Here is a 57042-nt window from a genome sequence, read left to right as displayed (position 1 = left end):
GCGTCCGACGCCGCTCGGGTCGTCGGCCCCTATCTGGCCGAGGTCGCGACCGCGCCCGAAGGCCCCGCCCCCTTGCATTTCCGCGAGGTCTTCCGCGTCCGGGGTCCCGCCCACGCCTCTGACCGCCTCGACCACCTTCCCGGAGAGTGACGATGTACGCCTATTCCGATTTCGACGAGAGTTTCGTGCGCAACCGCGTGCGCCAGTTCCGCGATCAGGTCGAGCGCCGGATCGACGGCCGCCTCAGCGAGGACGAGTTCAAGCCGCTGCGGCTGATGAACGGGCTTTACCTGCAGCTTCACGCCTACATGCTGCGCGTGGCCATTCCCTATGGCACGCTCGACGCGCGCCAGATGCGCCAGCTTGCGACGATCTCGGAGCGCTGGGATCGCGGCTATGGCCATTTCACCACCCGCCAGAACATCCAGTTCAACTGGCCCAAGCTGCGCGATGTGCCCGACATGCTGGATGCGCTGGCCGATGTCGGCATGCATGCGATCCAGACCTCGGGCAATTGCGTGCGCAACGTCACCTCGGACCATTTCGCGGGGGCCGCCGCCGACGAGATCGCCGATCCGCGCCCCTATGCCGAACTGTTGCGGCAATGGTCGAGCGACCATCCCGAGTTCCAGTACCTGCCGCGCAAGTTCAAGATCGCAATCACCGGCGCCACCGCCGACCGCGCCGTGACGCGCGCCCATGATATCGGGCTGCGCGTCGTCGCGCGGGACGGCGCCGTGGGGTTCGAGGTCAGCGTCGGCGGCGGGCTCGGCCGCACCCCGATGATCGGCCGCGTCATCCGCGACTTCCTGCCCGAGGCCGATCTGGTGCCCTATGTCGAGGCGGTGCTGGGCGTCTACAACCAGCTTGGCAGGCGCGACAACAAGTACAAGGCCCGGATCAAGATCGCAGTCCACGAGATGGGGCTTGATACCATCCGCGATCTGGTCGAGGCCCGCTTTGCCGAGACCCGGTCCGAATTTCCCGGCGCCGAAGCCGCCCTGGCCGAGATCCGCGCGGCCTTCCGCGCCCCCGATTTCCGCGCGGGCGGTACCGCGATCCCGTCGGGCAGCCCGGCGTTCCGGGCCTGGACGGATACGAACCTTGCCCCGCACCGGCGCGAGGATCACGCCATCGTCACCGTCTCGCTGAAGACGCCCGGGCAGCAGCCGGGCGATGCCAGCGCCGATCAGATGCGGGCGATCGCCGATCTGGCCGAGACCTATGGTTATGACGAGATCCGGATCAGCCACCGCCAGAACGTGATCCTGCCCCATGTCCGCAAGGACGACCTGCCCGCGGTCTTCGAGGCGCTGGCGGCGGCCGGGCTGGCGGCGGCCAATGCCGGGCTGATCTCGGACATCATCGCCTGCCCGGGGATGGACTATTGCGCGCTGGCGACGGCCCGCTCGATCCCCGTCGCGCAGGAGATCGCGGTGCTGTTCGAGACCCTCGATCTGGCCCATGAGGTCGGCCCGCTCCGGCTGAACGTCTCGGGCTGCATCAATGCCTGCGGCCATCACCATGTGGCCGATATCGGCATTCTCGGGCTCGAACGCGCGGGCGTCGAGACCTATCAGATCACGCTGGGGGGCGATCCGACCGAACGGATCGCCATCGGCGAGCGCACCGGTCCCGGCTTTGCCGCGGACGAGATCGTCGGTGCGGTGGAACGTATCGTGACGGCCTATCTGGAGCTTCGCGACAGCGCGGACGAGACCTTTGCCGAAGCCTATCGGCGGCTGGGGCTCGCGCCGTTCCAGAAGGCGCTTTATTCCGAGGAGAGCAGGGAAAATGCGGCCTGAAAACGGGTTCGAACGGGCAGAGACCCGGCTTGCGGCGCTGAACCGGCGCCTGGACGGCGCGACGCCGCAAGAGGTGCTGGCCGAGGCGGCCGACCGCTTCGCCGGGCAACTGGCGCTGGTGTCGTCCTTCGGGGCGGAATCGGTCGTGCTTCTGCACATGGTGGCCGAACTCGACCCCGGCCTGCCGGTGCTGTTTCTGGAAACCGAGATGCTGTTCCCCGAGACGCTGGCCTATCAGCGCGAGGTCGCGGACCTGCTGGGGCTGACCGGCGTTCGGCTGCTGCACCCCGACACCGAGGCGATCGAGCTGCACGACCCGGCGGGCGATCTGCACCGCAGCGATCCCGATCTCTGCTGCCATCTGCGCAAGACCGAACCGCTGGAGAGCGCGCTTGCGGGCTTCGGCGCCTGGGTCACCGGGCGCAAGCGGCACCAGACCCGCGAGCGCCAGGCGATGCATGTCTGCGAGACCGACGAGGCCGGGCGGGTCAAGATCAACCCGCTGCATGGCTGGGGCCGCGAGGATGTGGCCGCCTATATCGACCGTCACGACCTGCCCCGGCATCCGCTGGTGTCGCGCGGCTATCCGTCGATCGGCTGCGCGCCCTGCACCAGCCGCGTCGCTCCGGGCGAGGACCCGCGCGCGGGCCGCTGGCGCGGTCAGGACAAGCAGGAATGCGGCATCCATCTGGTCAATGGCCGCTTCGTGCGGATGGGGGCGGAGGACGTGGCATGAGCGACCGGGTCCTGATCACCGATGCGGGCTTCGGCCCCGTCGATCCGGCCGAGCGCTACCTGGACTTCGCCGATCTCGAGGCGGCACCCGGGGCGCTGCGGGTCGATCTCGGCCCCGAGACCGACCCGGCCACGCTGACCCCGCATCTGGCGCAGATCCAGACCATCCGCATCGCCTTTCCGGCAGTATCGGACGGGCGCGGGTTCACGCTGGCGCGGACGCTCCGGCGGATGGGCTTTGCCGGGCGGCTCCGTGCTGCCGGGCAGCTGATCCCCGAGCAATATCCGATGGCGCGGGCCTGCGGCTTCGACGAGGTCGAGATCGACGCGGCCCGCGCACAGCGCCAGCCCGAGGCCGACTGGCGCGCGGCCGCAGGGCGGCAGGGTTATCTCGCGCGGTTGCGGCGCCCGGCCGCCTGATCCGGGATCAGGGCAGGCGCAGCACAGCCGACAGCGGGGCCAGTGCCACCTCGCCCGGCCCCGATTGCAGCGCCCAGGAAAAAAGCGCGGTCACGGTCTCGGGGCGGCTGTGACCGACCAGCACCGCCTGCCCGGTCTGGCGCGCCTCGAACACCGCACGGTCCAGCATCCGGCGCATGGTCTCGGTGTTCTGCCCCTCGGCATCGAGGGTCTGGAAGACCGTCGCCTCGGGCACGCCCGCCCGGTCGGCGGCGCGGGCCGCAGCGTTCAGACCCTCGTCGCGCGTGACGATCCCGTGACCGGTTTCGGCCAGTACGCCCAGAACCGCATCGGTCAGGACGCGATCCTCCTGAAACCCGTCCGTGCCGGGGTCGAGCACGGCAACACCGCTGCCGATCAGCCCAAGCGCGCGGTTCAGCCGGGCGGCGGCCTCGGCAGGCGGCAGATCCGACAGTCCGCTGGCCAGCAGCGCGACCTCATAGCCCGCCCGGTGGAAATCGGCGGCGGCCTCGGCGGCGCCGGGCATCGCCGGGTCGATCGCGAAGGTCACCGGAAAGGGGAAGGTCAGCAAAGCCCGGCGGTCGAGCCCTGCCGCGCCGACATCGACCAGCACCAGCGACAGAAGCGGCGCCCCGGGCGGCGGATCGAAGGCCACGGCATTCCGCGCCAGCGCACCCAGCGGCGCCGGGGCGGCGGCCCGATCCTGCGCCCGTTCCCCCGGCCGGTCGTCCGGCGCGGGACCCGTCGCCGCGCCTTGCTCGCTCGGGGCCGTGGCGTCCACGCCCGGAACCGTGCCGAGCGTCGGCAGCGGAGCGACCGGGGTCAAGTCGCCCGGGGGCTCTCCGGGCGCATCGGCGGCCCCGGCGCCGGGCGGCGGCAGGATGCGGGGCGCTGCATTTCCGGAGGCAGGCCCCGTGTCAGGCCCCGTGTCAGGCACGGAGTCAGGCTCGGGCTGGGGCAAAGTATTCGCCGCATCGCCGTCCCGATCAGCGGGCAAGCCGGCACCGGGAATGGCCGGAGCGGCCTCCGGCTTTGTCCCGGTCGCTGTCCCAGTCGCTATTCCAGTCGCTGTCCCGGTCGCAGGTGCGGTCGTCGTCCCAGTCTGCATCCCGGTCGCGGGATGGCCATCGGACCGTGCCTCGGGGGCGGGCGGCGTGGCCGGTTCGGGCGCGGCGGGGCTGCGCAGGGCGGCACCGGCGGGCGCGGGCTCTTCGGCGCCGAGGTCGGTCCCGGCCCCAAGATCGACGGCCGCATCGGGAGCCTCGGGCGGGGTCATCGTCTCGGGTATCGCTGAGACCGGGGCGGGGGCCGCCGCGGGCGCGGTGTCGGGCAGCGGCGCCTCGGCGACGGCGGCGGGGGCCGGGGCGCCCATCGCCGGGGTCTCGCGCAGGGTCTCTTCGCGCTCGGGCAGGGTCGCCTCGGTCTCGGGCCGGGGACGGTTGAATTCGGACCCCGGCGGCAGGTCGATATCGGTGGTCGGATCGGTGGCGGGCAGCCCCCCGGGCCCGGACGGCGCCGCGGGCCGCGCCGCCGGGGCCGGAACCGCGGCAGGCGCGGCTTCGGGTTCGGGGGCGGCGGGCGCGCCGCTTTCGGGGATGGCCGAGAACCGCGGGGCGGGCGCCTCGCCCGGCTGCGTGGGCTCAGGAGCGGGCGCAGGGTCTCGCACAGGGTCTCTGACGGGGTCTCTCACGGGGGCGGGCACCGAAGCGGTCCCGGCGCCGGGACCAGGACCGGACGGCGGCACCGCGACCGCCAGCGCCGCCAGCCCCAGACCGCTGGCCGCAGCACCCCAGAGAAAGCCGCGAATGCCGCTGGAAAAAACCCTGCCCATGCCTCGTACCTCCGACCTCGCGACGGCCTGCCCGGGCCGCCCTGTCCGATGCGGGACCCTTTGCCCCGCCGCCGCCCCTTGACCGGGGCGCGTCGCTCTGAGCATGTATAGCCCGACCCGCGACCCGGTTCATCCCCTTTCGCGAAGGCGCTGACCATGCTGCTCTTGATCGACAATTACGACAGTTTCACCTATAATCTGGTGCACTATCTCGGGGAACTCGGCGCCGAGACGAAGGTCGTCCGCAACGATGCCCTGAACGTGCAGGAGGCGATGGGGCTGCGGCCGTCCGCGATCCTGTTGTCGCCCGGCCCCTGCGATCCGGCCCAGGCCGGGATCTGCCTGCCCCTGACCCGCGCCGCGGCCGAGACCGGCATACCGCTGATGGGCGTCTGCCTCGGCCACCAGACCATCGGCGAGGCGTTCGGCGGCAAGGTGGTGCGCGCGGCCGAGATCGTGCATGGCAAGATGGGCTCGATCGAGCATGACGGGTCGGGCGTCTTCGCGGGCCTGCCCTCGCCCTTCAAGGCGACCCGGTATCATTCGCTGATCGTCGAGCGCGCCAGCCTGCCCGACTGCCTGATCGCCAATGCCTGGCTGGAAGACGGAACCATCATGGGGCTGCGCCACCGCGAGCTGCCGATCCACGGGGTGCAGTTCCACCCCGAAAGCATCGCCTCGGAGCATGGCCATGCCCTGTTGAAGACGTTCCTCGACACCGTGAAGGAACCCGCATGAGCGACGCGCTGAAACCGCTGATCGGCCTTGCCGCCGACCGCCCCCTGACCCGGGACGAGGCCGAGACCGCCTTCGAGGCGCTGTTCGAGGGCGAGGCGACGCCAAGCCAGATCGGCGGTCTGCTGATGGCGCTGCGCACCCGGGGCGAGACGGTCGACGAATATGCCGCCGCCGCGAAGGTCATGCGCTCGAAATGCCGGAAGGTGACCGCGCCCGAGGGCGCCATCGACATCGTCGGCACCGGCGGTGACGGCAAGGGCACGTTGAACATCTCGACCGCGACCGCCTTCGTGGTGGCGGGCGCGGGCGTGCCGGTGGCCAAGCACGGCAACCGCAACCTGTCGTCGAAATCGGGCGCGGCGGATGCGATGACCCATATGGGCATCAACGTGATGGTCGGCGCCGATGTCGTCGAAACCGCGCTGAGGGAGGTCGGCATCGGCTTCATGATGGCGCCGATGCACCATCCGGCCATGGCCCATGTCGGCCCGACCCGGGCCGAGCTGGGCACCCGGACGATCTTCAACATCCTCGGCCCGCTGACCAACCCCGCCGGGGTCACGCGCCAGCTGACCGGCGCCTTTTCCAAGGCACTTCTGCGCCCCATGGCCGAGACGCTCGACCGGCTCGGCACCGAAGTCGCCTGGCTGGTGCATGGCGGCGACGGCACCGACGAGTTGTCGATCGCGGGGATCAGCCATGTCGCGATGCTGGAGGAAGGCACCATCACCGAGCGCGAGCTGCATCCCGAAGAAGCGGGCCTGCCGGTCCATCCCTTCGAGGCCATCATCGGCGGCACGCCCGATCACAACGCCCGCGCCTTCGCGGCGCTTCTCGACGGCGAGGCCTCGGCCTATCGCGACGCCGTGCTGCTGAACGCGGCCGCCGCTCTGGTGGTGGCGGGCCGGGTCACGACGCTGCGCGAGGGCGTCGAGCGGGCACAGGACAGCATCGACAGCGGCGCGGCCAAAAGCAAGGTCGAGGGCCTCGCCCGGATCACATCGGAGGCCGCATGACCGAGACCATTCTGGACCGCATCAAGGCCTACAAGCTGGAAGAGGTCGCCGCCGACAAGGCCACGCGGCCGCTGGCGGATGTCGAGGCGGCGGCACGCGCCGCCCCGGCCGTGCGCGGCTTTGCCGAGGCGCTGCACCGGGCGGCGCTGACGGGCTACGGGCTGATCGCGGAAATCAAGAAGGCCAGCCCGTCGAAGGGGCTGATCCGGCCCGATTTCGACCCGCCCGCGCTGGCGCGTGCCTATGAGGCAGGCGGCGCGGCCTGCCTGTCGGTGCTGACCGACACGCCCTCGTTTCAGGGGGCCAAGCCGTTCCTGACCGAGGCCCGCGCGGCGGTGAAGCTGCCAGTGCTGCGCAAGGATTTCCTCTACGATACCTATCAGGTGGCCGAGGCCCGGGCGCTGGGCGCCGACTGTATCCTGATCATCATGGCCAGCGTGTCTGACGCCCAGGCGGCCGAGCTGGAAGAGGCCGCGACTTCCTGGGGGATGGATGCGTTGATCGAGGTTCATGACGCCGATGAACTGGACCGCGCGGCCAAGCTGAAATCGGCTCTGATCGGCATCAACAACCGCAATCTGAAGTCGTTCGAGACCAGCCTCGACACCACCAGGCAGCTGGCCAAGCGGGTGCCCGAAGGCCGCCAGATCGTCAGCGAATCCGGGCTCAACACCCCGGCCGATCTGGCGCAGATGGCGATGTACGGCGTGCGCAGCTTCCTGATCGGCGAAAGCCTGATGCGTCAGGAGGATGTCGCCGCCGCGACCCGCAAGCTGCTGGCCAACCCGGCGATGGGCGCGCATTGATGCCCGAGCTGACCCATTTCGACGCCGAAGGCCGCGCCCATATGGTCGATGTCTCGGACAAGTCCGAGACCGCGCGGCTGGCGGTGGCGACGGGATGGGTCCGGATGGCCCCCGAAACCCTGGCGCTGATCCGCGCGGGCAGCGCGAAGAAAGGCGACGTGATCGGGGTCGCGCGGCTCGCGGGCATCATGGGGGCCAAGAAGACCTCGGATCTGATCCCGCTGTGCCATCCGCTGCCGATCACCCGGGTCGCGGTCGATCTGACGCCCGACGAGAGCCTGCCGGGCCTTCGTATCGAGGCCACGGTCAAGACCGCCGGGCGCACCGGGGTCGAGATGGAGGCGCTGACCGCGGTCAGTACGGCGGCACTGACGGTCTATGACATGCTCAAGGCCGCCGAGAAGGGCATGGAAATCGGCGGCATCCGGCTGAAGCTGAAAGAGGGCGGCAAGTCGGGCCGCTACGAGGCCTCCGAATGATCTCGGTCGACGCGGCGCTGGGCCATGTCTTCGACCTGATCGCGCCGCTGCCCGTCGAGGAGGTGCCGCTGGCCGAGGCCGCGGGCCGCGTACTGGCCCGCCCGGTCGCCGCGCGCCGCAGCCAGCCGCCCTTTGCGGCATCGGCGATGGACGGCTATGCGATCCGCGAGGAAGACGCCCGCCCGGGCGCGGCGCTGCGCGTCGAGGGCGAGGCCGCCGCCGGTCAGGGCTGGCCGGGCACGGTGGCGCCGGGGCAGGCGGTGCGGATCTTCACCGGCGCGCCCTTGCCCGCGGGCGCCGACCGCGTCGTCATTCAGGAAGACGTGACCCGCGAGGGCGACCGGATCGTGCTGGGCGCGGGCTTCGATCACGGCACCAATATCCGCGCGGCGGGCGGCGATTTCCGGCAAGGCGACATGCTGACCGCCCCGCGCCGTCTGGGTCCCGCCGATCTGGCGCTGGCGGCCGCGATGAACCTGCCCGCCCTGCCCGTCCACCGCCGCCCGGAGGTCGCGCTGATCGCGACCGGCGACGAGCTGGTGATGCCGGGCGAAACCCCGGGCCCCGACCAGATCGTGGCCGCGAACGGCTTCGGGCTGAAGGCGCTGATCGAGGCCGAGGGCGGCATCGCGCGGCTGCTGCCCATCGCGCGCGACAGCGAGGCCTCGCTGCGATCCGTCTTCGCCCTGGCCGAGGGCGCCGATCTGGTGGTGACCATCGGCGGCGCCTCGGTCGGCGATCACGACATCGTCGGCAAGGTCGCGGCCGATCTCGGTATGGCGCCGGCCTTCTACAAGGTCGCGATGCGGCCCGGAAAGCCGGTGATGGCGGGCCGTCTGGGCGGGGCCGCGATGATCGGCCTGCCCGGCAACCCGGTCTCGGCCATGGTCTGCGGCCATGTCTTCCTGCGGCCTGCGCTTCGGGCCTTTCAGGGCCTGCCCAAGGCGGCGCTGCCGGCCGCGCGCGCGCCGCTGGCCACAGATCTCGAGGCCAACGGACCGCGCACCCATTTCCTGCGCGCGCGGCTGACACCCGAGGGCCTCTTGCCCTTCGAGCGGCAGGACAGCGCGCTGCTGTCGGTGCTGGCCGAGGCCGATGCGCTGCTGATCCGTCCGGCGGACGACGGGCCACAGCCCGCAGGGGCTCTGGCGGAATACTTGACGTTGCGGTAACTAAAGCTTGACACAAAACGTGAACATGTCTAGAACAGGAGAGAACGGCTTCCTGTGGGGGGATGGACATGTTGACTCGCAAGCAACTGGATCTTCTTGAATTCATTCATAAAAGGATGCAGCGCGACGGTGTTCCGCCGTCCTTCGACGAGATGAAGGAAGCGCTGGATCTGCGGTCCAAATCGGGCATTCACCGACTGATCACGGCGCTGGAGGAACGCGGATTCATCCGCCGTCTGGCCCATCGCGCCCGCGCCATCGAGATCGTCAAGCTGCCCGAGGCGCTGGAGGCCAGGGGCTTCCGCCCGGTGGTCATCGACGGCGACCGCCCCGAGACGCCGCCCCCATCGGGTGCGATGGATGTCACGCCCGTCCATGCGCTGGAACTGCCGGTGATGGGCCGGATCGCGGCGGGCACGCCGATCGAGGCGATTTCCGAGGTGTCGCATACGGTGGCTGTGCCGGGCTCGATGCTGTCGGGCCGGGGGCGGCATTACGCGCTGGAGGTCAAGGGCGACTCGATGATCGAGGCCGGGATCAACGATGGCGATGTGGTGGTCATTCGCGAACAGAACACGGCCGAGAACGGCGAGATCGTGGTGGCGCTGGTCGAGGGCCATGAGGCGACGCTGAAGCGGTTCCGCCGCAAGGGCGAGATGATCGCGCTCGAAGCCGCGAACCCGGCCTATGAGACCCGCATCCTGCGATCCGATCAGGTCAAGGTGCAGGGACGTCTGGTCGGGCTGATCCGCAGCTACTGAGCCCAGAGCCGGTCGCCCGCCACGCCGCGGGCGGTGACAAGGCGCGGGCCGTCCGCGCCGGGAAACAACGCCAGCGCCCCGGTCCGGGCCAGCGCCGCGCGGTCGAAGATCCGGCACCCCGCAGGCGGATCGTCGACATATTGCGGCACCACCACCCAGCCCCGCATGCAGGCGGGCGCGATCCGCTCGGCCCAGCCGCGCCCGGTGATCAGCGTCACCCGCTGCCCGGCCACCGTAGCCTCCTGTTCGCCACGCGCGCCGTTCAACCCCGGCCGGGCGAAGGCCATGGCCTGATCGGCTCGGTCGCCGTCGTTTTCCAGCCAGCTCAGCGCGACGAAGCCCTCGCCCGAGGGTTTCGACAGCGCCCGGCCCTCCGGGCCCATCGCCCCCATCAACCCGCCGCTGTCGGCAATCAGCAGTGCGGGGCGCTCGACCGCCGACCAGAGCGCGAAAGCCGCGAGGATCGGCACCAGCCCCAGCGCCCGGGCGCGGCCCGTCCAGAGCATGACAAAAAGCGCCCCGACCGCGATCAGCGGCAGCACGGCCGGCCCCGGCGCGGGCACGGGCCAGACCGCGCCGTCAAGCCCCGCCACGCGCTCGGCCACCCAGAGGATCCAGGCAATGCCCCAGCGCATCGGCTCGAGCCCCAGCACCGCCAGCCCGAAGGGCGCGAGACAGGCGGCGGCGACCGCGGCGGGCATCACCAGAAGCCCCATCAGCGGCACCGAGGCCAGATTGGCGATCAGCCCGAATTGCGAGACCTGGTTGAAATGCGCGGCCCCGAAGGGTGCGGTCGCGGCCCCCGCCACCGCCGAGGAGATCACCACCGCCAGCGCGCCTTGCGCCCAGCGGGGCGGGCGCCAGCGGTCGGCGGGGCGGTCGCGCAGCGCGGCAAAGACCGCGATCAGCGCCGTCGTCGCGGCAAAGGACATCTGGAAGCCGGCCTGGGTCAGGCTTTCGGGGGTCAGGACCAGCACGATCAGCGCGGCCAGCGCCACCGCGCGCAACGTCAGCGCCCGGCGGTCGGCCATCACCGCGCCAAGCACGACCGCGACCATGATGAAGGCACGCTCGGTCGCGACATTGCCGCCCGAGAGCGCCAGATAGACCGCGCCGACCGCCAGCGCCCCCGCCGCCGCGATCTTCTTGATCGGCAGGCGCAGCGCCAGCCGCGGCCAGAGCGCCAGCGCAAAGCGCAGCGCGGCGAACACGACCCCGGTCAGCAACCCCATATGCAGCCCCGAGATCGCCAGCAGATGCGCGAGGTTCGAGTCGCGCAGCGCCTGGATCGTGTCGCGCGACATGGCCGAGCGGTCGCCGGTCAGGATCGCCGCCGCGAACGCGCCCTGATCGCCCGGAATGCGCGCCCGAAGCGCGTCCGACAGCGCCATCCGCATGCGGTGCACCAGAAGCGTGGCGCCGCCCTCGGGCGGGCTCAGCGTCACCGCCGGGCTGTTGGCATAGCCCACCGCCCCGATCTGCTGGAACCAGGCATGGCGGCGGAAATCGAAGCCGCCGGGCTCGGCCGGGGCGCCCGGCGGTGACAAATGCGCCATCATCGCGATCCGGGCGCCGGGCGGCGGCGCCGTCACCCCGCCCTCGCCATGCAGCGCCACGCGCAACCGGCGGGGCGTCTGGTCGGGGGGCACGCGCTCGATCCAGACCTGATCGAGCGTGATCCGCGGCGCGTCCGAGATCGAGCGGTCCAGAACCAGCACCCGGCCCTCGAGCGCGCCATAGACGCGGTGGTCGAGCTTGGGCGCCGCGACCAGATGGGCGCGGGCCCCTGCCAGCGCCGTCCCGCCCGCAACCAGCGCCAGCGCGATCAGGAGAGGCCCCCACAGCTCGGGCAGGCGGCGCGCGGCCAGGGCCAGCACGGCAGCGGCCCCGGCGCAGGCCCAGAGCGCCCAGACCGGCGGCTCGGTTTTCTGCAGGAAATACAGCCCGATGCCCAGCGACAGGAAGACCGGCGTCCAGGGAAAGAGATGGCCGCGCCGGGCCTCGACCGACGCCAGCATCGCCGACGCCGCCAAGGCCAGCGCCCGCGCCAGCTGTGCCGGTCCCGCAAGGCCGACCGGCCCGGTCAGCAGAAGCCCCACCGCTTGTCCTCTCCGCAGCGATCTCCTAGACAGACAGGGACGCTATCTCCACCATGGTGAATAAAAGGTTAAGGCTCATGACCGACATGTCGGACGGCCCTGTCGTTACCCGTTTCGCGCCCTCGCCGACCGGGTACCTGCATATCGGCGGCGCGCGCACGGCGCTGTTCAACTGGCTTTTCGCGCGCGGCCGGGGCGGTCGCTTCCTGCTGCGGATCGAGGATACCGACCGCGCCCGCTCGACCCCCGAGGCGACGGCCGCGATCCTGAAGGGGCTGACCTGGCTGGGGCTCGACTGGGACGGCGAGGCCATCAGCCAGTTCGAACGTGCGCCCCGCCATGCCGAGGTGGCCCGCGCGATGCTGGACAACGGCACCGCCTACAAGTGCTTCGCAACGCAGGCCGAGATCGAGGCCTTTCGCGAGGCGGCGCGCGCCGAGGGCCGCTCGACGCTTTTCCAGAGCCCCTGGCGCGACGCCGATCCGGCGACCCATCCTGACGCGCCCTATGTGATCCGGCTGAAGGCCCCACGCGAGGGCGCGACGGTGATCGCGGACAAGGTGCAGGGCGACGTGAAGATCGGCAACGACCAGCTTGACGACATGGTGATGCTGCGCTCGGACGGCACGCCCACCTACATGCTGGCGGTGGTGGTCGACGATCACGACATGGGCGTGACCCATGTGATCCGGGGCGACGATCACCTCAACAACGCGGCCCGGCAGATGCAGATCTATCACGCCATGGGCTGGCCGGTGCCGGTCTGGGCGCATATCCCGCTGATCCACGGGCCCGATGGCAAGAAGCTGTCGAAGCGACACGGCGCGCTGGGGGTCGAGGAATACCAGGCGATGGGCTATCCGGCGGCCGCGATGCGCAACTATCTGGCCCGGCTCGGCTGGTCGCACGGGGATGACGAGTTCTTCGACGACGCCCAGGCCAAGGAATGGTTCAGCCTTGAAGGAATCGGCCGCTCTCCCGCGCGGCTCGACTTCAAGAAGCTTGAAAACCTCTCGGGTCAGCATATCGCGGCGGCGGAGGATGCCGCGCTGCTGCGCGAAGTTCAGGCTTTTCTGGCCGCAACTGACGGACCGTCCCTGACGGAAGAACAGATAGCCGGTCTGGCGCGCGCCCTGCCCTTCCTCAAGCAATCCGCGAAGACCTTCCCCCAACTCGTTGAAAAGGCGTATTTCGTTCTGGGAGAGCGTCCCTTCGAGCCGGATCAGAAAGCAGCAAAATCGCTGGATGATGTATCCCGTGGTATACTGGGAGAATTGACGCCGCATCTGCAAAATGCTAGCTGGACGCGTGACGCCCTTGAGGCGGCCGTGACCGGGGTGGCAGAGGCCCATGGGCTGACCCTCGGGAAACTGGCCCCGCCCCTGCGCGCCGCACTTGCCGGGCGGACGGTTACGCCCAGCGTCTTTGACATGATGCTTGTCATCGGCCGGGACGAGACGCTCGCCCGGCTGGCTGACACCCAGGGCTGAGGCACCGCCGCCGAAAGCCCCCTGCACGCCACCGTCCGGAGCCGCGATCAGGGAGCGCGGCCCGGTATCTCAAGAAGAGGGACTTTCATGGCTGACAGCAAGAAATCCGCAACGCTGACTCTGGGTGACACATCGGTCGAGCTGCCGGTGCTGAGCCCGACGGCCGGGCCGGACGTCGTCGATATCCGCAAGCTCTACGGCCAGATGGGGATCTTTACCCACGATCCGGGCTTCACCTCGACCTCGTCCTGCGAAAGCTCGATCACCTTCATCGACGGAGACAAGGGCGAGCTGCTGCATCGCGGCTATCCCATCGACCAGCTTGCCGAGAAATCCCACTTTCTCGAGGTCTGCTTCCTGCTGCTGTACGGCGAACTGCCCACCGCCGCCCAGCTGGAAGACTTCGAGAACCGCGTGACCCGCCACACCATGGTGCATGAACAGATGCACCGCTTCTTCACCGGGTTCCGCCGCGACGCGCATCCGATGGCGGTCATGGTGGCCGTGGTCGGCGCCATGTCGGCCTTCTACCACGACTCGACCGACATCTCGGACCCCTGGCAGCGCGAGGTCGCCTCGATCCGGCTGATCGCCAAGGTCCCGACGATCGCCGCGATGGCCTACAAGTATTCGATCGGCCAGCCCTTCATCTATCCGCGCAACGATCTGGACTATGCCTCGAACTTCCTGCGCATGTGCTTTGCGGTGCCCTGCGAGGAATATGAGGTCGACCCGATCCTGACCCGCGCGATGGACCGGATCCTGACGCTGCACGCCGACCACGAACAGAACGCCTCGACCTCGACGGTGCGTCTGGCCTCGTCGTCGGGCGCGAACCCGTTCGCCTGCATTGCGGCCGGCATCGCCTGCCTCTGGGGCCCGGCCCATGGCGGCGCCAACCAGGCCTGTCTGGAGATGCTGCGCGAGATCGGCACCGTCGACCGGATCCCGGAATTCATCGCCCGCGCCAAGGACAAGAACGATCCGTTCCGCCTGATGGGCTTCGGCCACAGGGTCTACAAGAATTTCGACCCGCGCGCAAAAGTGATGAAGCAATCCGCCGACGAGGTGCTGGAGCTTCTGGGCATCGAGAACAACGAGACCCTGAAAGTCGCGATGGAGCTTGAGAAGATCGCGCTGGAGGACGAGTATTTCGTCTCGAAGAAACTCTACCCGAACGTCGATTTCTATTCGGGCATCATTCTCGACGCGATGGGCTTCCCGACCTCGATGTTCACGCCGATCTTCGCGGTCAGCCGCACCGTCGGCTGGATTTCCCAGTGGAAGGAAATGATCGGCGATCCGGCGATGAAGATCGGCCGTCCGCGCCAGCTTTATACCGGCGCCACCCGCCGCGACTACGTGGATGTCGAAGACCGGCGCTGATCGCCCCGGCCGTCACCGAAACACCGGACCCGCAGGCCGATGCCTGCGGGTCCGTTTCATTTCGGGTTCATCTCGGGGCGCCGGACGCCCGGCAGGGTCCGGTTACTTGGTCAGGATACCCGCACCGGCCCCAATCGCGGCACTGGTCCCCACATCGTTGCCGGTCGCTGCACCAACGCCCGCGCCCAGCACGCCGCCGGTCAGTGCGCGTTCGCCGTAGCTTTCGCCGCACCCCGCCAGCAAGGCGGCGCCAAGAAGCGAAGCGGCGGTGATCGTATGAAGACGGGTCATGGCGGATCCTTTCCCTTGGGTCATTTGCCTTGCCCAACGCACGGCTTGCCCGTCCCGTTCCATCGCCGCACGGAGCCGGGCCTCGCCTCGGCAAGGACCGGCCGATCACCCCCGTCTCAGCAGCCCTCGAACCGGGCCTTGCGCTTTTCGAGAAAGGCCAGCACGCCCTCCTTGAAGTCGCGCGAGGCACCGCAGCGGCCCTGCAGTTCGGCCTCCAGCGACAGCTGGGTCTCGAAATCGTTCGAGACCGAGCGCCGCAGCGCGGTCTTGAGATTGGCGTAAGCCACGGTCGGCCCCGAGGCCAGCTGCGCCGCCCGGGCGCGCCAGTGGGCCTCGAACCCGTCCTCGGGCACGGCCTCCCAGATCATGCCCCACTCGGCCGCCTGACGCGCCGGGACGGGTTCGGCGAAAAGGGCCGCCCCCATCGCGCGGGCAAAGCCCACCTGCCGGGGCAACCAGTAGGTGCCGCCCGCATCGGGGATCAGCCCGATGCGGGTAAAGGCCTGCACGAAAACCGCAGCCTCGGAGGCGATGACCACATCGGCGGCCAGCGCCAGATTGGCCCCGGCCCCGGCGGCGGCGCCATTGACCGCCGCGATCACCGGCACCGGACAGTCGATGATGGCGTTCAGCATCGGTTCGTATTCGTCCCGCAGCGTGCGCTCGATGTCGATATTGGCGATGTTGGCACCGTCGCCCAGGTCCTGGCCGGAACAGAAGGCCCGGCCCGCGCCGGTCAGCACCACGACGCGGGCCGCCTGCCCCGCCGAGCGCATCGCATGGGTGATCTCGGCCCGCATCTGCGCGCTGAGCGCATTCATCACCTCGGGCCGGTTCAGCGTCACCACCGCCAGCCCGTTCGTGCAGTCAAATCCGATGGTCTTGTAATCCGTCACGGCAGCATCCTCCCCTTGCCCGGTCTCCGGTCAGACTAGCGGCAGCGCGCCCGGGGAAAAGGGAGACGCGAGGTCAGCGCCTCACTTGCCGAGGACCTCTTTCAGCCGCGCCTCTTCCTCGGGGCTCAGCGCCTCCGAGCCCGCATCGCGCCCGGCCCGGCGTCCGCGAATGTAGAAAACGGCCGCGCCCAGCCCCAGTACCAGCATCAGCGGCCCGGCGATGTACAGCACGAGGTTCGAGCCGGTGGCGGTGGGTTTCAGCAGGACGTATTCGCCATAGCGGTCGACCAGATAGTCGACGACCTCGGCATCGCTGTCGCCCGCCGCGATCCGCTCGCGCACCAGGATCCGAAGGTCGCGCGCCAGATCGGCGTTGGAATCGTCGATGCTTTCGTTGCGGCAGACGAGACAGCGGATGCCCTTCGAGATATCGCGGGCGCGGGCCTCTTCGGCCGGGTCGGCCAGCATCTCGTTCGGTTCGACCGCCTTCAGCGGCCCGCTTAGCAACGGGGTCAGGCTCAGGGCCAGCAGAAGGGCAGAGATCAGCGCGGGACGGGGCATCGGCATCCTCATTCGGCGGGCTGGGGCAGCACGGGGCCGCGATCCTTGCGCGCCCCGGCGGCGACGCGGACCCGGCGATCGGAAAGGCTGAGAAGCCCGCCCAGCGCCATCACGATGGCCCCCATCCAGATCCAGTTGGCGAAGGGCTTGATATAGGTGCGCACCGCCCAGCCGCCGTCCTGCTGCGGATCGCCGATGGCGACATAAAGATCGCGCAGAAACCCGCCGTCGATGGCCGCCTCGGTCGTGGGCATGCCCGCGACCGGGTAGACCCGCTTTTCGGGATGCATTTCTGCGATCTGCTTGTCGCCGCGCCAGACGCTCATGGTGGCGGTGGTCGAGATGTAGTTCGGGCCTTCCAGCTTCTGCACCCGGTCCAGCTGGAAGCCGTAGCCGCCCAGGTCATAGCGCTCGCCGATCTGGGCCACGCGAATGTCTTCCTGGTTCCAGGCCAGCATCGCGGAAATGCCGATCATGGTGATACCGAGCCCGGCATGCGCGACCGCCTTGCCCCAGTCGGCGCGCGGCAGCCGCGTCAGCCGGCCAAGCCGCGCCGCCGTCCCCGCACGTCCGGCCCGCAGCCAGAGGTCGACCGCCGACCCGGCGATCAACCAGGCACCCAGCGCCACGCCGATGGGCCCAAGCGCGCTGTGTCCGGTCTGCATCGCCCAGACAAGTGCCCCCAGCGCCACTGCCAGCACCAGCGCGGGCAGCACCGGCCCTGCCGCGCGGGCAAGTCGCGCCCGCTTCCAGGGCAGGATCGAGCCCAGCGGCAGCAGGATCGCCAGCACCACCATGAAGGGCGTGAAGGCCATGTTGAAGAAGGGTGCGCCGACCGACAGCTTGCGGTCGAAGGCCATCTCGGCCACCAGCGGCCAGATCGTGCCGACGAAGACCACCAGCGCCGCGACCGCCAGCAGGATGTTGTTGAAGACCAGCGCCGATTCCCGGCTGACCGTCCCGAACACACCCTTGGCCTGCATCGCGCTGGCCCGCACCGAGAACAGCGTCAGCGCGCCGCCCATGAAAACCAGCAGGATCATCAGCAGGAAGACGCCCCGCTCGGGGTCGTTGGCGAAGGCATGCACGGACGTGATGATGCCCGACCGGGTGATGAAGGCACCGACCAGCGAGAAGCCGAAGGCGATGATCGACAGCAGGATCGTCCAGCTTTTCAGCGCCTCGCGCTTTTCGACGACGATGGCCGAATGCAGCAGGGCGGCGGCGATCAGCCAGGGCATGAACGAGGCGTTCTCGACCGGGTCCCAGAACCAGAAGCCGCCCCAGCCCAGTTCGTAATAGGCCCACCAGGACCCCAGCGCGATGCCGACCGTCAGGCAGATCCAGGCCGCGAGCGTCCAGGGCCTGACCCAGCGCCCCCAGGCGGCATCGACCCGGCCCTCGATCAGGGCCGCGACCGCGAAGGAGAAGCAGATCGAAAGCCCGACATAGCCGAGGTAGAGGAAGGGCGGATGGAAGGCCAACCCCGGATCCTGCAGCAGCGGGTTCAGGTCCTGCCCGTCGAAGGGCGCCTCGGCCAGCCGGTCGAAGGGGTTCGAGGTGAACAGGATGAAGGCGTAGAAGGCCGCGCCGATGGCCGCCTGCACCGCCAGCACCCTTGCCTTGAGGGTCGGTGGCAGCCCGCCCCCGAACCAGGCCGCGAGCGCGCCGTAAAGCGCCACGATCAGCACCCAGAGCAGCATCGAGCCCTCGTGGTTCCCCCAGACGCCCGACACCTTGTAAAGCATGGGCTTGAGCGTGTGCGAGTTCTCGACCACGACCCTCAGCGAGAAATCCGAGACCACGAAGGCGTAGGTCAGCACCCCGAAGCTGAAGGCGGTCAGCAGGAACTGCGCCATGGCGGCCGGTTCGGCCATGGCCATCCAGCCGCTCCAGCCCTTGTGGGCACCGATCAGGGGAACGATCGCCTGCACCAGGGCAATGGCGAAGGCGAGGGCGAGGGCGAAGTGGCCGAGCTCGATAACCATGCCGTTCTCATACCCGCCCGGCGCCCCTGCGCCAATGGATTTCGCGTCGCGGGGCCGAGACGTTTACGCAATCGTGAGCCCGGCCGCGCCGGGCGCAGTCGTCCCGTGATCAGCTCTCGATTACCTCTCGCGCCACGCCTCGAGCGCCGGATTGGCTCCCTGCGAGACCGCCACGGCGTCGGAATCGCTCCGGGCGGTGCGGATCGCGACCGCCTCTTCGGACAGGTCGCGCAGATGCTGGAGGTTGCGCGCCACCTGCGGCGCCATCGCCATGGTCTCGGCGATGGAACGCTGAAAATCCTGCCCCTTGGCCTGATACCGGGCCCCGAAGTAGAAGCTGATGATCGCGCCCATCAGCCACCAGAGCGGCTCGGGCACCAGCGCCATTCCCTGCATCCGGGCGGCGAACCAAACCGGGTCGACCATCGCCGAAATCGCCAGCCCGACCGTGCCCAGCGCCAGCAGCGGCCGGGGCAGCCGGTTCGCCCCGTCGATCAGCGCATCGAAAAGCGTCTGGCGCGGCTGGGCGAATTCACGGGCGAATTCCTCCAGCACGGCGCGCTGCAATTCCAGATCGCGCTTGTCAGCTGCCTCGGCATTGACCCGGAACACCTCGGCCGCCTCGCGCACCACATTGGGCCCGCCCGAGAAGAGCATGCCGAGGGCTGCATTCATCATCCCCATCGCGCGGTCCTTTCCCGATGTTCGTCGTCGCTGAGATGATAGCGCGCCGAGATGAATTCCTCGGCCCGCAGGATCCAGCCGCCCTTGCCGCCATCTCGCCGGCAGGCGAACCTGCGGCTCGCCGGGCGGCGGTCGGCCAGGGCGTAATAATAGTTGCGCCGGGCGATGCCGTAGGCGTCGGCGATATGGTCCGGCGCCGCCTCCGCAGCCGTCTTCGCGGCACGCGCCGTCTCGGGCCCGACGACGCCGTCGATCCCGCAGGGCTGGCCCATGTCGTTCAGCAATTGCTGCAACAGCCGCACCGCATTGGCGCCCGCGTTGACATACATGTCGAAGACCGAAGGATGCAGCAGGTCCGGAAGGGCGTCGAGTTTCGGCCGCCGGAAATAGTGATCGACATAGATCGCCACCGCCTGCTCGGCACTCAGCATGCGCACATCCGCGATGTCGACCAGCCCGTCTCCGGTCAGGTCGAGCCTCAGCCGGCGCAGCGTGTCCAGCGTGACCCCGTGATTCGTCGGACCGCCCGGGTCGTCGGGATCGTTCACAAAGCCGCCTTCGCGCAGGACGATTTCCCGCGCGAGGTCTTCCACCGTTTTCATGAGAGCTTCTCCCCCGCTTCGCGTCGGAACCGGGGGAATTTGGATCGAAGGCGGTTAGCGTGAGGCTCAGCTGCCGTTCGCGCCCTCAACGGACGGGTCACGATAGACGCCCTGTTCCTTCAGCGCGTCGACCACTTCCTTGGGCATGTAGCTTTCATCATGCTTGGCGAGGATCTCTCGCGCTTCGAAGACGCCGTCGACCAGCCGCCCGGTGCCGACCATGCCCTGGTTTTCCTTGAACAGGTCGGGCAGCACGCCGGTATAGGTCACAGGCACGCTGGCGCCGCCATCGGTGACGTTGAAGCGAATGGTCTCGCCCTGACCGCGTTTCAGGCTGCCCGCCTCGACCAGACCGCCGATGCGGAAGGTCTCGGTCGGCGGCGGCGGAGCCTCGGTCACCTGGCTCGGCGAGCGGAAGAAGTTGATGCCGTCGCGCATCGCATAGCCGATCAGCCCGGTCGAAAGCACCAGCGCCGCAAAGGCCAGTAGGATGATCTGTATCCGCCGTCTCTTCTTCAGTCCGCGCATCTTGCGTTCTCCCTCAGGGGAAGCAGGGGGCCAGCATCAGGCCGGTTTCCTCGGCGATCCCGAGCATCAGGTTGGCGTTCTGCAGCGCCTGCCCCGACGAGCCCTTGGTCAGGTTGTCGAGCGCCGCGATCACCATGGCCCGGCCCGGTTTCCGGTCGCCCACCACCCCGATATGGACGAAGTTCGAGCCCCGGATATGCCGGGTCGAGGGGTGGTCTCCGAAGGGCAGGACCTCGATGAAGGTCTCATCCGCATAGGCCTTTGCCAAGGTGGCATGAACGACCTCGGCCTCGCCGCGCACGTAGACGGTGGCGAGAATCCCCCGGTTCGCGGGGATCAGGTGGGGCGTGAACTGAACCTCGACCGGCCGCCCGGCGATCTTCGAGAATTCCTGGTCGAACTCGCCCAGATGCCGGTGGGTGCCGCCCGCCGAATAGGCGTGAAAGCCTTCCGACAGTTCGGCATGCAGCAGGTTTTCCTTCAGCGACCGGCCCGCGCCGGACACCCCGGCCTTGAGGTCGATCACGATCTCGTCAAGGTCGATGACACCCGCCTCGATCAGCGGCCTCAGCGCATATTGCCCGGTCGCCGCGTTGCAGCCTGTGCCCGCCACCAGCCGTCCGGCGCGGATCTCGTCACGGTAGAATTCGGTCAGGCCGTAGACGGCCTCTTTCTGCAGATCGAGCGCGGCATGGGGCTTGCCATACCATTTCTCGTAGGCAGCCGGGTCGCGCAGCCGGAAATCGGCCGACAGATCGACGATCTTCAGATCGCGGGGCAATTCCTTGATCACCGCCTGGCTGGTCGCATGCGGCAGCGCGCAGAAGGCCAGATCGACGACGGAAAAGTCGATCTCCTCGATTTTCACCAGATCGGGCAGGTCGAGGTGGCGCAGATGCGGAAACACCGACGCCATCGGCATCCCCGCCTTGCGTTCGCCCGACAGCGCCACGATGCGAAGTTCGGGATGGGTGGCGATCAGCCGGACAAGTTCTGCCCCGGTATAGCCCGAGGCGCCCAGAATGGCGACGGAATGGGTCATGGGTCTTCCTGCGATGTCGAAGGGGTATGTAGAGGCAGAGGCGCCCGCCCGCAATCACGCGGCGCGGAATTCGATGCGTCGTCGCAGGAATTGCGTGGCCTTGTCCGACACGAAGCCCGGATCGCCCGTGGTCAGGAACATCGAGGCGTCCCCCGGCCCCCGCATCCCGGGATGCCGGCCCAGATAGTCGGCAAGGCTTTCCGCCACCAGATTGGCCTGGGAATAGACCTTGACGTCCGCGCCCAGCGCCTCCTGGAAGGCCCCCTGCAACAGCGGGTAATGGGTGCAGCCGAGGATCGCGGCCTCGGGATGGGGCATCCGCCGCTTCAGCGCCTCGACATGGGACCGCACCAGCGCCTCGGCCAGCATCTCGTCCCCCGCCTCGATGGCATCGACAAGCCCGCCGCAGGGCTGGGCCTCGACATCGACGCCGATGGCGCGGAAGGCCAGTTCGCGCTGGAAGGCGCGGCTGGCCACGGTGGCGGGCGTCGCGAACAGCGCCACATGCTTGACCGCGACCTCGCGCGGCGGAGAGTTGTCGCCCCATTGCCGTTCGGTCAGCGCCTCGATCAGCGGCACGAAGACCCCCAGCACGCGCTTGTCCTTCGGCACCCAGCTTTCCTGCATCCGCCGAAGTGCTGCGGCCGAGGCCGTGTTGCAGGCGAGAATCGCCAGATCGCAGCCCGCATCGAACAATCGCGAGACCGCCGCGGTGGTCAGCTTGTAGACATCCTCGGCATCGCGGATGCCGTAGGGCGCATGGGCGTTGTCGCCGAAATAGACGAAGGGCACATCGGGCAGTCGACGCGATACCGCATCCAGCACCGTCAGACCGCCAAGCCCGGAATCGAAGACACCAACCGCCATGCTCTCATGCCCTGCGTTTGTGATCGAACTCGTAGCCGTATGCGAGCGACTTCAGAGGCCGTGGAGACAACTCATAGGTGGAGTTGCGGAGGAAATCCATCATCGCTTTGGCATCCTGCCCAAGGGCATTCAGACGCGCCCGGTCGATCGGGCGGCCGATCGCGACCCGCACGGGTTCGTCCACCCGCGAGCGGAACTCCTTCAGCAGCAGCGCCAGCCGCAGCGTCTCGTGCAGATGGCTGGCCAGCTGGAACAGCAGCGAATTGTGGCCGTCGAAGAAGATCGGCACCACTGTCGCATCGGATTTCGCCACCATCTTCGCGGTGAAGCTGCGCCAGCCCGGGTCCATCGGCGGCCCCATCGGCCGAAGCGCGGTCGATACCGTCCCGCCCGGAAAGACCCCGATGGCGCCCCCCTCGGCCAGATAGCTCAGCGCCGCCTTGCGGGTCGCTAGGTTCTCCTGCATCGCGGCCTTGGTTTCGTCGAAACTGACAGGCAGGATCACCCGGTTCAGCGCCTCGGCCTTGCGAAAGACCGAATTCGCCAGAATGCGGAAATCGCCCCGCACCCGCGCGAGGATCAGCCCCATCATCAGCCCGTCGAGAATGCCGTAGGGGTGGTTTGCGATCAGGATCAGCGGACCGTTGGCGGGAATGTCCGAAAGGCTGCCCTGCACCACGTCGAGGCTAAGCCCGTAGCGGTCGACCATGACCTCCCAGAAGTTCCGGCCGCGTTCGACCTCGACCTCGTAGCCCTCGGCCCGGCGGATCAGCGAAATGCGCCCCGTGGCATTTTCCAAAACCCGGATCAGGGCCTTGCCGCCCTTGGTCCGGGCCGAACTCGAATAGCTGATGTCGCGCGCGACCTGGCCCCGCATGGGCGTTCCCCGAAGCTCTCCGGCGCCGGGCCGGGTGGCCTGTGGAGCTACACCAAAACCCGCGCACAGAAAAGAAATATCGGCGTCGCAGGGGCCGCCGGACTCGGATTTCCCGAGGCCCGGCGGCAGTCCCGTCAGCCCCCTATTCTGCCGCCGTCCGCAGCGGCGCCTCGCCGCCCCGGATCGCGGCCAGAAGCTCGTCGCGCCGCGCCTCGGCCGCCGCCTCGGCCGCCGCCTTGACCGGGCCGAACCCCCGCACCGTCAGCGGCAGTTCGGCCAGCGCGGTGCAGGCGTCCAGCGTGGCGGGCGAGAGCCGATCCAGAACCTCGTCCATGTCGGCCTCGTAGCGCCGGATCGCCGCGCGTTCGCGCCGCCGTTCGTCCTGCCAGCCGAACGGATCGAACGGCGTGCCCCGCAGCCGCCTGAACGCCGCGAGCAACCGGAACCCCTGTTCCATCCGCCGCCCGAAGGCGCGTTTCTTCGAACGGCCGTCCGAGCCCTGCCCCTTGAGGAACGGCGGCGCCAGATGCCAGGTGATCTGAAGATCGCCCTCGAATTCGGCGCGCGCCTTGGCGGCGGTCTCCAGATGCAGCCGTGCGACCTCGTACTCGTCCTTGTAGGCCAGAAGCTTGTGATAGCCCTTTGCCACGGCCGCCCGCAGGAACGGGTCCTCGAACCGCTCGACCATCCGGCGATAGCGCCGCGCCAGCCGCGCCGACTGATAGGCGCGCAGATGCGCCTCGCGCAGCGCGATCCGCTCGCGCAGCGACCGGGGCTTCTCGACCGTCTCCGAGACCAGCACCCGCGCCGCTGCGGCAGGCTCGGCCGCAGCCCAGCGCCCGATCTCGAAGGCGCGGCGGTTGCCCGCGACGCCCGCCCCGTTCAGCTCGATCGCCCGGTCGATGGCCTCGTGCGAGATCGGGATCAGCCCCTGCTGCCAGGCAGCGCCGGTGACGATCATGTTGGCATAGATCGTGTCGCCCATCAGCCGCCGCGCGAGCTCGGTCGCATCGAACAGCTGCAGCCGGTCCTTCAGCCGCGCCTTCAGCGCCAGTTCCAGCCGGTCCGACGGCACCCGGAATTCCGGATCGCGCGTGAAGGCCCCGGTCACGATGTCGTGGTTGTTGACAACCGCTCCGGTGCGGCCCTGCGTCATCAGCCCGACGGTCTTCGCCCCCGCCGTGACCACCAGATCGCCGCCGATCACCGCATCGGCCTCGCCCGTCGCCACGCGGATGGCGGAAATATCCGAGGGCGTTTCGGCGATCCGGCAATGGATCTGCACCGCGCCGCCCTTCTGGGCGAGCCCGGCCATTTCCATCATCCCCGCGCCCTTGCCGTCGACATGGGCGGCCATGGCGAGGATCGCCCCCACCGTCACCGCGCCGGTGCCGCCGACCCCGGTGATGACAAGGTTCCAGGTGCCCTCGATCCGGGGCAGCGCAGGCGCGGGCAGCGCGCCGATCTCGACCTCGGCCGAGGCCTCCTTGCGCGGGCGCGCGCCCTTCAGCGTCACGAAGGACGGGCAGAAGCCCTTGAGGCAGGAAAAATCCTTGTTGCAGGCCGACTGGTCGATGGCCCGCTTGCGCCCGAACTCGGTCTCGACCGGCACGATGGCCACGCAGTTCGACTGCACCCCGCAATCGCCGCAGCCCTCGCAGACATCGGTGTTGATGAAGACCCGGGTGTCGGGGTCCGGGAAGGCGCCCTTCTTGCGGCGGCGGCGTTTCTCGGCGGCGCAGGTCTGGATATAGACCAGCGCGGTCACGCCCTCGATTTCGGACAGTCGCTTTTGCACCGCCATCAGCTCGGCGCGCGGATGGCAGGCCACCCCGGCCGGAAAGCCCCGGGGGTCTAGGTCTTCCTTCTCGTCATAGACGACCTCGACGCGCTTCGTCCCGGCGGCCAGCAGTTCGTCGACGATCTGGCGCGCGGTCAGGCCGCCATCGTTGCCCTGCCCGCCGGTCATGGCGACCGCGTCGTTATAGAGGATCTTGTAGGTGATGTTGACGCCAGCCGCGATGGCGGCGTGGATCGCCAGCCGCCCCGAATGGTTATAGGTCCCGTCGCCGAGGTTCTGGAACACGTGGCCCCGGGTCGAGAACGGCGCCTCGCCGATCCAGTTCGCGCCCTCGGCCCCCATATGGGTGAAGCCGCTGGTCTCGCGGTCCATCCAGAGCGCCATGATATGGCAGCCGATCCCCGCATAGGCGCGCCCGCCCTCGGGCACCTTCGTCGAGGTATTGTGCGGGCAGCCCGCGCAGAAATAGGGCAGCCGCGCCGCCAGATCCTCGGCATTGTCGGCGCGCCGCGCCTCGCGAATGCGCGCCAGCGCCGCGGTCAGCGCCTCGGTCTCGCGGCCCTCCTCGATCAGGATCTGGCCAAGCTTCTCGGCGATCATCACCGGGTCCAGCGCATAGCGGGTCGGAAACAGTTCCTGGTCGCGGTCGTTCTTCCAGCCATAGATCCGGCGGCCGCGGCGGTTGTGGAAGATCGCCTCCTTGGCCTGCACCTCGATCAGCTTGCGCTTTTCCTCGATCACCACGATCAGTTCGAGCCCTTCCGAGAACTCGGCAAAGCCCTTCATGTCCAGCGGCCAGACCTGCCCGACCTTGTAGGTCGAAATCCCCAGCCGCTCGGCCTCGGCCTCGCCGATCCCCAGCAGTTCCAGCGCATGCACGAGGTCGAGCCAGTTCTTGCCCGCCGCCACCAGACCGATTTTGGCCCCGGGCTTGCCCCAGACCCGGCGGTCGATGCGGTTGGCATGGGCGAAGGCTTCGGCCGCAAAGCGCTTGTGGTCGATCATCCGCTCTTCCTGCGGCACCCAGTGATCGTTCAGCCGGATGCCCAGCCCGCCGGGCGGCATCGCGAATTCCGGCGTGACGAACCGCATCCGGTCCGGGCGACCATCGACGACCGAAGTCACCTCGACGGTGTCCTTCATCACCTTCAGCCCGACCCAGACCCCGGCAAAGCGCGACAGCGCATAGCCGTACAGCCCGAAATCGAGGATCTCCTGCACGCCCGCGGGCGAGAGCACCGGCACATAGGCATCGACCATCGCCCAGTCGGACTGATGGCAGGTGGTCGAGGATTCGCCGGTATGATCGTCGCCCATCGCCAGCAGCACCCCGCCCCGCGGCGAGGTTCCGGCCAGGTTCGCATGACGGATCGCGTCGCCCGACCGGTCGACCCCCGGCCCCTTGCCATACCAGAGGCCGAAGACCCCGTCATGCCGCCCCTCGCCCCGCAATTCGGCCTGCTGGGTACCCCAGAGCGCGGTCACCGCCAGATCCTCGTTCAGCCCGGGCTGGAACAGCACGCCCGCGGCCTCCAGTTCGGCCCGCGCCCGCATCATCTGCTGATCGACCGCCCCGAGCGGCGAACCGCGATAGCCGGTGACATAGCCCCCCGTATCCAGTCCGGCCGCCCGGTCGCGAGCCGACTGCATCAGCATCAGGCGCACCAGCGCCTGGGTCCCGTTCAACAGGATCCGGGATTTCGACAGGTCGTAACGATCGTGCAGGCTGACATCGGATCTTGTCATGGCGCCCCTCCCTTGGCGTCGGGTTTGCCCCCAGTCTAGGTCAGGAACCGTGACCTACAAAATGTTTTCGGCGACACTTCTTCGTTTGCAAATGCAGAACCGCCGCCTGTAGGTATCTGTCGAAATCGGTATACCAGCATTGCGGGAATTGCATGATGGATTGGGACAAGCTCAGGATATTTCACGCGGTCGCGGACGCGGGCAGCCTGACCCATGCCGGCGAAAGCCTGCACCTGTCCCAGTCGGCGGTCTCGCGCCAGATCCGGGCGCTTGAGGAAAGCCTTGGATCGACCCTCTTTCACCGCCATGCCCGCGGCCTGATTCTCACCGAACAGGGCGAGTTGCTGTTCGACGCGACCTCGGCCATGGCCCGGCGGCTCGACACGGCCGTCGCGCGCATCCGCGACAGCGTCGAGGAGGTGTTCGGCGAGCTGCGTGTCACCACCACCACCGGCTTCGGGTCGCTCTGGCTCGCCAAGCGGCTGCCGATCCTTTATCAGCGCTACCCCGAGCTCAAGATCGACCTGATGCTCGAAGAGCAGGTTCTGGACCTGCCGATGCGCGAGGCCGATGTCGCGATCCGGATGAAGGAACCGAGCCAGGCCGACCTGATCCGGCTGCGGCTGATGAACATCAAGATGCGGCTTTACGCGACCCAGCCCTATCTGGACGCGCACGGCATGCCCGCCACACCCGAGGATCTGTCGACCCACCGGCTGATCTGCCAGAACACCTCGTCGGCCCAGGTCGCGGCAGGCGCGCGGCTGGTGCGCGAGCTGATGACCTACAACATCCCCTCGACCCTGACCGTGAACAACTATTTCGGCGTGCTGCAGGCGGTGCTGAACGGGCTCGGCATCGGGGTCCTGCCCGATTACGTGACCGAGGATCATCCGCATCTGGTCCGGGTGCTCGACGAGATCGAATCGCACGACGTCCCGGTCTTCCTCGCCTACCCCGAGGAATTGCGCGCCTCACGCCGCATCGCGGCTTTCCGCGAGTTCATCACCGAACAGATCATGGAGAAGCGGCAGCGCGACAAAGACACGCCCTCGATGTGAGATATGTGTCACATGCATGCCGTCTATGCTGCCTTGCGGCAAGTTTGGACTTGAACCGCAGCCACCTCGTCCATAATTGCTGGGACGAAGGCGGAAGTAGCGCTTTCGTCTTTACCTCCCTGTTGGACTTGGGCCGAGCTTATGCTCGGCCTTTTTTTGCGCGCAGCACAAGCTTGGCGCTTTTTTGGGCAAGTTGCCGTTACGTCCGCATGCGATCTCACCGGGATGTGAAGACCGCCGCCATGGCGGAAGCCGTTTGCGGTGGCGCGGGGCCCGACTCAGCGGTCGAATCGCGGGCATGACCCCGGCCAGCGCGTCTTCCGTGCCGCCTTCCGCCATGCGCCCCCTTCCCCCGACCGCGCTCCTGTCGTAGGACGACGCCAAACTGCCCGAGGGGAAGACGACCGCCATGGACGAGCCGCAGATCACCGAAGATCTCATCGCCGCGCACGGGATCAAGCCGGACGAATATGACCGCATCCTGCAGCTGCTGAACCGGGCGCCGACCTTCACCGAACTCGGCATCTTCTCGGCCATGTGGAACGAGCACTGTTCCTACAAGTCCTCGAAGAAATGGCTGCGCACCCTGCCCACCACCGGTCCGCAGGTCATCTGCGGCCCCGGCGAGAATGCGGGCGTCGTCGACATCGGCGACGGGCAGGCCGTCATCTTCAAGATGGAAAGCCACAACCACCCCTCCTACATCGAGCCCTATCAGGGCGCGGCCACGGGCGTGGGCGGCATCCTGCGCGACGTCTTCACCATGGGCGCGCGGCCCATCGCGGCGATGAACGCGCTCAGCTTCGGCGAGGTGAGCCACCCCAGGACCCGCCAGGTCGTCCATGGCGTGATCGAGGGCGTGGGCGGCTATGGCAACTGCTTCGGCGTGCCGACGGTGGGCGGCGAGGTGCGCTTCCACCCCGCCTATAACGGCAACTGTCTGGTGAACGCCTTCGCGGCGGGTCTGGCCGATACCGACAAGATCTTCTACTCGGCCGCCTCGGGCGTCGGCATGCCCGTCGTCTATCTGGGCGCCAAGACCGGCCGCGACGGCGTCGGCGGCGCGACCATGGCCTCGGCCGAATTCGACGAGGGCATCGAGGAAAAACGCCCGACCGTCCAGGTCGGCGACCCCTTCACCGAAAAGCGCCTGATGGAGGCCTGCCTGGAACTGATGGCCTCGGGCGCGGTGATCTCGATCCAGGACATGGGGGCCGCGGGCCTGACCTGTTCGGCGGTCGAGATGGGCGACAAGGGCAATCTGGGCATCCGGCTCGATCTGGACCGCGTGCCCTGCCGCGAAGCGCGCATGACCGCCTATGAGATGATGCTGTCGGAATCCCAGGAACGGATGCTGATGGTGCTGCGCCCCGAGAAGGAGGCCGAGGCCAAGGCGATCTTCGACAAGTGGGATCTGGACTTCGCCATCGTCGGCGAGACGATCCCCGAAGACCGCTTCCTGATCGTCCACGGCGGCGAGGTGCGGGCCGACCTGCCCCTGAAGGCGCTGTCGGGCAATGCTCCCGAATATGACCGCCCCTGGGTCGAGACGCCCCCGGCCGCGCCCATGGACGACGTGCCCGGCATCGACCCGATCGACGGGCTGAAGGCGCTGATCTCGTCGGTGAACTACTGTTCCCGGCACTGGGTCTATGAGCAATACGACACCCAGGTGATGGCCGACACGGTGATCCGCCCGGGTCTTGGCGCGGGCGTCATCCGCGTTCACGGCACACCCAAGGCGCTGGCCTTCACCTCGGACGTGACGCCCCGCTATGTGCGCGCGAACCCCGTCGAGGGCGGCAAGCAGGCGGTGGCCGAGGCGTTCCGCAATCTCTCGGCGGTGGGGGCCAAGCCGCTCGCCACCACCGACAACATGAATTTCGGCAATCCCGAAAAGCCCGAGATCATGGGCCAGTTCGTCGGCGCGATCAAAGGCATCGGCGAGGCCTGCCTGGCGCTCGACATGCCCATCGTGTCGGGCAACGTCTCGCTTTACAACGAAACCGACGGCGCCCCGATCCTGCCCACCCCGACCATCGGCGCAGTGGGCCTGCTCGAAAGCCTCGACGAGCTGATCGCGGGGGTGCCCGCCGACGGCCATCTGGCGCTTTTGATCGGCGACACGGCGGGCCATCTGGGCCAGTCGGCGCTGCTGTACGAGGTCTTCAACCGCGAGGACGGCGACGCGCCCCCGGTCGATCTGGAGGCCGAGCGCCGCAATGGCGATTTCCTTCGCGCCAACCGCGCACTGATCGCCGCCGCGACCGATCTGGCCGATGGCGGGCTCGCGCTCGCGGCCTTCGAACTGGCCCAGGCGGGCGGGATCGGCGTCACCCTCGATGCGGCCGACACACCCACGCTCTTTGGCGAGGATCAGGCCCGCTATCTGGTGGCGGCCGGGTTCGACGCGGCCGAGGCGCTGATGGTCGCCGCCGCCAAGGCGGGCGTGCCGCTGGCCGCCGTCGGCCGGTTCGGCGGCGATCAGGTCAGCTTCGGCGGGGTGTCGGCCCCGCTTGCCGATCTCACGGCGCTGTACCGCTCGGCCTTTGCCGCCGCCCTGGGCTAACCCCGGGGTCGCTCCTGAGCGGAACCCCTGAGCGGAACCTGCGACAACGGACCCGCGCGCCCCGGCCTGACAGGGCGTGCAGATCCGGCTAGGCTCGGGCTGTGACGACACATGACCGCGCCCCTTCCGCCACCGCGATCCGCCCGGTTTCACCGGCGGATTTCCCGTTCCTTCACGCCGTCGCGGGTCGCCCGGACATGGCGCGCTTCGTGATCGACGAGGACGACACGGCGCTTGCCACCCATCTGGCAGATCCTGCCTGCCGGCTGGTCATCTGGTCCCCCGAGGGCCGCCCCCTGGGCTTTGCGCTCTTCTGCGAGATCGGCAATCCCTCGGGTCGGGTCGAGCTGCGCCGCCTGGCACTCGCCGAGACCGGCCGGGGGCTCGGCCGCGCCTTTCTGGCCGCGCTTGTCCGCCACGCCTTCACCGAGCTTGCCGCCGACCGGATCTGGCTCGACATGGCGGCCGACAACGACCGGGCGCACCGGGTCTATCTGGCCGCGGGCTTCACCCATGAAGGCACGCTTCGCCGTCACTGGAAACGTCCGGCCGGCGATATCGCCGATCTCCTGCTCTTCGGCATGCTGCGCGAGGAGTGGCGCGGCTGACCGCTTGCAGCCAGCCGTTCCCCCCTCTACATCTGGCAGGGGAGAGCAGAAAGGACGCCCGCCCATGGCGATCACGCCCGAAGAAATCGAGACCCTGATCCGCGAGAGGTTTCCCGCCGCGCAGATCACCATCACCGACCTTGCCGGGGACGGAAACCACTACGCCGCCGAGGTGATCGACGAAAGCTTTCGCGGCCTCAACCGCGTGCAGCAACAGCGCGCCGTCTATGCGGCGCTGAAAACCCAGATGGAAGGCTCGAGCGGCGCGCTTCACGCGCTTGCCCTCACCACCAAGGCCCCGGACTGACCGGACGGATCGCCCGGCGGCGCGCAGAGCCGTGCGCACCGGATCGCACCAGACCCACAAGGGGCCCGACCCGGCCCCGCAGACAGGACCGCAGACCATGACCGACGCCAAGGACCGCATCCAGCAGACGATTTCCGACAATGACGTGGTGCTTTACATGAAGGGCACCAAATCCGCGCCGCAATGCGGCTTTTCCAGCCGGGTCGCGGGCGTTCTGAACTTCATGGGCGTCGACTATGCCGATGTGAACGTGCTGGCCGACGACGACATCCGCCAGGGCATCAAGGACTTCTCGGACTGGCCAACGATCCCGCAGCTTTACGTCAAGGGCGAATTCGTCGGCGGTTGCGACATCGTCACCGAGATGACGCTCTCGGGCGAACTCGACAAGCTGTTCGAGGACAAGGGCGTGGCCTATTCCAAGGACGCGGCCGACAAGATCCGCGCGGCCAACGCCTGAGGCCGCCCCGATGATCCGGGCACGTCTGTGGTACGGCCCGGCCGGCGACCACCTTCCGCCGAAGCGCATCGCGCAATATCTGCGGGGGCCGCTGGCCTGTTCCGTGGCGCTGCGCGAACGCAATCTCGACGGTGAATGGCGGTCCGAGGTCCGGCTGACCGCGCCTGTCGGCGCCACGCTCGCGCTCGAACGCGGGCTGGGCGTCTCGGGCGAGGCGGCCGATCTGGTCAGTCGGCTTCCCGCGGATGCGCCCGCAGCCCTGGCCCGGCGCCTCGCGCGCTGCACCGCGCGGATCGAGGTGTCTGACCCGGCCCCCGGCAGGCGTTTTGCCCCGGGCGCGCCAGTGGCACGCAGCGTCCTGTTGCCGCTTGCCTTCGCGCTCGATGCCATCGTCGAGGATCTCGACAACGGACGGCTGTCCTTCTTCCCGACAGCGACCCCGCCGCATGAAGGGCTGGGGGCGCGGATCGGCCGGATCCTTTCGGAAATCTCGGTGATCCTGAACAGACGCAAGTCCTTGATGTGATCCCCGATCGAAAAGGGCGTCCGGTCGGAATTCCCGGGCGCCCCTGTTCGGGTCTGGCGGTCAGGACCCCGATGCCCGGTCCTCGACCTGAGCCGCCAGCGCCTCGGCCCGCGCCGCGATCTCGGCCAGGGTCTCGCCGACGGATGGCGGAATGACCGGCACCTCGACCCGCTCGGGCGCCGGGCGCGGCGCGGTCTCCATGGCCTCGATCCGGGCCGAGGCCTCGGCAAGCTTCGCCTCAAGCCCCTTCAGCCGCTCTTCAAGCCCCACCGTCTTGTCGGCCAGCATCAGCCCCGACATCAGCAAAAGCCGCGCTTCCGGCAGCCGCCCGTTCTGTGACGACAGTACCGAGGCCTCGGCATCGAGCATGCGGGCCGCGGCCGCCAGATAGGGTTCCTCGCCGGGTTGGCAGGCCACATCGAAGCTGCGCCCGCCGATCACGATCTCGATATTAGGCATGCGCCGCCCCTCCTTCGGCCACCGGCATCAGTTCGGCCAGAATGGCGTCGATCTCGGCCCGGTCGCTGGCGCGCAGCGCGGTCAGCGCCTCAAGCTCCGCCAGCATCGCCGCGTCGATGGCGCCGGGGTCGCCCAGCCCCTGGGCATTCGCCTCGCGCAGCGCCGCGCTGGTCTCGCGCAGCTTGGCATTCACCGCCCGCAGCCGGTCGACATCGGCCTCCGCCGCCTCGGCCCGCGCGGTCAGATCGGCCACCCGCTGCTCAAGCCGCGCCACCTGTGTCTCCTGACGGTCATGAAGCGCCTTGACCCGCTCGTTCAATTGCGCATTTGCGCCGCGCTCGGTCTCCAGCGCCTCGCGCAGCGCCTCCAGCTCCGAGGGGTCGGGCCGGTCGGGGTCGTCGCCCCGCTGCAGCCCATCGAGCCCTCGCCCGATGCGGTCCAGCGCCGCGACGATCCGGCGCTCCAGTTCCACGATATCGCTCATCCGCCTGCTCTCCGGCCAGTCTTTTCGGGGCCCTGTCGCAGCCGCGTTCCGAATCGCGGTGGCGGGCCATTGCGTCAAGTGTAGCTTAAGGAAAGGCGGAATGCGCCCCCCCCAACGGCCGCCGCCCGGCCCGATCCGGTCCGCTCGACCGCCCCTGCCGTCGCAACTCCGGGGACAGCAGGGCCCGCCGCCCCGCCTCTACCTTCTTCTTGGCAAAAATACCCGTCTGCGGCCCGGTCAGGGCCGCCAGAGAGAAACGACATGCCGACGGCATTCCGCCGACCTGACGGCCAGGCGCAAAATCCGGCGGTCAGACGAACTTCGCCACCAGCCGGTCGCGCACCCCGGGCGTCACGAAACTCGACACGTCGCCGCCCAGCCGGGCGATCTCCTTGACCAGCTTCGAGGCGATGGCCTGGCGCCGGGCATCGGCCATCAGGAACACCGTCTCGACACTGGCATCGAGCGCGCGGTTCATGCCGACCATCTGGAACTCGTATTCGAAATCCGCGACCGCCCGCAGCCCGCGCAGGATCATAGAGGCGCCGACGTCGCGGGCACAGTCGATCAGCAGGTTCTCGAAGGGATGAACGACGATCTCGGTTCCGAACCGCTCGCCCAGCGCCGCGCATTCGCTTTCGATCATCTCGACACGTTCTTCCAGCGAAAACAGCGGACCCTTGTCGCGGTTGATCGCGACCCCGATCACCAGCCTGTCCACCAGCGCGCAGGCCCGGGTGATGATGTCGATATGGCCAAGCGTCACCGGGTCGAACGTCCCCGGATATAGACCGATGCGCATCGGGAAACCTCCTGCAGCCTTCCCGGCGCACGCAACAATATTGGCGCCCATTTTGCAAGCACACCATGGGCTTGGCGACCGATTTCCGAACGTCGCAGGGCTAGTGACCCATGATCATCCCTTCCAGCGCGGCCTTCTCCATCGCCAGTTCCGACATCCGCGCCTTGACCACGTCGCCGATCGAGATGATCGCCACCATCCGCCCGTCTTCCAGGACCGGCATATGCCGGAACCGGCCCTCGGTCATGCGCGCCAGCACGGCATCGGCGCTGTCTTCCAGTGCGCAGAACTGGATGCGGCGGGTCATGATCGCGGCCACCGGGTCCTTGAGGCATTTCGGGCCGCGCCGCCCCAGCTCGCGCACGATATCGCGTTCCGAAACGATGCCCTCGACACGCTCGCCGCTGCCGCTGACCACGAGCGAGCCGATGCGCCGGGCCGACAGCTCGGCTGCGGCATCGGCCACCGAGGTTTCAGGCGGGATCGTCGCCACCCCCGGCACAAGTTTCTCGCGCAGGATCTGATGAACTTGCATTGTCTCCTCCCCAGGATGACGGTGTCGATTGACCAAGCGTCACCCGGGCCGCGACATTCTGTCAAGTCAAGCCTTCGAGGCGCTGCAATTCCGCGCGCACCCCGTCCAGAAGCAGCCCGGCGAACCGGGTCAGCCGTGCCAGCTTGCGGTCGTCGCCATGGCGGATCAGATAAAAACTGCGCCTGAGCGCCACCCGGTCAGCCAGAACCCTGACCAGCCCCGGCGCGGCCGGGATCGCGAAATCGTGCACGATGCCCAGCCCCGCGCCGGCCCGCAGCCAGTTCAACTGCACCGAGACCGAATTCGAAGCCAGCGCCACCCGCTCGGCCCCGGTGGCCGACAGGTAGTCGAGTTCGCTGTCGAAGATCATGTCGGGGATGTAGCCGACGATCCGGTGCCCGGCGAGATCGGCCAGATCGCGGATCGGCGGATGCGCCGCCAGATAGTCGCGATGGGCGGCAAGGTGCAGCTGGTAATCGGCGATCCGCTGCACCGTCAGCCGCCCGGTCTTGGGCGGGCTGACGGCGATCGCCATGTCGGCCTCGCGACGGCTGAGGTTGAAGACCCGTGCCAGCGCGACGATCTGCACCTCAAGCCCCGGATGCCGGTCGCAGATCGCCGCCGCCACCTGCGGCAGCAGATAGTTGGCGACCCCGTCCGGCGCCCCGATCCGCACCGTCCCGGTCAGCTGCCCCTCCTGCCCGCGCACCTCCTCGACGCCCTCGGTCAGCGCCTGTTCGGCCTCGACCGCGCGGACCATCAGCCGCTCGCCCGCCTCGGTCAGCCCGTAGCCCCGTGGCGAGCGGGCGAAAAGCGCGCTGCCCAGCGCCTCTTCCAGCCGAGCGATCCGCCGACCCAGCGTCGCGGGATCGAGCCGCAAGGCCTTGCCCGCCCCGGTCAGGCTTTCGGCCCGTGCCACCGCCAGAAACAGCCGCATGTCATCCCAGTTCATCCGCCCACCCTTGCATTTCTGCAAAACGCTTTTGGCGATCTGCGGCTTTTCGGCACAAATTTGCAAGACTAAGCTCGCGCCCGAGAAAAACCCAGGGAGAACGCCATGAAGGATCTCACCCATTTCGTGAACGGGCAGCACACCGCCGGGACCTCGGGTCGGTTTGCCGATGTCTACAACCCCGCGCTCGGCCAGGTGCAGGCTCGCGTGCCGCTGGCATCGAAGGCCGAGGTCGATGCCGCCATCGCCGCCGCGGCCGAAGCCCAGCCCGGCTGGGCCGCCACCAACCCGCAGCGCCGCGCCCGGGTGCTGATGGAGTTCGTCCGCCTCCTGAACCGCGACATGGACAAGCTGGCCGAGGCGCTTTCGTCCGAGCACGGCAAGACCCTGCCCGATGCCAAGGGCGACGTGCAGCGCGGGCTCGAGGTCATCGAGTTCTGCATCGGCGCGCCACATCTCTTGAAGGGCGAGTTCACCGACAGCGCCGGTCCGGGCATCGACATGTATTCGATGCGCCAGCCGCTGGGCGTGGTCGCGGGCATCACGCCGTTCAACTTCCCGGCCATGATCCCGATGTGGAAGATGGGTCCGGCGCTGGCCTGCGGCAACGCCTTCATCCTCAAGCCCTCGGAACGCGACCCCTCGGTGCCGCTGATGCTGGCCGAGCTGCTGCAGGAGGCGGGCCTGCCCGACGGCGTGCTGCAGGTCGTTAACGGCGACAAGGAGGCGGTCGACGCGATCCTCGACAACCCGGCGATCCAGGCCATCGGCTTCGTCGGCTCGACCCCGATTGCCGAATACATCTACGGGCGCGGCTGTTCGAACGGCAAGCGCGTGCAATGTTTCGGCGGCGCCAAGAACCACATGATCGTCATGCCCGATGCCGACATGGACCAGGCGGCCGACGCGCTGGTGGGCGCGGGCTATGGCGCGGCGGGCGAACGCTGCATGGCGATCTCGGTCGCGGTCCCGGTGGGCGAGGAAACCGCCGACCGCCTGATCGAGAAGCTGGTCCCCCGGATCGAAAAGCTGAAGGTTGGCCCCTACACCGCCGGCAACGACGTCGATTACGGCCCGGTCATCACCGCCGAGGCGCGCAAGCGCGTGCTGAGCCTGATCGAGTCCGGCGTGACCCAGGGCGCCGATCTGGTGATCGACGGCCGGGCCTTCGCACTTCAGGGCTATGAGGCGGGCTATTTCGTCGGTCCGACCCTCTTCGACCGGGTCACGACCGACATGGATATCTACCGGACCGAAATCTTCGGCCCCGTGCTGTCGACCGTCCGGGCGAAGACCTATGAAGAAGCTCTGGGCTATGCCATGGACCATGAATACGGCAATGGCACCGCGATCTTCACGCGCGACGGCGACACCGCGCGCGACTTTGCCAGCCGGATCAATATCGGGATGGTGGGGATCAACGTGCCGATCCCGGTACCGCTGGCCTATCACACCTTCGGCGGCTGGAAGAAATCGGGCTTCGGCGATCTGAACCAGCACGGGCCCGATGCCTTCCGCTTCTACACCCGGACGAAGACCGTGACCGCGCGCTGGCCCTCGGGTCTGAAGGAAGGCGGCGAGTTCCACTTCAAGCAGATGGACTGACCCGCGCTTTCCGGGAGGCGGCCCCGCGGCCGCCTCTTCCCGGCGCCCCTCCGGCTTCCTACATGTCAGCGATGACAGACCGCACCGAACCCTCCGCCGACCGCCTCTGGGGCCTGCCCGACCCGGCGCTCCAGCCCGAGTTCTATGCCGACGTGCCCTCCAAGCGGCTGGCTGCCTGGGTCATCGACGTCGTGCTGATCCTGATCCTGTCGCTGCTGGCGCTGCCCTTCACCGCCTTCACCGCGATCTTCTTTCTGCCGCTCTTCTTCACCCTCGTGGGCTTTGGCTACCGCACCGTCACGCTGGCGCGCGGCTCGGCCACCTGGGGGATGCGGATCATGGCGATAGAGATTCGCACCGCGCGCGGCGAGAAACTCGATCTCACGACGGCGGCCCTTCACACTTTGGCCTATTCGGCCTGTATCACCTTTTTGTTGCCGCAATTGGCCTCGGTAATCCTGATGCTGACCGGCGCACGTGCCCAGGGATTGCCTGATTTCCTCCTTGGAACCGCCGCCATTAACCGACCTGCAAATCCGTAGCAACAATCCCTTGGCGCCTCGGGGGACGAGTGTTAGCGTATTCGTAACCAGGATATGACTGCCCGACGATGCGCCACACCCTTCCGCTTGCGCCACAGTTCTATGTGACGGCGCCCCAACCCTGCCCCTATCTGCCCCGGCGGATGGAACGGAAACTGTTCACCGCGCTGCAGGGCGACACCGCCGAGACGCTGAACGACTCTCTGTCGAAACAGGGCTTCCGACGCTCGCAGAATGTTCTGTACCGTCCCGCCTGCGCCGATTGCACGGCCTGCCTTTCGGCCCGGATCCGGGTGGCCGACTTTCAGCCGACCCGCAGCCAGCGCAAGGCCCAGAACCGCAATTCAGATCTCAAGCGGCAGGCCAGTTCGCCCTGGGCCACCGAAGAGCAATACACACTCTTCCGCCGCTATCTCGACAGCCGCCATGCCGATGGCGGGATGGCCGACATGGACATCTTCGAATTCGCCGCGATGATCGAGGAAACCCCGGTCCGCTCGCGCGTGGTCGAATATACCGCCGATCCCGCCGATGGCGGACGCCACCGGCCGCTGGTCGCGGTCTGCCTGACCGACATCCTGGATGACGGCCTCTCGATGGTCTATTCCTTCTATGAACCCGAACGAACCAAACGCTCGGTCGGGACCCATGTGATCCTCGACCATGTCGAGATCGCGCGCGAGGCCGGGCTGCCTTACGTCTATCTCGGCTACTGGGTGCCGGGCAGCCCGAAGATGGGCTACAAGGCGAATTTCTCGGCGCTCGAGATCTACAAGAACGACCGCTGGCAGGATATCGGCGCGCCCGAGGACCATCAGGCCGAAACACACCCGCTTTCGGTGGCCCCGATTGCCGAACAGGTCGCCCGGATCCACCTGCCCGACAGCCGCCCAACCCGCGATTGATAAAGGCCAGAACCGGAGCGGGGCCGCCTGCGGCCCGGCGACAGGAAAGAGCAAGCCCGCGCGATTGGCGCGGGCTTTCCTTTGGAAGGACCTCCCGAAATCAGCCGTTCGGCAGGAGGTTCGGCACGATGGTCACGATCCCGGGCAGGAACCACAGGATCGCCAGCCCGATCACCTGGATCACCACGAAAGGCGCGACGCCCCGGTAGATATGCCAGGTCGTGACTTCCTTCGGCGCGACCCCCCGCAGATAGAACAGCGCGAACCCGAAAGGCGGGGTCAGGAACGAGGTCTGCAGGTTCACCGCGATCATGATCGTCACCCATTTCGGATCGAAGGTTCCGCCATAGATCACCGGGCCCACGATCGGGATCACGATGTAGATGATCTCGAGGAAATCCAGCACGAAGCCCAGGATGAACAGAACCAGCATCACCAGCAGGAACACCGTAAGCTCGTTATCGAAACTGCGCAGGAACTGCTGGATGTAATGCTCGCCCCCGAACGAGATCACCACGAGGTTCAGAAGCTGCGAGCCGATCAGGATGGTGAAGACCATCGAGGTCACCTTGGCCGTCTCGCGCACGACCGGCCCCAGCACGCCCGACCGCAGCAGCACCCAGCAGGCGTGGAGGATGCCGAACATCGCGAAGTGATAGGTGCCCTGCGCCACGAAGAAAGCGATCCAGTCCTCGAGCGGGACGCTCTCGCGGCCCAGCCTCAGGTCGAAATTGGTGCCGACCAGAAGCATGATGACGATGGCATACGAGGCCCAGAGGATCAGCTTGCCGGTCCGGTGCTCTTCCTGCAGCTTGCGATAGGCCGCCAGCATCAGCGCGCCGCCCGCGCCCAGCGCCGCTGCGGGCGTCGGGTTGGTGATACCGCCGAGGATCGACCCCAGCACCGCCACGATCAGCACCAGCGGCGGGAAGACCACCCGCAGAAGATCCGACCGCGACAGGCAGGCCACCGCGTAGCGGCAGCCGTACAGAACCAGCGCGACGGGCAGCGCCAGCCACAGCAGCACCGTGCCGGGCGAGGCCAGCGGCCCGATGAAGAGCGCATCGACCAGAAGGCCCAGCACGATCCCCGCCCCCCCGATCAGAAGCGGCGCGGGCCGCGCCGTCGGCACCACGCCCCGCGCCGTCACCAGCGCCAGCGCGAGGAAGGTGAAGCCCAGCAGCACCCCGCCCGAGACCGGCGGCGTGGCAGCGATCTTTTCGGCGCGCGCAGCGGCGAGTTCGTCATCGGTCAGCTGATGCATCTCGACCCGGCCGCCGCCTGCGTCGATCTCTTGCTGCTGGGCGACCGCGCGATCCCATTTCGACTGGCCGTGCAGCGCGATCATCGAAGCCTTGCACTGGTCGGGCACATTGGTCCGCAGACTCGCGGATTCGGCCGTGTTGGAATAGCGCGAGACGGCAATGTCCTGGCTTCCGGCGATCCCGGTCGCCTCCAGCAGCAACGCGAGCCCGATCACCCCGGCGGGGGCCGCCAGAAACCAGGTCAGCGCCGCCCACTTGCGCCCGCGCCGCGCCCCGGCCTCGACCACCGGCGGGGCCTTCGACGGATTGAGAAGCGCATAGACCAGCGCATAGGCCGCATAAAGCAGGGCCAGCAGCACGCCGGGCAGGATCGCGGCCTGAAACAGCGTGCCGACCGAGACGACGGCAGCCTGCCCCAGATAGGTCAGCGCATCGGGACAGCCCGCAAGCTGGGCGCGCGTCTCCTGCGCGGTGGCGTAGATATCGCCCGCCAGCGTACCCAGCAGCACGATGATGATCGAGGGCGGAATGATCTGGCCCAGCGTGCCGCTGGCCGCGATCACCCCGGTCGCCAGCTCAGGCGAATACTTGTTGCGTAGCATCGTCGGCAGCGACAAAAGCCCCATCGTCACCACGGTCGCCCCGACGATGCCGGTCGAGGCGGCCAGGAAGGCCCCCACCACCACCACCGAAACCGCCAGCCCGCCCGGCATCGGCCCGAAGACCCGCGCCATGGTGGTCAGCAGGTCGTTGGCGATCTTCGAGCGTTCGAGGGTGATCCCCATCAGCACGAACATCAGCACCGCCAGCAGCGTCTCGATCGACTGCCCGGCAAAGACCCGTTCGTTCATCCGGTTGACGATAAAGCTGATATTGCGGTCCATCGCCGTTTCCCAGCCCTGCGGGAACAGCGCCGTGGCGACAGTCGGCAGGTCGGGATAGCGGAAATGCGAGATCGTGTCGGGATGAATGCCCTGCGCGATCAGCGCGTCATAGGCGGCGGAGCCGGTGTCGATGACCTGGGCCACCAGGATGCCCGCGCTGTCGAGCGCCGCGATGATCCCGAAGGAAATGACCGCCGCGCCGCCGATGGCGAAGGCCACCGGAAAGCCCGACAGGATGCCCCCGAAGAGGCAGAGAATGACGATGATCAGGCCGATCTCGACGCCATCAAGTCCGAATAGCATATGCCTGCCCTGCCCCTTTAATGCGTGCCTTCATAGGCTTCTTCGCCGGCGCCAAGGCTGTCCCGGTCGAGATATTTTCCGGCGCTCTCCTCGCCTTCCACGAATTCGAGGAAGGACCGGTAGAAGAACGCGATGGCCTGCAGGAACACGAGGCCGGTAAAGGCCACCAGAAGCACCTTGAACAGGAAGTACCCGTTGAACCCGTTGGGCGAGAAGCCGATGGTCTCGACGTTCCAGCGCACCGCGCGGGCCTTCATCAGAAGCCGCTCGATCGTGTCCGAGGCCGAGGGCTTGGGCGTGATCAGGTGGCGCCACATGAAGAACCAGGAATACATCCAGACCAGCACCGCCACCGGCATCATGAACAGAAGCGACCCCGCCATGTCGATCGCGCGCTTGGCGCGGAAGCCCACCGCCGAATAGACCAGATCGACCCGCACATGGCCCGACTGCACGAAGGTGTAGGTCGCGCACAGCGCCACGATGGCGGCGTTGTAAAGCTTGAGTTCTTCGGACCACCACGAGAGATCCTTGGTGAAGGTGTAGCCGAACGGCCCGACACCGATTTCCGAGACACGGAAGATCCGCTGCAGGAAGACGATCATGATCTGCTGCAGCACCATCAACAGCCCGAACCAGGCAACGGCGCGGCCGATGCCGTTGGCCAGCCCCTCGAGCAGCCGGACCGTGCCCCACATGACCTGCCGCCGCCAGATCCCGACTGCGGTCAGCACGAGGAAAGCGGTGAAGACCACGAAGAAGAACTCAACCGAACCGCCGTAATATACGACCCGCATGATCGCCTTCTTGTCGGACCAGTCGAGCCAGAGCCCCGGATGGGACAGCGCAAAGCCGAAATTGTAGAAGGCCAGCAGGATGTTCTTGCAGACCCACAGAATGCCGTCGAGCATCCGGTTCTCCCGTTTGCCCCGCCTGTCGTGGCGGGATCGGTGAAGCATCGACGCCCCGGCCCTTGGTTCGGGCCGGGGCGCCAGGTGGTACGGGCGCGGCCGGGCTCAGCCCAGAACGCGGTTCCGCTGGCGGGTGAAGACCCCCTCCGAAATCTCGATCCAGGCAGCGGAATCGCGCATCGAGGCGACGTAGCTGTCGTAGATCTTCTTGTAGAGATCATCGCCCATGTACTGGGCAAAGACCTCCTGCGCGGCAGCGCCGAAGGCGTCCCATACGTCGTCGCTGAACTCGCGCACCTGCACGCCGCCCGCCTGCAGCCGCCGCAGCGCCGAGGCGTTGTTCTTCATGAACAGCGACAACGCCCACTGGTTGGCCGAGGCGGTCACCTGCTGGACCGTCGCCTGTTGCGACGGCGTCAGGCTTTCGAAGACCTCGAGGTTCATCGCCAGCGACAGGCCCGGGCCGGGTTCGTGGAAGCCGGCGGTGTAGTAGATCTTGGTGATCTCCTGGAAGCCCGCCTTCTCGTCGGCCCAGGGGCCGATCCATTCAGTGCCGTCGATGGCCCCCGAAGACAGCGCCTGATAGACCTCGGACCCGGGCAGGTTCTGCACCGAGGCCCCGAGCTTGCCAAGGATCTCGCCGCCCTGCCCCGGCATCCGGAACTTGAGGCCCTTGAAGTCCTCGGGGCTCTTGATTTCCCTGCGGAACCAGCCGCCCGATTGCGGCCCGGTATTGCCCGCAAGGAAGCTCTTCAGTCCGAAGATCTGGCCCAGCTCGTTGTGCAGCTCGTGCCCGCCCGAGTGATAGTACCAGTTGTGCAGTTCCTGTGCGGTCATGCCGAAAGGCAGCGAGGCGAAGAACTGATAGCCCGGATGCTGGCCGACGAAATAATAGTCGACCCCGTGATACATGTCGGCCTGCCCCGAGGTGACCGCGTCGAACACCTCGAAGGCGCCGACAAGCTCGCCCGCAGCCTTCAGATCGACGGTCAGCTGGCCATCGGTGACGGCGGTGATCTGGTCGGCACAGTACTGCGCGGCGTCATGCACGCCCGCGAGCCCCCGGCCCCAGGTGGTGACCAGCGTCAGCGTGCGCTTGCCCTGGGCATAGGCGGGTGCCGCCAGCGCGGCGGCGGCCGCGGCCGAACCGCCCAGCGCGGACCTGCGCAGAAATGAACGTCGATCCATGAACTCTCTCCTCCCGGTTTCGTGCCCGCCTCCTCGACGGGCGGATCGTTTTAGGTGCGGGCAATCTAGCGGGAGGGTCAGATCAGATAAATAGCCAGAAAGGACGGGGCGCGAACTTTCCTTACAGAATCGCCACGCATTCCGCCCGAAAGTTGTGCAACCGCACCGGGCGGCCTGCCGGACCCCGTCCGGCGCCTGTCTCGATTCGGCGGCCCGCGATCCGGGAGGACCGGGGCCGCCCTGCCGGGATCAGCCGATCACGCGGTCGCGCTGGGCGCGGTAGGTGCCTTCGGAGGCCTGCAGCCAGCTCGACGAACTCCGCATCGAGGCCATGTAGCTGTCCAGCATGCGGTCGTAGATATCGCCGTCGCGGTTTTCCTCCAGCGCCTCCTGCGCGGCCTGGCCGAACACGTCCCAGACCGGATCGGGGAAGGTCATGATCCGCACCCCTTCCGAAGCCAGCCGCGACAGCGCCGCACTGTTTTGCGACAGGAACATCGACAGCGTCCACTGGTTGCACTCGGCCGCGGCGCTTGCCATGACCTGCTGCTGGAAGGGCGTCAGGCTGTCGAAGAGATCGCGGTTCAGCGCAAGGGACAGCCCCGCGCCCGGCTCGTGGAACCCGGCGGTGTAGTAGATCTTGGTGATCTCGTAGAAGCCCGCCTTCTCGTCGGCCCAGGGGCCGACCCATTCGGTGCCGTCAAGCGCGCCGGTCGACAACGCCTGATAGACCTCGCCACCGGGGATGTTCTGGACCGAGACGCCCAGCTTGCCCATGGCGACGCCGCCCAGCCCCGGCATGCGGAACTTGAGCCCCTGGAAGTCCTCGGGCGTGTTGATCTCCTTGCGGAACCATCCGCCCGACTGGGCGCCGGTATTGCCGACGAGGAACATCTTCAGCCCGAAGATCTCGCCCAGCTCGTCATGGAAGGCCGCACCCTCGCCCTGATAGTACCAGTTGATCTGCTCCTGAGCGGTCATCCCGAAGGGCACGGTCGAGAAGAAGGCGAAGGCCGGGTGCTGGTTGACGAAATAGTAGTCCGACGAATGGTACATGTCGGCCTGACCCGAGCTGACCGCGTCGAACACCTCGAACGCGCCCACCAGTTCGCCCGCGGCCTTGACCTCGACCTTGATCTGGCCGTCGCTCAGCGCCTCGATCCGGTTCTTGCAGAACATCGCGGAATCGTGGACCCCAGCCATGCCGTTCGGCCAGGAGGTGACCATGGTCAGCGTCCGCACCCCCTGGGCCAGGGCGGGGGCGGCCAGCGTGGTGGCCGCGGCGGCCGAGCCGCCAAGGGCGGAGGTCTTCAGGAAAGAGCGGCGATCCATGGGCAGATGTCCTTTTCTTGGGTCCGCTGCCCCGGGTCGGTCGTCGCTCGGACCGGCCGGAGCCTGCGTGCTGCGCAAAACGGGCGCGACCCTAGCCGCCCCGCGCGGCCCCGGCCAGCCGCCCTGCGTTGCTCATTCCGCATGTCCGACCTGCGTCCAGCGCAACCCGCGTTTCGCACTTGTGCGCGAGACCCCCATCGGTGCGCAACAAACGGAAAGGATTCATTGCCGCAGGGAACTATTCTTCACGATTTTTGCGGTTGACCCCTTCCGGGCAGGCTCCTAATGTCCCGCGCACGCAACGCCAAAGGAGTCCCGCGGCAATGACCCTCGTACTCGTAATTACGGAAGACAGGCGCATGGGCCGGTAACGGCGGACCCAGGGTCCTCCCCATGCGCCCCCGCTCCACGGGGGCTTTTTTATGCGCAAAAGCTGGCGGACAGCACGGAGAACGAAAAGATGACACAGCCCATGACCGGCGCGAAGATGGTGGTTCAGGCGCTCAAGGACCAGGGGGTCGACGTAATCTTCGGCTACCCGGGCGGGGCCGTGCTTCCGATCTATGACGAGCTTTACCAGCAGACCGACATCCAGCACATCCTGGTGCGCCATGAACAGGGCGCGGTCCATGCGGCCGAGGGCTATGCCCGCTCGACCGGCAAGCCCGGCGTCGTTCTCGTCACCTCGGGCCCCGGCGCGACCAATGCCGTCACCGGCATCACCGACGCGCTGATGGACTCGATCCCGCTGGTCGTTCTGTCGGGCCAGGTTCCGACCTTCCTCGTTGGCAACGATGCCTTCCAGGAGGCCGATACCGTCGGCATCACCCGCCCCTGCACCAAGCATAACTGGCTGGTGAAGGACCCCGACAAGCTGGCCGAGACGATCCATCAGGGCTTTCACGTCGCCACCACCGGCCGTCCCGGCCCGGTGCTGATCGACATTCCCAAGGATGTGCAATTCGCCGAGGGGACCTATGTCGGTCCGGTCAAGGCGGGACACGGCCATTACCACCCGAGGGTCAAGGGCGACCGCGAGACGATCACCCGCCTCGTCGAGGCGATGGAAACCGCCGAGCGGCCGATCTTCTATACCGGCGGCGGGGTCATCAATTCGGGCGATGCCGCGACCCAGCTCCTGCGCGAGCTTGTCGAGGCGACGGGTTTTCCGATCACCTCCACCCTGATGGGTCTGGGCGCCTATCCGGCGAGCGGCAAGAACTGGTTGGGCATGCTGGGCATGCACGGGCTTTATGAGGCCAACCTCGCGATGCACGATTGCGACCTGATGATCTGTGTCGGCGCGCGCTTCGACGACCGCATCACCGGCCGGGTGGCCGATTTCAGCCCGCACTCGGTCAAGGCCCATATCGACATCGACCCCTCGTCGATCAACAAGACGATCCATGTCGACCTGCCGATCATCGGCGACGTGGCCCATGTGCTGGAGGATCTGCTGAGGATCTGGAAGTCGCGCGGGCGCAAGGTGAACAAGGAGGCACTCAAGCCCTGGTGGGCGCAGATCGACGAATGGAAGACCGTCGACTGCCTGCGCTACACCCCGTCCGAGACGATCATCAAGCCGCAATACGCCCTGCAGCGGCTCGAGGCGCTGACGCGGCACCGCAAGGACCGCTTCATCTGCACCGAGGTCGGCCAGCACCAGATGTGGGCGGCGCAGTTCCTCGGCTTCGAGGCGCCGAACCACTGGATGACCTCGGGCGGGCTTGGCACCATGGGCTACGGCATGCCGGCCTCGGTGGGCGTGCAGGTCGCCCATCCCGAGGCGCTGGTCATCAACGTCGCGGGCGAGGGATCGTGGCTGATGAACATGCAGGAGATGGGCACGGCGGTGCAATACCGCCTGCCGGTCAAGCAGTTCATCCTCAACAACGAGCGCCTCGGCATGGTCCGGCAGTGGCAGACGCTTCTGCATGGCGGGCGCTATTCGCACAGCTGGTCCGAGGCGCTGCCCGATTTCGTCAAGCTCGCCGAAGCGTTCGGCGCCAAGGGGATCAAGTGTTCGGACCCTGCCGATCTGGACGACGCCATCGCCGAGATGCTGGCCTATGACGGGCCGGTGATCTTCGACTGCCTGGTCGAGAAGCACGAGAACTGCTTCCCGATGATCCCGTCGGGTCGCGCCCATAACGACATGCTGCTGGGCGACGCCGAGACCGAAGGGGCGATCGGGACCAAGGGCGCGGTCCTCGTCTGAGCCATGGCGGCGGCGCTGTTACCCTGGCGGCAACGCCCGCACGGGTCGGCGCCTGCCGGCGGCCCGTGGGCGGCCGCCGCTGGTCATTGCCGCCGCCCTGCCCTCGGCAATCCTCGCCGCCCGGATCGCGGCGCGGCCCGGGCGCGTCGGGACGCAGACCGCGACGATGTCGGCCCGTTCCGGACCGTGGCACCGAGGGTCGTGCCGGACCTCGTGCCAAGGCCCGGACCGCAACCGCCCGCCGCGTGGCTTCCGCTGGCGGGCATGGCGCTGACCCTGGCGGTCGCGCTATGGCTCGTGCCGCGCGCCCGAAGCCCCGAGACTTCGCCCGGCACCCGGCCGGGCGCAAACGATAACGCCGAGAGGACATGACATGGCTCCGTTGAACATCCAGCAAGGCACCTCCAGACATTCCGCCTATGACCTGCGCGACCCCAATGCCGAGACCAGCGAACGTCACACCCTGGCGGTGACCGTCGACAACGAGGCAGGCGTGCTGGCCCGCGTCATCGGGCTCTTTTCGGGGCGCGGCTACAATATCGACAGCCTGACCGTGGCCGAGGTCGATCACGCCGGCCACAAGAGCCGGATCACCATCGTGACCACCGGCACACCGGCCGTGATCGAGCAGATCAAGGCCCAGCTTGGCCGCATCGTTCCCGTGCACGAGGTCCACGATCTGACGGTCGAGGGGCCGTCGGTCGAACGTGAACTGGCGCTTTTCAAGGTCACCGGAACCGGCGAGAAGCGGGTCGAAGCGCTGCGGCTTGCCGATATCTTCCGCGCCAATGTGGTCGACTCGACGCTGGAAAGCTTTGTCTTCGAAATCACCGGCACGCCCCAGAAGGTCGACGCCTTCGGCGAGTTGATGCGCCCGCTCGGTCTTTGCGAAATGGCGCGCACCGGCGTCGCCGCCTTGGCGCGCGGGAAGTGAGGCCTCGGCACCCGGAACCTGAAAGGATGAAGGCCTCCGGCGGGGTAAGTACCGGAGGCCTTCGGAGCCGGGGGAAATCCGGCGAATGGACCTGTCTCGGACAGCCCTTCCGGGAGGTCCGGGTCGCAGATCCGTCCCGATTCGCGCTATGCGCAACGCGAACCGTCAATCAAGGTTAACACCTGGACCCGGTTCTGGGAACAATCCGGTTGCCGCGAGCGGCAAGCCGCCGGTCCCGCCCTGCCCGTCCCGCCCCTCCCACGTCCCCGCCAAAGGAGCCCGGGCCGCGACCTTTCCAGATTTCCCCGCGCCCGGTAGAATGATGCGACAAACGTGACGACGTATTCGGGGCCGGGCACGGTCCCTGGGAGGAGATATGGTCGCGCGCGAACGCTTCGTCAGGAAAGCGGACTGGGTCCGCTTCCTGGACACCGGCGCATTGCCGGACGATCTCGACCCGGACCTGGCGGCCTCCTGGCTGCGCTCGCGCGACTCGGGTGTGCTGCCCGACCGGCTGACCGCACCGCAGGTCACCGACGAGGTGCTGCAGCGCAAGCGCACGGAAACCGCCGAGTTGCGGCGGCTGGCCCGGGCCGCGCTGCTCCGGGCGCGGGCGATGCTGAAGGACACCGGATCGATGATGATCCTGGCCTCGCCCGACTGCATCATCACCGAGACCGAGGGCGATCCGGGGGTGATCGACACCGGCCGCGAGAACCGGCTGCAGATCGGCGGCAACTGGCAGGAAACCAGCATCGGGACCAATGGCATCGGCACCGCCGCGGCTTCGGGGCGGCCGGCCTTGGTGCATGGCATCCAGCATTTCTGCGAAGAGATCCAGCGCTGGAGCTGCGCCGCCGTGCCGGTGCTGGACCCGGTCGACCGGTCGCTGCGCGGGATCGTCGACATCTCCGGGCCGACCGATGTGTTCCTGCCGCAAAGCATGGCGCTGGCGATGGCGGTCGGCGACGAGATCACCCAGGCGCTGGCCCGGCTGATCGGCGAAGAGCGCGAGGTGCTGTACCAGCAGTTCATGGGCCGCCGCGCGCGCTGGCAGAACACCCACATGATCCTGATCGACCGGCGCGGCGCGGTGCTGCACGACACCCGCGCGGTCTGGTCGAACCAGGCGATCCAGGGCGGCGCCATCGGCGACCGGCGCGAAGATGACTGGGCAAGCGAGATGTCGGACCGGTTCTCGGGCATGGATGGCGAGATCCTGCGCCGCGACGGCTTGCCCATCGGGCTGGTGCTGACGGCCTATCGCGGCCGGCGGACGCCCGTCGAAACCCCCAGCGGCGACCCGTTCGACGCCTTTCTGGGGACCGCGCCCGCGATTGTCCGCCTGCTCGAACATGCGCGCTGCGTGGCGGGCTCGGCCGTGCCCGTGCTGATCAGCGGCGAGACCGGCACCGGCAAGGAGCTGCTGGCCCGCGCGATCCACGATGCCTCGGCCCAGCGGCACGGGCGCTATGTGCCGGTGAATTGCGGCGCGCTGCGCGCCGACAGCGCCGCGGGTGTGCTGTTCGAAACCGACGGCCCCGGCAGCGGCGCCGTGGCCGCGGCGCATGGCGGCACACTCTGCCTGGACGAGATCGGCGAGATGCCCGGAGACGTGCAACCCTTCTTGCTGCGGGTCCTGGAAGACGGGCTGACCCGGGCGCGCAGCCCCGATGCGCCGGAACGCTCCGACTTCCGGGTGATCGCGCTGACCCATCGCGACCTGCCCCGGGACGTGGCCGAAAACCGGTTCCGGCGCGACCTGTTCCACCGCATCTCGACGATCCAGTTCCGGCTGCCGCCGCTGCGCGACCGGGCCGAGGACATTCCGCTGCTGGCCCAGCATTTCCTGTCCCAGGCTGCCGCCGAGGCCGGGCGCCGGGCGCCGGCGCTGACCCGGGCCGCACGCGAGGCGCTGATGGCCTATCCCTGGCCCGGCAATGCCCGCGAATTGAGAAACGACATGCAGGCGCTGGTGCTGTTCTGCGGCCGCGGCGTGATCGACGCCGAAGACCTGCCAGAAAAGATCCGGACCCCGGCCGCCCCCCTGCCCCGGCCCGAACCGGACGAGCGCACCCGCATCCTTGAGGCGATGGCGGCAAGCGGCGGCAACATGTCGGCCACTGCCCGACGGCTGGGGATCGCGCGCTCGACGCTCTACACCAAGCTCGCCGCCTACGGCCTGACCCGCCCCGAGGACTGACGCACGGGGACGGACCTTCGCGGTCGCCCCCACAAGACCGCGCGAATCGGTCTGCCCACACCCTCCGAAACCTGTTCGGCACCTGTCCGGCACCTGTCCGGACAGCCGGACACATCCTGTCCGGACGGCTCTCCCTTCGCCCCCGGACAATGCCGCCCGAAACCCTGCCTTAACGAATATGACTGTCCGGCGGCCACGCCAGCGCCGGACAGGGCCGGTACCGACGCCCGCCCGCATAGTCTGACCGGACGGCGTCCCGAGACGGCGCTGAAACGGGAGGAAACACGCATGACACAGACCGCACGGAACGCGCGGTCGGTTCAGGTGCTGGGCATCGACGCCGGCGGCACCATGACCGACACGTTCTTCGTGGATGCAGACGGCGACTTCGTCGTCGGCAAGGCCCAGACCACGCCCGCAAACGAGGCGCAGGGCCTGCTGGAATCCAGCCGCGAGGGGCTCGAACATTGGGGCCTGACGCTGGAGGATGCGCTGCGCAACATCCAGACCGGGGTCTATTCCGGCACCGCGATGCTGAACCGGGTGGTGCAGCGCAAGGGGCTTCGGGTCGGGCTGATCGTCAATGCGGGGATGGAGGACTTCCACCGCATGGGCCGCGCGATCCAGGCCTATCTGGGCTTCGCCTACGAGGACCGCATCCACATCAACACGCACTATTACGACGACCCGCTGGTGCCGCGCGACCTGACCCGAGGCGTGGCCGAGCGGATCGACATGATGGGCAAGGTGGTGATCCCGCTGAACGAGGAGTCGGCCCGGACCGCCGCGCGCGATCTGATCGCCGAGGATGTCGAAGGCATCGTGATCTCGCTTCTGCATTCCTACAAGAACCCGACCCACGAACGCCGGGTGCGCGACATCGTCGAGGACGAGGTCAAGGCCAGCGGCAAGACGATCCCGGTCTTTGCCTCGACAGACTACTACCCGGTGCGCAAGGAGACCCACCGCACCAATACCACCGTGCTTGAGGCCTATGCCGCCGAGCCGTCGCGCCAGACGCTGCATGGCATCTCGGGCGCTTTCAAGGATCACGGGTCCAAATTCGACTTCCGGGTGATGGCGACCCATGGCGGCACCATTTCGTGGAAGGCCAAGGAACTGGCGCGGACCATCGTGTCGGGCCCGATCGGCGGCGTGATCGGCGCCAAGTATCTGGGCGAGAAGCTGGGCTACAAGAACATCGCCTGTTCCGACATCGGCGGCACCTCGTTCGACGTGGCGCTGATCACGCAAAGCGAGCTGACGATCCGCAACGATCCCGACATGGCGCGGCTGGTGCTGTCGCTGCCGCTGGTGGCGATGGACTCGGTCGGCGCGGGCGCGGGCAGCTTCGTGCGGCTCGACCCCTATACCAAGGCGATCAAGCTCGGCCCCGACAGCGCGGGCTATCGCGTCGGCGTCTGCTGGGCCGAAAGCGGTATCGAGACGGTCTCGATCTCGGATTGCCATGTGGTGCTGGGCTACCTGAACCCCGACAACTTCCTCGGCGGGCAGGTCAAGCTTGACCGCCAGCGCGCCTGGGACGCGATCAAGGTGCAGGTCGCCGACCCGCTGGGGCTGTCGGTCGAGGATGCCGCGGCCGGGGTGATCGAGCTGCTCGATGCCGAGCTGCGCGACTACATGCGCTCGATGATCTCGGGCAAGGGCTACAGCCCGGGCAGCTTTACCTGCTTCAGCTATGGCGGCGCGGGCCCGGTCCACACCTATGGCTATACCGAAGGCCTGGGCTTCGAGGACGTGATCGTGCCGGCCTGGGCCGCGGGCTTTTCGGCCTTCGGCTGCGCGGCGGCCGATTTCGAATACCGCTATGACAAGTCGCTCGACATCAATATCGACACCGATGCCCACGAGGCCGACAAGGCGACCCAGGCCCAGGTGTTGCAGGCCGCCTGGGACGAGCTGACCGAGCGCGTTCTGGAGGAGTTCGAGCGCAACGGCTATTCCGCCGACAAGGTCGAGCTGCAGCCCGGTTTCCGGATGCAGTATCGCGGGCAGCTGAACGACCTGGAAATCGAAAGCCCGATCGCCTCGGCCGCCGGCGCCGACGACTGGGACCGGCTGGTTTCTGCCTTCAACGACACCTATGGCCGGGTCTATGCCGCCTCGGCCCGCTCGCCCGAGCTGGGCTATTCGGTGACCGGCGCGATCATGCGCGGCACCGTCCCGATCCCGAAACCGAAGATCCCCGAGGAACCCCTGCACGACGCCACCCCGCCGCGCGAGGCGCGCACCGGCACGCGGCAGTTCTACCGCAAGGGCCGCTGGGTGGAGGCCCAGCTTTACCGGATGGAAACGCTTCTGCCCGGCAACCAGATCGTCGGCCCCGCGATCATCGAATCCGACGCCACGACCTTCGTCGTGCCGGACGGGTTCGAAACCTGGCTCGACGAACACCGCCTGTTCCACCTCAAGGAACTGTGACGCGCGAAAGGGAGGACATCACATGAACATCCAGACAGATATCAAGGGCATCGTCCGCGGCGGCGAGACCCTCAAGCAGCACCGCGACAAGATCATGGAGGCCACCAAACGCAGCGGCCACTATGCCGGGCTGCGCCATATGGAGCTGCGGGACGAGCATCCGATCAAGTACAACAAGCTGTTCTCGCGGCTTCGGGCCGGTGTCGTCGATGCCCGCGAGACCGCCAAGAAGATCGCGGCCTCGCCCATCGTCGAGCAGGAGGGCGAGCTGTGCTTCACCCTCTATAACGCGGCGGGCGACAGCATCCTGACCTCGACCGGCATCATCATCCATGTCGGCACCATGGGGGCCGCGATCAAATACATGATCGAGAACGGATGGGAGACCAATCCCGGCGTCAAGGACCGGGACATCTTCTGCAACAACGACAGCCTGATCGGCAACGTCCACCCGTGCGACATCCACACCATCGTGCCGATCTTCCACGAGGGCGAGCTGATCGGCTGGGTCGGCGGCGTGACCCATGTGATCGATACCGGCGCCGTCGGGCCGGGCTCGATGACCACGGGCCAGGTCCAGCGCTTCGGCGACGGCTATTCGGTGACCTGCCGCAAGATCGGCGAGAACGACACGCTGTTCCGCGACTGGCTGCATGAAAGCCAGCGCGCGGTGCGTACCACGCGCTACTGGATGCTCGACGAACGCACCCGGGTCGCAGGCTGTCACATGATCCGCAAGCTGGTCGAGGAGGTGATCGCCGACGAGGGGATCGATGCCTACTGGCAATTCGCCTATGAGGCGGTCGAACATGGCCGGCTGGGGCTTCAGAACCGGATCAAGGCGATGACCATTCCGGGCACCTATCGCCAGGTGGGCTTCGTCGACGTGCCCTACAGCCACGACGACGTGCGCGTGCCCTCGGACTTCGCCAAGGTCGACACGATCATGCACACGCCGTCGGAGATGACGATCCGCAAGGATGGCACCTGGCGGCTCGATTTCGAAGGCTCGTCGCGCTGGGGCTGGCACACCTACAACGCCCATTCGGTCAGCTTCACGTCCGGTATCTGGGTGATGATGACCCAGACCCTGATCCCGACCGAGATGATCAACGACGGCGCCGCCTACGGCACCGAATTCCGCCTGCCCAAGGGCACCTGGATGAACCCCGACGACCGGCGCGTGGCCTTCGCCTATAGCTGGCACTTCCTCGTGTCGTCCTGGACGGCGCTCTGGCGGGGGCTCTCGCGCAGCTATTTCGGACGCGGCTATCTCGAAGAGGTCAATGCGGGCAATGCCAATACCTCGAACTGGCTGCAGGGCGGCGGCTTCAACCAGTATGACGAGATACACGCCGTGAACTCGTTCGAATGCGCGGCCAACGGGGTCGGTGCCACGGCGGTGCGCGACGGCATCAGCCACGCGGCGGCGATCTGGAACCCCGAGGGCGACATGGGCGACATGGAGATCTGGGAACTGGCCGAGCCGCTGGTCTATCTCGGCCGCCAGATCAAGGCCTCCTCGGGCGGCGCGGGCAAGTATCGCGGCGGCTGCGGCTTCGAAAGCCTGCGCATGGTCTGGAACGCCAAGGACTGGACCATGTTCTTCATGGGCAACGGCCATATCAGTTCCGACTGGGGGCTGATGGGCGGCTATCCGGCGGCCTCGGGCTACCGCTTCGCCGCGCATGACACCGGGCTGAAAGAGAAGATCGCCAGAGGCGAGCCGATCCCCTGGGGCGGCGATACCGACCCCGAGAACCCGGTCTGGGACGGGATGCTGGAGGGTGCCCGGATCAAGCGCGACAAGCAGGCCATCACCACCGAGGAAATGTTCGCCGATTACGATCTTTACCTCAACTACATGCGCGGCGGCCCGGGCTTCGGCGACCCGCTCGACCGCAAGCCCGAGGCGGTGGCGGCCGATGTGAATGGCGGCTACCTGCTCGCGCGCTTTGCCGACAGCGTCTATGGCGTCGTGCTGGCCGAGGGCGAGCGCGGCCGGGTGGTGGCCGATCTGGCCGCGACCGAGGCGCGCCGTGCCGAGATCCGGCAGGAGCGGCTGGCACAGTCGGTGCCGACCCGCGACTGGATGGCGGGCGAACGCGAAAAGATCCTGGCCAAGGAGGCGGGCACCCATGTCCAGCAGATGTATGCCGCCTCGTTCAAGCTCGGCCCGAAATTCGAACGCGATTTCCGGGCGTTCTGGGACCTGCCGGACAGCTGGCAACTGAAGGAGGCCGACCTGCCGATCCCGTCCTACGGCAAGGACTATTCGATGGACCTGTCGGAACTGCCCGATGTGAACATCGTCCAGCTGGTCGAGGAATGACCCAACCCGGGCGCCGGGCGATCCCGGCGCCCGTTTCAGAAAGGGAGGAACAGACATGGCCTATACCGAAGCCAAGATCCGCGATCTCGTGGACGGCACCATCGACCAGGACACGCTGCATCAGATGCTGTCCATGCCCAAGGATCAGGAAAGGTTCGAAATCTACCTCGGGATCCTGCAGGAGCAGGTCCCTTGGGACGACCGCATCATCCTGCCGCTGGGACCGAGACTTTTCATCGTCCAGCGGGCCGAAGACAAGAAATGGGTGATCCGCAGCTGGGCCGGGCACGATTTCTGCGACTGGACCGAGAACTGGAAGCTGCATGCCAAGGTCCGGGTCCGCGACACGCCAGAGGCGATGGAAAAGCTCTATCCCAAGCTGATGGCGCCCTCGACCGGCTGGCAGGTGATCCGCGAATACTTTTGCCCGCTCTCGGGTGACCTGCTGGACGTCGAGGCGCCCACGCCCTGGTATCCGGTGATCCACGATTTCGAACCGGATATCGACACCTTCTATCGCGACTGGCTCGGCCTCGAGGTGCCCGAGCGCGCCTGACCGAGGCCCCGGCCGCGCCGCGGCCCCCTTTCCGAAGGGGGCCGCATTGCGCCCCGCCGAACCTTACCGCAAGGCGAAAGAAAGTCGCCGCCAAGTTGTGCAAACAGCTTGACCCGCCGCCCTCCCCGCCTTTTCATTGTCCTGACCCATCAAGGGAGGCTTGGGCCGTGTCGATGCTTCTGAGCGATCTGCGCACCACCTTAGGCTATCTGCTTCAGGCCGCCCTTTGCCGGGTGTTCGGACCATTGCGCCCCAAGGCGCCGCCACGTCCCGATTACAGCGCCGTCTATACCTCGCCGGAGTTTACCGTCGAGCGGTTCGGGAAATGCCAGAAGGGCAGCTATATCGAGGTCTATCGGCCGAAGACGCCCTGGCTCGGGCAGAACGGACGCCCCAAGGCGGTGATCTTCCTGCACGGCTTCGTGCTGGGGGCGTCGCAGATCTACCGCGCTCATCTCGAACACCTCGTCCGTCAGGGCTATACCGTCTTCTTTCCGAACTTTCAGACCGGGTTCTGCAGCTTTCCCGCCAGAGGGCTGATGACCGTGGCCGAGTTGCTGGACGAGGTCTTCGGCGACGGGTTGCGGCCCTCCCAGGAGAAATGGATGCGGAACGCGCTGGCCAGCGTCACCGATGCCTATGCCCAGGTCGGCTTCGGACCCGATGTCGCGGTCGATACCTATGTCTATGGCCATTCGCTGGGCGGACTCTTCGCGCTGAGCTGGCCCTGGTACGTGACCCAGGACGGCCTGCCCGCCAATCTGATGCCGCTGCAGGTCGTGACTGCCGACCCGATCCCCAGCAGTTCCGCCGCGTCGGCGCCGGGCCAGATCGGCCTGGCCCTCGACCGGTTGCAGGACGATGTGAACCTGAGCGTCACGGGAAAGGCACTGACCATGCCGGTCGCAATCCTGCATGGCGACGCCGACTGGATCGTGCCGAAATCCGAATGGGATATCCCGTTCGGTGCCATCGCCACGGATCGCAAGCGCATGTACCTGTCGCAGACCGATACCCATGGCTGCCCCGGACATTTCGCCAATCACGAACAGGCGACCGACGATACCAGCTTTTTCCGCCCGCTTCTGTCTTTGTTGCTGCTCGACGGCGTTGGCGCCGAAGACACGCTGGACTGGCGCTATCTCTGGTCTGCGCTCGACCGGGTCATCCGCGAGGGCACCGAGGCCGACCGTCTGGAGTTCGACCTGGGTCATTGGTCCGACGGCCGCCCTGTACGCCCGGTCAAGGTCTATCTTTCGGGCGACGCGGCCTGAACCCGGCCTGGGATACACCGAGGTCGCTCGAGGTCTCGGGATCTTCGTCCGGGCGGCCGCGTGCGAACTTGCCCGATGCCAGAGACGCGCGTCGCGGTCTTCTTCGTCCGGCTCATCCCGCGCAATCGCAAACACGGCTCCGCACGGAATTGCCGAACGGCGGCGGGAGCCGGTCGATGCCTTTCCCAAGCCCGCACCGATCCGCCTGAAGGTTCCGGCATCTCGGACCGCTCCTTCCGAGCGCTGACGCTCTGCGAACGGTCCGAGACCCGCTGCCCGCTCACCGGCGTGCAGGCTCAGAAATCCTGCCAGCCGCTGTCGTTCACGGCCCGCTTGGGCGCAACCATCGTGGCGGATGACGGGCGATCGGGCGTGTAGGTGGGCGCCGACGGGCTCCGCGGGCTGGTCAGCACGGGGCCGCTGCCCTTCAGACGGAACCGGGCGACGAGGCTTTGCAGATTGCCCGCCTCCTGCTTCATCGTCACCGCGGCGGCGTTCGCCTCCTCGACCATGGCGGCGTTCTGCTGGGTGACCTTGTCCAGTTCGTTGATCCCGACATTGATCTCGCCAAGCCCCACAGACTGTTCCTGCGCGCCGGTCGCGATCTCGCCGATCAGCACGGCGATGTTGCTGACGCGCTCGACGATGTCGGTCAGCGCCTCGCCGGTCCGGTTCACCAGCGCCACGCCGGATTCGACCTGATCGGAACTGGACGAAATCAGCGTCTTGATCTCTTTCGCGGCCTCGGAGGACCGCTGGGCCAG

At 67.7% G+C, this 57042-nt stretch carries 51 protein-coding genes (1 of these 51 only partly in view); 28 read left to right on the top strand and 23 right to left on the bottom strand.

What is annotated here, in order from left to right:
• The 4 genes in view from C8N38_RS00260 to C8N38_RS00245 are tightly spaced (at most 2 nt apart) and all read left to right on the top strand, a layout consistent with a single transcriptional unit that may run on beyond the window.
• Nucleotides 1-150: the 3' end of a DUF2849 domain-containing protein gene (locus tag C8N38_RS00260; RefSeq protein WP_108022778.1), read on the top strand. Its footprint begins 156 nt before the window's first position; the window shows 150 of its 306 coding nt (coding positions 157-306); its start codon lies beyond the left edge, outside the window; it ends in the stop codon at nucleotides 148-150.
• Nucleotides 151-152: 2 nt separating this feature from the next.
• A complete protein-coding gene (locus C8N38_RS00255; protein ID WP_108022777.1) occupies nucleotides 153-1805 on the top strand; it encodes a nitrite/sulfite reductase in 1653 nt (550 codons plus the stop codon).
• The gene (locus C8N38_RS00250; protein WP_108022776.1) at nucleotides 1795-2541 is read left to right on the top strand and encodes a phosphoadenylyl-sulfate reductase; all 747 of its coding nucleotides are present in this window, start codon (nucleotides 1795-1797) and stop codon (nucleotides 2539-2541) included. The genes C8N38_RS00255 and C8N38_RS00250 overlap by 11 nt, the downstream gene beginning before the upstream one ends.
• Nucleotides 2538-2960 carry a DUF934 domain-containing protein gene (locus C8N38_RS00245; protein WP_108022775.1) on the top strand — a complete coding sequence of 141 codons (423 nt, stop codon included), beginning with the start codon at nucleotides 2538-2540 and terminating at the stop codon, nucleotides 2958-2960. Before C8N38_RS00250 ends, C8N38_RS00245 begins: the two co-directional genes overlap by 4 nt.
• A gap of 7 nt (nucleotides 2961-2967) precedes the next feature.
• Here the strand turns inward: C8N38_RS00245 and C8N38_RS00240 are convergent, their stop codons facing one another.
• Nucleotides 2968-4791 carry a divergent polysaccharide deacetylase family protein gene (locus C8N38_RS00240; RefSeq protein ID WP_146176205.1) on the bottom strand — a complete coding sequence of 608 codons (1824 nt, stop codon included), beginning with the start codon at nucleotides 4789-4791 and terminating at the stop codon, nucleotides 2968-2970.
• Nucleotides 4792-4947: 156 nt separating this feature from the next.
• Between C8N38_RS00240 and C8N38_RS00235 the strand changes: the two genes are divergently transcribed.
• The 6 genes from C8N38_RS00235 (at nucleotide 4948) to lexA (ending at nucleotide 9763) form a co-directional block, all read left to right on the top strand.
• Entirely contained in the window at nucleotides 4948-5529 is a 582-nt protein-coding gene (locus C8N38_RS00235) for an anthranilate synthase component II (protein WP_108022773.1), read from the top strand.
• Nucleotides 5526-6545: an anthranilate phosphoribosyltransferase gene (gene trpD, locus C8N38_RS00230; RefSeq protein ID WP_075785696.1), complete on the top strand. Its 1020-nt coding sequence runs from the start codon at nucleotides 5526-5528 to the stop codon at nucleotides 6543-6545. The genes C8N38_RS00235 and trpD overlap by 4 nt, the downstream gene beginning before the upstream one ends.
• On the top strand, nucleotides 6542-7351 hold the full coding sequence (gene trpC, locus C8N38_RS00225; RefSeq protein ID WP_108022772.1) for an indole-3-glycerol phosphate synthase TrpC: 810 nt from the start codon (nucleotides 6542-6544) through the stop codon (nucleotides 7349-7351). The genes trpD and trpC overlap by 4 nt, the downstream gene beginning before the upstream one ends.
• Nucleotides 7351-7830, top strand: a complete 480-nt coding sequence (moaC, locus tag C8N38_RS00220) for a cyclic pyranopterin monophosphate synthase MoaC (protein ID WP_108022770.1) — start codon at nucleotides 7351-7353, stop codon at nucleotides 7828-7830. Before trpC ends, moaC begins: the two co-directional genes overlap by 1 nt.
• Complete coding sequence (locus C8N38_RS00215; RefSeq protein ID WP_108022768.1) at nucleotides 7827-9002, top strand: molybdopterin molybdotransferase MoeA; 1176 nt, start codon at nucleotides 7827-7829, stop codon at nucleotides 9000-9002. Before moaC ends, C8N38_RS00215 begins: the two co-directional genes overlap by 4 nt.
• Before the next feature lie 68 nt (nucleotides 9003-9070).
• Nucleotides 9071-9763: a transcriptional repressor LexA gene (gene lexA, locus C8N38_RS00210; RefSeq protein ID WP_108023660.1), complete on the top strand. Its 693-nt coding sequence runs from the start codon at nucleotides 9071-9073 to the stop codon at nucleotides 9761-9763.
• On the opposite strand, the gene C8N38_RS00205 is transcribed toward lexA, so the two are convergent.
• A complete protein-coding gene (locus C8N38_RS00205) occupies nucleotides 9757-11862 on the bottom strand; it encodes a ComEC/Rec2 family competence protein (RefSeq protein ID WP_342750277.1) in 2106 nt (701 codons plus the stop codon). The genes lexA and C8N38_RS00205 overlap by 7 nt on opposite strands.
• 86 nt (nucleotides 11863-11948) lie before the next feature.
• Between C8N38_RS00205 and gltX the strand changes: the two genes are divergently transcribed.
• Nucleotides 11949-13352, top strand: a complete 1404-nt coding sequence (gene gltX / locus C8N38_RS00200; protein ID WP_425440004.1) for a glutamate--tRNA ligase — start codon at nucleotides 11949-11951, stop codon at nucleotides 13350-13352.
• Nucleotides 13353-13439: 87 nt separating this feature from the next.
• Nucleotides 13440-14738 carry a citrate synthase gene (gltA, locus tag C8N38_RS00195; protein WP_108022764.1) on the top strand — a complete coding sequence of 433 codons (1299 nt, stop codon included), beginning with the start codon at nucleotides 13440-13442 and terminating at the stop codon, nucleotides 14736-14738.
• A gap of 102 nt (nucleotides 14739-14840) precedes the next feature.
• Here gltA and C8N38_RS00190 read toward each other — a convergent pair whose 3' ends face one another.
• From C8N38_RS00190 to C8N38_RS00140, 11 genes are all read right to left on the bottom strand, one after another.
• Nucleotides 14841-15029 carry a hypothetical protein gene (locus C8N38_RS00190; protein WP_108022762.1) on the bottom strand — a complete coding sequence of 63 codons (189 nt, stop codon included), beginning with the start codon at nucleotides 15027-15029 and terminating at the stop codon, nucleotides 14841-14843.
• 116 nt (nucleotides 15030-15145) lie between these two features.
• On the bottom strand, nucleotides 15146-15925 hold the full coding sequence (locus C8N38_RS00185) for an enoyl-CoA hydratase-related protein (RefSeq protein ID WP_108022761.1): 780 nt from the start codon (nucleotides 15923-15925) through the stop codon (nucleotides 15146-15148).
• 81 nt (nucleotides 15926-16006) lie between these two features.
• The gene (locus C8N38_RS00180) at nucleotides 16007-16486 is read right to left on the bottom strand and encodes a cytochrome c-type biogenesis protein (RefSeq protein ID WP_245895463.1); all 480 of its coding nucleotides are present in this window, start codon (nucleotides 16484-16486) and stop codon (nucleotides 16007-16009) included.
• A gap of 8 nt (nucleotides 16487-16494) precedes the next feature.
• Nucleotides 16495-18474 carry a heme lyase CcmF/NrfE family subunit gene (locus C8N38_RS00175; protein WP_108022757.1) on the bottom strand — a complete coding sequence of 660 codons (1980 nt, stop codon included), beginning with the start codon at nucleotides 18472-18474 and terminating at the stop codon, nucleotides 16495-16497.
• A 120-nt stretch (nucleotides 18475-18594) separates the two neighbouring features.
• The gene (locus C8N38_RS00170) at nucleotides 18595-19158 is read right to left on the bottom strand and encodes a holin family protein (RefSeq protein ID WP_215731061.1); all 564 of its coding nucleotides are present in this window, start codon (nucleotides 19156-19158) and stop codon (nucleotides 18595-18597) included.
• The gene (locus C8N38_RS00165) at nucleotides 19149-19760 is read right to left on the bottom strand and encodes a holin-associated N-acetylmuramidase (protein WP_108022755.1); all 612 of its coding nucleotides are present in this window, start codon (nucleotides 19758-19760) and stop codon (nucleotides 19149-19151) included. The genes C8N38_RS00170 and C8N38_RS00165 overlap by 10 nt, the downstream gene beginning before the upstream one ends.
• A gap of 66 nt (nucleotides 19761-19826) precedes the next feature.
• Nucleotides 19827-20288 (bottom strand): cytochrome c maturation protein CcmE, encoded by a 462-nt coding sequence (gene ccmE, locus C8N38_RS00160; protein ID WP_108022753.1) that lies wholly within the window; start codon nucleotides 20286-20288, stop codon nucleotides 19827-19829.
• 13 nt (nucleotides 20289-20301) lie between these two features.
• A complete protein-coding gene (gene argC, locus C8N38_RS00155; protein ID WP_108022751.1) occupies nucleotides 20302-21330 on the bottom strand; it encodes an N-acetyl-gamma-glutamyl-phosphate reductase in 1029 nt (342 codons plus the stop codon).
• 54 nt (nucleotides 21331-21384) lie between these two features.
• Complete coding sequence (locus C8N38_RS00150) at nucleotides 21385-22197, bottom strand: glutamate racemase (protein WP_108022749.1); 813 nt, start codon at nucleotides 22195-22197, stop codon at nucleotides 21385-21387.
• 4 nt (nucleotides 22198-22201) lie between these two features.
• The gene (locus C8N38_RS00145) at nucleotides 22202-23074 is read right to left on the bottom strand and encodes a lysophospholipid acyltransferase family protein (RefSeq protein ID WP_108022747.1); all 873 of its coding nucleotides are present in this window, start codon (nucleotides 23072-23074) and stop codon (nucleotides 22202-22204) included.
• A 142-nt stretch (nucleotides 23075-23216) separates the two neighbouring features.
• A complete protein-coding gene (locus C8N38_RS00140) occupies nucleotides 23217-26621 on the bottom strand; it encodes an indolepyruvate ferredoxin oxidoreductase family protein (protein ID WP_108022746.1) in 3405 nt (1134 codons plus the stop codon).
• A 155-nt stretch (nucleotides 26622-26776) separates the two neighbouring features.
• On the opposite strand from C8N38_RS00140, the gene C8N38_RS00135 reads away from it, so the two are divergent.
• From C8N38_RS00135 to C8N38_RS00110, 6 genes are all read left to right on the top strand, one after another.
• On the top strand, nucleotides 26777-27682 hold the full coding sequence (locus tag C8N38_RS00135) for a LysR family transcriptional regulator (protein WP_108022744.1): 906 nt from the start codon (nucleotides 26777-26779) through the stop codon (nucleotides 27680-27682).
• A 409-nt stretch (nucleotides 27683-28091) separates the two neighbouring features.
• Nucleotides 28092-30251: a phosphoribosylformylglycinamidine synthase subunit PurL gene (gene purL, locus C8N38_RS00130; RefSeq protein WP_108022742.1), complete on the top strand. Its 2160-nt coding sequence runs from the start codon at nucleotides 28092-28094 to the stop codon at nucleotides 30249-30251.
• 101 nt (nucleotides 30252-30352) lie between these two features.
• Nucleotides 30353-30859, top strand: coding sequence for a GNAT family N-acetyltransferase (locus C8N38_RS00125; RefSeq protein WP_108022741.1), 507 nt, complete (start codon nucleotides 30353-30355; stop codon nucleotides 30857-30859).
• 64 nt (nucleotides 30860-30923) lie between these two features.
• Nucleotides 30924-31166 carry a BolA/IbaG family iron-sulfur metabolism protein gene (locus C8N38_RS00120; protein WP_108022739.1) on the top strand — a complete coding sequence of 81 codons (243 nt, stop codon included), beginning with the start codon at nucleotides 30924-30926 and terminating at the stop codon, nucleotides 31164-31166.
• A 97-nt stretch (nucleotides 31167-31263) separates the two neighbouring features.
• Nucleotides 31264-31626, top strand: coding sequence for a Grx4 family monothiol glutaredoxin (grxD, locus tag C8N38_RS00115; RefSeq protein WP_108022737.1), 363 nt, complete (start codon nucleotides 31264-31266; stop codon nucleotides 31624-31626).
• A 10-nt stretch (nucleotides 31627-31636) separates the two neighbouring features.
• A complete protein-coding gene (locus C8N38_RS00110) occupies nucleotides 31637-32152 on the top strand; it encodes a hypothetical protein (RefSeq protein WP_108022735.1) in 516 nt (171 codons plus the stop codon).
• 60 nt (nucleotides 32153-32212) lie between these two features.
• Here the strand turns inward: C8N38_RS00110 and C8N38_RS00105 are convergent, their stop codons facing one another.
• The 5 genes from C8N38_RS00105 to C8N38_RS00085 all read right to left on the bottom strand — a co-directional run bounded on the left by C8N38_RS00105 (nucleotide 32213) and on the right by C8N38_RS00085 (nucleotide 35384).
• Nucleotides 32213-32611, bottom strand: a complete 399-nt coding sequence (locus C8N38_RS00105; protein WP_108022732.1) for a cell division protein ZapA — start codon at nucleotides 32609-32611, stop codon at nucleotides 32213-32215.
• Nucleotides 32604-33095: a hypothetical protein gene (locus C8N38_RS21025; protein ID WP_112314857.1), complete on the bottom strand. Its 492-nt coding sequence runs from the start codon at nucleotides 33093-33095 to the stop codon at nucleotides 32604-32606. Before C8N38_RS21025 ends, C8N38_RS00105 begins: the two co-directional genes overlap by 8 nt.
• Nucleotides 33096-33405: 310 nt before the next feature.
• Complete coding sequence (gene coaD / locus C8N38_RS00095; RefSeq protein WP_108022730.1) at nucleotides 33406-33897, bottom strand: pantetheine-phosphate adenylyltransferase; 492 nt, start codon at nucleotides 33895-33897, stop codon at nucleotides 33406-33408.
• A 100-nt stretch (nucleotides 33898-33997) separates the two neighbouring features.
• Complete coding sequence (locus C8N38_RS00090) at nucleotides 33998-34432, bottom strand: CBS domain-containing protein (RefSeq protein ID WP_108022728.1); 435 nt, start codon at nucleotides 34430-34432, stop codon at nucleotides 33998-34000.
• A 61-nt stretch (nucleotides 34433-34493) separates the two neighbouring features.
• The gene (locus tag C8N38_RS00085; protein ID WP_108022726.1) at nucleotides 34494-35384 is read right to left on the bottom strand and encodes a LysR family transcriptional regulator; all 891 of its coding nucleotides are present in this window, start codon (nucleotides 35382-35384) and stop codon (nucleotides 34494-34496) included.
• A 105-nt stretch (nucleotides 35385-35489) separates the two neighbouring features.
• Here C8N38_RS00085 and C8N38_RS00080 point away from each other — a divergent pair, with 105 nt between their 5' ends.
• The 3 genes from C8N38_RS00080 (at nucleotide 35490) to C8N38_RS00070 (ending at nucleotide 38436) form a co-directional block, all read left to right on the top strand.
• Nucleotides 35490-36989: a CoA-acylating methylmalonate-semialdehyde dehydrogenase gene (locus C8N38_RS00080; RefSeq protein ID WP_108022724.1), complete on the top strand. Its 1500-nt coding sequence runs from the start codon at nucleotides 35490-35492 to the stop codon at nucleotides 36987-36989.
• A 62-nt stretch (nucleotides 36990-37051) separates the two neighbouring features.
• Nucleotides 37052-37531, top strand: coding sequence for an RDD family protein (locus C8N38_RS00075; RefSeq protein ID WP_245895462.1), 480 nt, complete (start codon nucleotides 37052-37054; stop codon nucleotides 37529-37531).
• 68 nt (nucleotides 37532-37599) lie between these two features.
• Nucleotides 37600-38436 carry an arginyltransferase gene (locus C8N38_RS00070; RefSeq protein WP_108022722.1) on the top strand — a complete coding sequence of 279 codons (837 nt, stop codon included), beginning with the start codon at nucleotides 37600-37602 and terminating at the stop codon, nucleotides 38434-38436.
• Between the two features lie 100 nt (nucleotides 38437-38536).
• Here C8N38_RS00070 and C8N38_RS00065 read toward each other — a convergent pair whose 3' ends face one another.
• The 4 genes from C8N38_RS00065 to C8N38_RS00050 form a co-directional block, all read right to left on the bottom strand.
• The gene (locus C8N38_RS00065; protein WP_108022720.1) at nucleotides 38537-40888 is read right to left on the bottom strand and encodes a TRAP transporter large permease; all 2352 of its coding nucleotides are present in this window, start codon (nucleotides 40886-40888) and stop codon (nucleotides 38537-38539) included.
• Between the two features lie 17 nt (nucleotides 40889-40905).
• Complete coding sequence (locus tag C8N38_RS00060; protein WP_108022717.1) at nucleotides 40906-41799, bottom strand: TRAP transporter small permease subunit; 894 nt, start codon at nucleotides 41797-41799, stop codon at nucleotides 40906-40908.
• A gap of 105 nt (nucleotides 41800-41904) precedes the next feature.
• Entirely contained in the window at nucleotides 41905-42987 is a 1083-nt protein-coding gene (locus C8N38_RS00055) for a TRAP transporter substrate-binding protein (RefSeq protein WP_108022715.1), read from the bottom strand.
• A 249-nt stretch (nucleotides 42988-43236) separates the two neighbouring features.
• Nucleotides 43237-44319, bottom strand: coding sequence for a TRAP transporter substrate-binding protein (locus tag C8N38_RS00050; RefSeq protein ID WP_108022713.1), 1083 nt, complete (start codon nucleotides 44317-44319; stop codon nucleotides 43237-43239).
• 460 nt (nucleotides 44320-44779) lie between these two features.
• Here C8N38_RS00050 and C8N38_RS00045 point away from each other — a divergent pair, with 460 nt between their 5' ends.
• From C8N38_RS00045 to C8N38_RS21575, 7 genes are all read left to right on the top strand, one after another.
• Nucleotides 44780-46537: an acetolactate synthase 3 large subunit gene (locus tag C8N38_RS00045; protein ID WP_108022711.1), complete on the top strand. Its 1758-nt coding sequence runs from the start codon at nucleotides 44780-44782 to the stop codon at nucleotides 46535-46537.
• A 373-nt stretch (nucleotides 46538-46910) separates the two neighbouring features.
• Nucleotides 46911-47471: an acetolactate synthase small subunit gene (gene ilvN / locus C8N38_RS00040; protein WP_108022709.1), complete on the top strand. Its 561-nt coding sequence runs from the start codon at nucleotides 46911-46913 to the stop codon at nucleotides 47469-47471.
• Nucleotides 47472-47847: 376 nt separating this feature from the next.
• The gene (locus C8N38_RS00035) at nucleotides 47848-49674 is read left to right on the top strand and encodes a sigma-54-dependent Fis family transcriptional regulator (RefSeq protein WP_108022707.1); all 1827 of its coding nucleotides are present in this window, start codon (nucleotides 47848-47850) and stop codon (nucleotides 49672-49674) included.
• A gap of 288 nt (nucleotides 49675-49962) precedes the next feature.
• Complete coding sequence (locus tag C8N38_RS00030) at nucleotides 49963-52116, top strand: hydantoinase/oxoprolinase family protein (protein ID WP_108022705.1); 2154 nt, start codon at nucleotides 49963-49965, stop codon at nucleotides 52114-52116.
• A gap of 22 nt (nucleotides 52117-52138) precedes the next feature.
• Complete coding sequence (locus tag C8N38_RS00025; protein WP_108022703.1) at nucleotides 52139-54448, top strand: hydantoinase B/oxoprolinase family protein; 2310 nt, start codon at nucleotides 52139-52141, stop codon at nucleotides 54446-54448.
• A 55-nt stretch (nucleotides 54449-54503) separates the two neighbouring features.
• Complete coding sequence (locus C8N38_RS00020) at nucleotides 54504-55004, top strand: acetone carboxylase subunit gamma (protein WP_108022701.1); 501 nt, start codon at nucleotides 54504-54506, stop codon at nucleotides 55002-55004.
• A 167-nt stretch (nucleotides 55005-55171) separates the two neighbouring features.
• Entirely contained in the window at nucleotides 55172-56278 is a 1107-nt protein-coding gene (locus C8N38_RS21575) for an alpha/beta fold hydrolase domain-containing protein (RefSeq protein WP_215731060.1), read from the top strand.
• A 296-nt stretch (nucleotides 56279-56574) separates the two neighbouring features.
• Here the strand turns inward: C8N38_RS21575 and C8N38_RS00005 are convergent.
• Nucleotides 56575-57042: methyl-accepting chemotaxis protein (locus C8N38_RS00005; RefSeq protein ID WP_245895461.1), on the bottom strand; the 468-nt coding region annotated here is incomplete at its 5' end.

The organism is Rhodovulum kholense (genome assembly GCF_003053725.1).
Taxonomy (GTDB): domain Bacteria; phylum Pseudomonadota; class Alphaproteobacteria; order Rhodobacterales; family Rhodobacteraceae; genus Rhodovulum; species Rhodovulum kholense.
This window is presented reverse-complemented; position numbering and strand designations above follow the sequence as displayed.

Bases quoted from the DNA above. Each gene is read 5' to 3' on its own strand.
- moaC (WP_108022770.1), top strand. From the start codon at position 7,351: ATGCCCGAGCTGACCCATTTCGACGCCGAAGGCCGCGCCCATATGGTC.
- gltX (WP_425440004.1), top strand. From the start codon at position 11,949: ATGTCGGACGGCCCTGTCGTTACCCGTTTCGCGCCCTCGCCGACCGGG.
- gltA (WP_108022764.1), top strand. From the start codon at position 13,440: ATGGCTGACAGCAAGAAATCCGCAACGCTGACTCTGGGTGACACATCG.
- ccmE (WP_108022753.1), bottom strand. From the start codon at position 20,288: ATGCGCGGACTGAAGAAGAGACGGCGGATACAGATCATCCTACTGGCC.
- purL (WP_108022742.1), top strand. From the start codon at position 28,092: ATGGACGAGCCGCAGATCACCGAAGATCTCATCGCCGCGCACGGGATC.
- C8N38_RS00190 (WP_108022762.1), bottom strand. From the start codon at position 15,029: ATGACCCGTCTTCATACGATCACCGCCGCTTCGCTTCTTGGCGCCGCC.
- grxD (WP_108022737.1), top strand. From the start codon at position 31,264: ATGACCGACGCCAAGGACCGCATCCAGCAGACGATTTCCGACAATGAC.
- C8N38_RS00140 (WP_108022746.1), bottom strand. From the start codon at position 26,621: ATGACAAGATCCGATGTCAGCCTGCACGATCGTTACGACCTGTCGAAA.
- C8N38_RS00075 (WP_245895462.1), top strand. From the start codon at position 37,052: ATGTCAGCGATGACAGACCGCACCGAACCCTCCGCCGACCGCCTCTGG.
- C8N38_RS00235 (WP_108022773.1), top strand. From the start codon at position 4,948: ATGCTGCTCTTGATCGACAATTACGACAGTTTCACCTATAATCTGGTG.
- C8N38_RS00090 (WP_108022728.1), bottom strand. From the start codon at position 34,432: ATGCAAGTTCATCAGATCCTGCGCGAGAAACTTGTGCCGGGGGTGGCG.
- C8N38_RS00085 (WP_108022726.1), bottom strand. From the start codon at position 35,384: ATGAACTGGGATGACATGCGGCTGTTTCTGGCGGTGGCACGGGCCGAA.
- C8N38_RS00170 (WP_215731061.1), bottom strand. From the start codon at position 19,158: ATGGGGATGATGAATGCAGCCCTCGGCATGCTCTTCTCGGGCGGGCCC.
- C8N38_RS00030 (WP_108022705.1), top strand. From the start codon at position 49,963: ATGACACAGACCGCACGGAACGCGCGGTCGGTTCAGGTGCTGGGCATC.
- C8N38_RS00020 (WP_108022701.1), top strand. From the start codon at position 54,504: ATGGCCTATACCGAAGCCAAGATCCGCGATCTCGTGGACGGCACCATC.
- C8N38_RS00055 (WP_108022715.1), bottom strand. From the start codon at position 42,987: ATGGATCGACGTTCATTTCTGCGCAGGTCCGCGCTGGGCGGTTCGGCC.
- C8N38_RS21025 (WP_112314857.1), bottom strand. From the start codon at position 33,095: ATGAGCGATATCGTGGAACTGGAGCGCCGGATCGTCGCGGCGCTGGAC.
- C8N38_RS00065 (WP_108022720.1), bottom strand. From the start codon at position 40,888: ATGCTATTCGGACTTGATGGCGTCGAGATCGGCCTGATCATCGTCATT.
- C8N38_RS00110 (WP_108022735.1), top strand. From the start codon at position 31,637: ATGATCCGGGCACGTCTGTGGTACGGCCCGGCCGGCGACCACCTTCCG.
- trpD (WP_075785696.1), top strand. From the start codon at position 5,526: ATGAGCGACGCGCTGAAACCGCTGATCGGCCTTGCCGCCGACCGCCCC.
- C8N38_RS00050 (WP_108022713.1), bottom strand. From the start codon at position 44,319: ATGGATCGCCGCTCTTTCCTGAAGACCTCCGCCCTTGGCGGCTCGGCC.
- C8N38_RS00070 (WP_108022722.1), top strand. From the start codon at position 37,600: ATGCGCCACACCCTTCCGCTTGCGCCACAGTTCTATGTGACGGCGCCC.
- C8N38_RS00250 (WP_108022776.1), top strand. From the start codon at position 1,795: ATGCGGCCTGAAAACGGGTTCGAACGGGCAGAGACCCGGCTTGCGGCG.
- ilvN (WP_108022709.1), top strand. From the start codon at position 46,911: ATGGCTCCGTTGAACATCCAGCAAGGCACCTCCAGACATTCCGCCTAT.
- C8N38_RS00215 (WP_108022768.1), top strand. From the start codon at position 7,827: ATGATCTCGGTCGACGCGGCGCTGGGCCATGTCTTCGACCTGATCGCG.
- C8N38_RS00145 (WP_108022747.1), bottom strand. From the start codon at position 23,074: ATGCGGGGCCAGGTCGCGCGCGACATCAGCTATTCGAGTTCGGCCCGG.
- lexA (WP_108023660.1), top strand. From the start codon at position 9,071: ATGTTGACTCGCAAGCAACTGGATCTTCTTGAATTCATTCATAAAAGG.
- C8N38_RS00045 (WP_108022711.1), top strand. From the start codon at position 44,780: ATGACACAGCCCATGACCGGCGCGAAGATGGTGGTTCAGGCGCTCAAG.
- C8N38_RS00135 (WP_108022744.1), top strand. From the start codon at position 26,777: ATGGATTGGGACAAGCTCAGGATATTTCACGCGGTCGCGGACGCGGGC.
- trpC (WP_108022772.1), top strand. From the start codon at position 6,542: ATGACCGAGACCATTCTGGACCGCATCAAGGCCTACAAGCTGGAAGAG.
- C8N38_RS00245 (WP_108022775.1), top strand. From the start codon at position 2,538: ATGAGCGACCGGGTCCTGATCACCGATGCGGGCTTCGGCCCCGTCGAT.
- argC (WP_108022751.1), bottom strand. From the start codon at position 21,330: ATGACCCATTCCGTCGCCATTCTGGGCGCCTCGGGCTATACCGGGGCA.
- C8N38_RS00150 (WP_108022749.1), bottom strand. From the start codon at position 22,197: ATGGCGGTTGGTGTCTTCGATTCCGGGCTTGGCGGTCTGACGGTGCTG.
- C8N38_RS00105 (WP_108022732.1), bottom strand. From the start codon at position 32,611: ATGCCTAATATCGAGATCGTGATCGGCGGGCGCAGCTTCGATGTGGCC.
- C8N38_RS00240 (WP_146176205.1), bottom strand. From the start codon at position 4,791: ATGGGCAGGGTTTTTTCCAGCGGCATTCGCGGCTTTCTCTGGGGTGCT.
- C8N38_RS00080 (WP_108022724.1), top strand. From the start codon at position 35,490: ATGAAGGATCTCACCCATTTCGTGAACGGGCAGCACACCGCCGGGACC.
- C8N38_RS00165 (WP_108022755.1), bottom strand. From the start codon at position 19,760: ATGAAAACGGTGGAAGACCTCGCGCGGGAAATCGTCCTGCGCGAAGGC.
- C8N38_RS00180 (WP_245895463.1), bottom strand. From the start codon at position 16,486: ATGCCCCGTCCCGCGCTGATCTCTGCCCTTCTGCTGGCCCTGAGCCTG.
- C8N38_RS00120 (WP_108022739.1), top strand. From the start codon at position 30,924: ATGGCGATCACGCCCGAAGAAATCGAGACCCTGATCCGCGAGAGGTTT.
- C8N38_RS00175 (WP_108022757.1), bottom strand. From the start codon at position 18,474: ATGGTTATCGAGCTCGGCCACTTCGCCCTCGCCCTCGCCTTCGCCATT.
- C8N38_RS00035 (WP_108022707.1), top strand. From the start codon at position 47,848: ATGGTCGCGCGCGAACGCTTCGTCAGGAAAGCGGACTGGGTCCGCTTC.
- C8N38_RS00255 (WP_108022777.1), top strand. From the start codon at position 153: ATGTACGCCTATTCCGATTTCGACGAGAGTTTCGTGCGCAACCGCGTG.
- C8N38_RS00060 (WP_108022717.1), bottom strand. From the start codon at position 41,799: ATGCTCGACGGCATTCTGTGGGTCTGCAAGAACATCCTGCTGGCCTTC.
- coaD (WP_108022730.1), bottom strand. From the start codon at position 33,897: ATGCGCATCGGTCTATATCCGGGGACGTTCGACCCGGTGACGCTTGGC.
- C8N38_RS00025 (WP_108022703.1), top strand. From the start codon at position 52,139: ATGAACATCCAGACAGATATCAAGGGCATCGTCCGCGGCGGCGAGACC.